Raw genomic sequence first — 55,729 nt, 5'->3', positions numbered from 1 at the left:
GACCTTCTCTATCGCTGGACGGCCGGTGAGCTGGAGTGCGATATCGTCGGCGTAATCTCCAATCACGAAGAGATGAGGTCGCTGGTCGAGTGGCATGGCCTCGATTGGCACCATGTGCCGGTTGGCGGCGAAAACCGCGACGAGGCGTTTGCTGCGATCGAGCGACTGGTGGAGGAGAGCGGGGCGGATACGCTGGTACTGGCGCGCTATATGCAGATCATTCCTCCCGCGCTGTGCCGTCGCTACAGCGGGCGTATCATCAATATCCACCACAGCTTTCTGCCGTCCTTTGCCGGTGCCAGACCCTATCACCAGGCGCACGAACGTGGCGTCAAGCTGATCGGTGCCACCTGTCACTACGTGACCGAGGATCTTGATGCCGGCCCCATTATCGAGCAGGACATTCAGCGTGTAACGCACTGCCATACGGCCGGCGATCTGGTGCGACTGGGGCGGGATATCGAAAAGGCCGTGCTGGCCCGCGGTGTGCGCTGGCATCTACAGGACCGGGTGTTGATCGACGGCAACCGAACGGTGGTCTTCGCCTGAATCTGCCCCGGGTCAGTTGTCGTCGGGGTTGGCAGGCTCGAAAAGTCCCAGCTGGCGGCGCGCATCCTCGGAAACCAGTCGCACGCCCACGCCCAGCAGGCGCACCGGACGCGCGGCGCGCTGCCATGCTTCATCGAAAAGCGGCAGGAACTGGTCCAGTGCCGGCGTTTGCCCCGCCGTTTCAAGAGTCGTAATGGAGAAGTCGTCAAAGCGTACCTTGACGAACAGTTTGTTGAGTGCCGGGTGCTGATAGCGTGCGATGCGATCTTCCAGCCGCTCGACCAGCGCCACGATATGCTCGCGGCACTCGGCCATATCCGGCAGATCATGATCGAAGGTATTTTCAACGCTGATGGATTTACGCTCACGCTCGATTTTTACCGGCCGTTCGTCGATACCGCGTGCCAGTTCATGCAGGCGCACGCCGAATTTGCCGAAGTCATCCATCAGGGCAGACAGACTGAGCGTCGCGAGATCGCGGCAGGTCTCGATGCCACGCGCCTTCAGCTTGCCTGCAGTCGCCGGGCCGACGCCGTGCAGTCGGTCGACGGGTAGCGTTTCGATAAAGCTATCGACCTGATTCGGGGTGATAACGCAAAGACCGTCCGGCTTGTTCCAGTCGCTGGCGATCTTGGCAAGGAACTTGTTGGGCGCCACCCCTACCGATAGTGTGATACCTACCTGGCGGCGTACCTCGTCTTTCAGCCACCTGGCCATCCAGGTGGCGCTGCCTCTGAAATGGTTGACGTCGGTGACATCCAGAAAGGCCTCGTCCAGCGACAGAGGCTCGATAATCGGTGTAAGAACGCGAAAGATCGACTGGATGTCAGCGGAAACCCGGCGGTACTTGTCGAAGTCGGGGCTGATGCGGTGCAGGTGAGGGCACAGGCGCATGGCTCGGGCCATGGGCATGGCCGAGCGGATGCCGAAAGCGCGTGCCGGATAGTTGCAGGTGGCGACCACGCCCCGCTTGTCAACGCTTGCGCCAACCGCCAGCGGTATGTCGGCAAGCTTCGGGTCGTCGCGCATTTCGACAGCGGCATAGAAGCAGTCACAGTCGGCGTGAAGGATCTTGCGCATAGCGTTGCGGTCGGCCAAAGGCTGTATAAATGTCCATGATCTCATGGTATCCGCCCCGGCAGCGCTTCGCTATAGCAATAGCGACACGGGGCGGCATTTTTCAAAATATTGAAATCAGCATTGCGAGCATGGGATCTGCAATAACCAATATAGGAGAAGTGCTATAGCCTCAGTCTATAATTTTATCGATTTCGGGTCACCACGCTGCGCCAGCGCCGGGTGTACAATCTACGTTATTTCTTCTGGCCCGCATCAACAGAGTGGCCTGCCACGAGCCACGCGGTACTTTGCTTTAATGCTGAAGGTTTCTGCTTTAAAAAAAACGGGTCTTGTCATATAATCTTGATCGGTGTCTCAACAGACTTCGAAAAACGTGTGATTCGAGCCGTTTTTGAAACGTCATCCAGAGTTCTACGGAAGAGGTAGTCGGAATGTCCCTGCTGAACGAATACATGAAAAAAGAGCAGCTGCTCAAGCAACTTCGGGATGAGTTGCAGCAGCTGGAACAGGATCAACGCCTGCAGGGGGAGCTGGAGTTCAAGCAGAAGCTTGAAAACCTGATGCAGGAGCACAACAAGTCTTCTGCTGAAGTTATCTCCATCCTCGATCCCGGCGCCGAGCAGACCGGTAGCCGCGGTGGAACATCGGCTTCGGCTCAGTCCGGTGGTCGGCGCAAGCGCAAGCTCAAGATCTATCGCAATCCTCACAACGGTGAGGTTGTAGAAACCCGCGGCGGCAATCAGAAAACGCTCAAGGCGTGGAAAGAGCAGTACGGTAACGATACGGTCGAACAGTGGCTTGAGCGAACCGAATAATCGCTGTTTGTGCCTGATACAGGCCGAATGAGAGTTTGCTCGTGCTGCGCTGCCAAAAAATAATTGGTTTTCCACGGCCTTTGGCAGCAGTTGAGCCATCCTGTACACCCCGGACACTTTCGAAGTGTTCGGGGTTTTTGTTGACAGATACCGAGAAATATAATGTAACCAGCGGTGGTGCCGAACAGCGAGCTTCAAGCGCTCCCGGGATGTCAATGCAGAGCTTGTAAAACTTTCAGATGTCGTCATGGAGGTTTATCGCAGCGAGCGCGGTTGCCCAACTCACTCTGCCCCTATGGCATAGCGAGCAACTCGTTCGCGTTTGTTGGCGACCGTTCACATCGCGTCCGTATTACCGACGGAGGCTGTTGCCCTGGCAGTGGCAGGGTCTGGGCAGCTTGCTTGAATTCTGTCGTATTGCCTAAGGTAATGCTGACGGCTATCCGCGCTTTGGTCCTACCTGCGAGCGGGACACTGCTGCGGGGCAGATCATCGTTGAGAGGGCGGGCGGTATGCTGTGTCGGCTGGACGTGGAAAGCGCTACACCCGGCCCGGCGATCGATTACAACCGCCGCGATACGCTGATTAACCCCGCCCTCGTGGCGCTGGGCAGCGAAGCGTTATACGCTCGGCTGGTCGAGTCGACGCCGGTGCGCAGAAGAGGGACGAAGCGTGAAAAAAATCGCGCTGGCTGTAAACCTTCGCCGCCTTCTGCCGATAGGGTAGGCAACAGATGGTTCATTGACGCCACTTTCACGTTTAGTGCCGCTTTGGGAGGATTTTAAAATGTCGGGTATTCCAACGCTGGGTATCGGTGCCGGTCTTAACCTGGAGTCACTTCTGGATTCGCTGAAAAGCTCAGAACAGAAGCGCCTGCTGCCAATTGCAGAGCAGATCAATACCAATAAAACCCAGATTTCAGCTTTCGGTCAGATTACCTCGGCGCTGGAGAAATTTCAGGGCGCCGCTCAGAAGCTGAGTAACGGTGATGACGGGGTCTTCAATACCTTCAACGCCAAGGTGACCGGGTCAGCGGTGACCGCCGAAACGACTGAAACGGCCTCTGCCGGTCGCTTCGACGTCACGGTGAGCCAGTTGGCAAGGGCGCAGTCGCAGGTCACCAATAATGGCTACGCCAGGGATGCGACCTTTTCGGGCGGAACCCTGACGTTCTCCGGCGGTAGTGAAGTGACCATTGAAGAGGGGAGTTCCCTGTCGAAAGTGCGCGATGCGATCAACGCCTCCGGTGCCGGGGTGACGGCCTCACTCGTCAACGATGGCGGTGCCGCTTCGGGTGATACCGCCACCCCCTGGCGGCTGGTGTTGACCTCCAACGAGACGGGCACGCAGGCCGCATCGACGCTTTCTGCCGCCAGTGGTGGCATGGCAGACCTGTTCGGCGCCAATGGCGGCAATCTGGACACTTCTGTTCAGGCTCAGAATGCCCAACTGAACGTCAACGGTATCGCAATTACCAGCCAGTCCAATACCGTGGAAAATGCCATCCAGGGCGTCACGCTCACCCTGAACGAAACGACGCAGGCCGACTCTCCCAACCGGGTCGAAGTGGGCCGTGATGACGAGAGTCTGAAGACCGCTATCAAGGATTTCGTCACAGCCTGGAACGCGATGGACAAGAGCATCGACAAGACCACCAAAAGTACCGGTGAGGGTGAGGATTTCAAGGGGGGAGTGCTGACCGGTAACAGCACCGTGCGCAATCTGCAGTCCAGTCTTCGTGACGAGCTGAATAGCCGGATAGGCGGGGAGGGCATGAACTACCTGTTCGAGGCCGGCATCAGCTTCTCTTCCAGCTTTAGTGCCGACAAGCGCGGTCAGCTCGAAATCGACGAGGATAAGCTCGACGAGGCGATCGCCAACGATCCCGATGGGCTGCGGGCACTTTTTTCCGGTACCGAAGAGGCACCGGGTATCGCCACGCAACTGGATAGCCGTATCGAGCAGATGCTCTCCGATGATGGTGCCATTAGCAGAGCCACTTCCGGACTGGAGAGCGCTCAGGATCGGCTTGAGGCGCGCGGTCAGCGTATGAAGGAATCAATCGAGGCGACTATCGAGCGCTATCGTACCCAGTTTCAGCAGCTCGACAGCATCATGTCGCGCATGAACAGCACTCAGTCCTATCTGACGCAGCAGCTGGGCATGCTCAACAATCCGTCTTCAGGCAATAGTTAATCACCGGAGGTACTCGCCATGTATTCACCCAAGGGAGCCAGCACCTATGCGTCGGTCGGCGTTGAAACCGGTGTCATGAGTGCTTCGCCCCACCAGTTGATCGTCATGCTGTTCGACGGTGCGCTGGCGGCCATCAAGAAGGCGCGCTGGGCGCTGGATAATGGTGACATTGCGACTCGTGGCAACGCTCTCTCCAAGGCCATCAATATCGTCGACAACGGTCTCAAGAACGCTCTTGATCTTGAAAAGGGCGGTGAGATCGCCGAGAACCTCTATTCGCTCTACGACTTCGTCAGCCGCTCGCTGGTGAAGGTCAATCGTACCAGGGATGTCGAACTGCTTGACCGGATAGAGCACATCATGGCCGATATCGCCGGTGCCTGGAAGGAGATCGGCCCGCAGGCAGCGGCGCAGCAGTCTCCCTTTTCGGCAGCGCAGGCCTGATATGGAAGAGACGCACAGCGGCATCATCCAGCGGTACGAACGTACCCTGGCGCTCAGCGAGCAGATGCTCGAGCAGGCGGCTGCCCAGCAGTGGGAGACGCTGATCGCTCACGAAAATCGATACCTTCGCGAGATTGAAAACCTGCGTACGCTCGACAGCCGGGCGGCGCTCGACAGTGATCGTCAGGATTACAAAAAGGAGCTGCTCGAGAAGCTCGTGGACAACGACAGGCGACTTGGTGAGCTGCTACAGGGGCGTCTTGGTGAGCTCAGTGAACTGATCGAAGAGGGGCGCAACCGTCAGCGCATTGTTGGCGCTTACGGTGTTGGCTCAGAGTCGCCGGGGAATCGGCAGTCTTGAGTATTATCACGCCGCTTGTCGATACCCTGATAAGCAATGTGCTGGGGCGCCGGGGTGACGTCGAGCGCGTTGCCGCCAGGCAGGCCGAACAGCCGCTTGGCGGCGTTTCGCGTATTACCTCTCTGCGCGATCCGACCTCGGATACGCCGGATGATCGTATTGATCAGCGTGCCGGCATCTCCAGCAACAGCCCTCGTACCAACCAGGGAGAGGTGGCGCGCAACCCACAGCTGCGCGGTACCCAGGGGCACGTATCGAGCGGCGCTGCGGAAAACGCCGGACAGACGCAGAACAGCTCATCCAGAACCCACCTTAGCGCCGAGGCGCGCACCATTGCCCGTATCCTGGAAAAATTCCCCGTCGACACCCAGGCGGTCAAGTCCAGCCAGGCGCTAACGCGTTCCGAGCCTACGGCCTCGCGACTCTCCACGGCGCTTTCCGGACAGGTGCGCCACAGCGGTCTTTTCTATGAGTCTCACCTCTCCCAGTGGCTCAAGGGCAATTACGATGTCGGAGAGCTGCTGCGCGAACCCCAGGGCAAGCTGGCGCGGCTGGTCGCCATGCCGGCGTCAGGCCAGTCGACAGCAGGTCAGTCCGGGGCAGCTCAGTCGGCGGCAGGTCAGTCCGGGACAGCTCAGTCGGCGGCAGGTCGGCCGGCGGCAACCGCTGCGCTGCCCGCGACGGGGTTTGCATCACCCCTGCCATCGGCTGCCACCGCTTTCGGCCAGATGGCGCAGCCCGGTATTCCGATGTCCTCATCTCATCTTCTTATGGGGCAGATGGCACAATCGGGCACTGTTCTGCCATCGACGCAGCTTCCCGGCGGCCAAACGGCAGCTATTCCTCAGTCGCCGGTGACGGCGCAGCTTTCGCCGCTTATCGCCAACCATGGTTCAACTGCCGAGCGTGCCGCTCAACTGGCACAGGTTGCTGCTCGCGGCGAGGCTCTGATGCAGTTACGCGAGAGCGCCGATACCCATAACGCTGCCACACAGCAGCGTAGCGCTGCCGAACCAGTGCACGACTCCCTGCAGGGACTGTTGCGCCATCAGCTGGAGATGCTGACGCAGCCGCTTTTTCGCTGGGAGGGCTTTTTCATGCCTGATATGCCCATGCGCTGGGAGCTGGAGGAGGAGAGTGCCGGCGGTGAGGTCGATGATGACGCTCTGCGCATCTGGCGTTCTCGTCTACATCTCGATATGCCGCAATTGGGTGCCATGGATATCGAGATCAGCCTGCAGGGCGGGACACTTCACGTCAGCGGCGAGGTCGATGAGTCGTCGCTGGCGCTGGTCAGGCGTCAGGGCGGCGGTCTGGCGACACGTCTGGAAGCTGCCGGCCTGCCCATAGCCTCGATGAACTTCTCGCCACGCTCCGGCAGTGAGACGTCAGATGCCTGATACGCCTGCCGACAGAAAGCCCCGCCAGCGCGCCGTTGCGCTTTCCTACGATGAAACCCGTGCGCCCACGGTCGTCGCCAAGGGTTACGGCAATATCGCCGATGCCATCATCGAGCGGGCCAACAGCAGTGGCGTTTATGTCCATCAGTCCGCCGAGCTGGTCAATCTGCTGATGAATGTCAACCTCGACGACTGTATCCCCGAAGAGCTCTACGTGGCCATCGCCGAGCTTCTCTGCTGGGTCTACGAGCTGGAACGTCAACCGCAGAGCTGAGCCTCCTTCCTGTCCTTGACTTTCTGATGCCTTTTGCAAGCCAGCATCCAGAAATCCGCGGGCATCCTGTAAAATTCATACTTTTTTCATACTTTTTTATTAGCCTTCTGTATCAATGGGTTAAGCGACTAGTGCGCTATAAACAATGAGTATGGGGTTTCTGATGCTGAATGGATGGTTGTATTGGTAAAAGAGGGTGTGCCAGGATTGCAAAAAGTAACGTCAGGTTACATAAGATTCAAAAAAGGCCGTCAGGCGGCAGAAGGTGTCATCAGCCGTCCAGGGCCATTAAAAACGCAGGAAAAAGGCACCAACAACGCAGTTGCTGGCTCCGGGCGAATTTTTTTCGAAGACGAGGGTATCGGGTCATATGAGCACAACAAGTCATCTTCTGGACGATATACGTAACGTCAATCTTTCCTATCTGTTGCTGGTGCAGCGGCTCCTCAACGAGGATCGTACTTCCGCCATGTTCAGGCTCAAGATCAGCGAGCAGATGGCCGATACGCTGGTATCGCTACCGATCTCACAGCTGGCCAAACTCGCCAACTCCAATCAGCTGCTGTGTCATTTTTCGTTGACAGACGCTACCCAGCTTGCCTCGCTGACCAGCGATCAGCGCGAGGATGACCTCAAGCGTACCCATGCCGCCATTCTACTGGCAGGTGGCAGTTTTGAGCACGAAGAAGAGACGGTAGGCGGGGAGCAGCAGTATGGCCGATAAGAGCGTCATCAACGAAGTGCGTGACATTCAACTGGCCATCGAGCTGATTGAGCTGGGTGCGCGGCTTCAGGTGCTGGAAACTGAAACCGATCTGTCTCGCGGACGTCTGATCCGTCTCTACAAGGAAGTGCGTGGCGTTTCGCCCCCGAAGGGCATGCTGCCTTTCTCGACCGACTGGTTTATTACCTGGTTGCCCAACATACACTCATCACTTTTTTATAATGTTTATCTCTCCTTGCGCCAGCGCGAAAAGTGTGACCGCATGGAGGCGATCATCAAGGCGTACCGCCTCTACTTCGAGCAGATCTCGATGCTGGAAGATGGCGAGGCGGTGCTCGGCCTGACGCGGGCCTGGACGCTGGTGCGCTTTTTCGAAAGCGACATGATGCAGCTTTCGACCTGCAACAGCTGCAGCGGTCGTTTTGTCAACCATGCGCAAAGTCTCGATCACGACTTTGTCTGCGGTATCTGCCAACCTCCCTCGCGAGCCGGCAAAACAAGACGCGCAGCCGAGCGGGCGCGCCTTAAAAGCGAGCGCGAACAGGTCACCGGCTGAGCTATCACTCCCGCTTCTAATGCGGTGACACGAATCGTAACTTTTTCAAGCCCCTGGCACTCAGTGTCAAGGGGCTTTCTATCTCCTCCCCCAAAGGCCGCCGGTGCGCTTGCTTTCAGAATATTAAAAGCGTGAATTGAGAGCTTTTTTGCCGGTACGTCCAGCGCTGAAGCGCTCCTGTCCTGTTCCATAATCGTTACCGATCCGCTTGGTTGGCAGGTATTTCGCGCTGCCATATGAAATCGCCATGTGAAACAGGCTTCATACTCAAGTCCAGGCGTTTTCTGCCGATGTTACAGGCAGGTCACGAACGCCGAGGAAATGCAGTGCTTATATTTTTTGGTTTCATCGCCGTAATTGCTTCTGTGCTGGGCGGCTTTATGTTGGCTGGTGGCAGTCTGGGCGTGCTGATGCAGCCGGCCGAGGTGATCATCATCTGCGGTGCGGCGGCCGGTGCCTTTCTGGCCAGCAACAACGGCAAGGCGGTCAAGGCAACCCTCAAGGCGCTGCCCAGACTGAGAAAGAGCGGTAAATACAACAAGGAGCTCTTCATGGAGTTGATGGGGCTTCTTTATCTGTTGCTCTCCAAGGGGCGTCAGGAGGGCATGATGTCGCTTGAAAAGGATGTCGAGGACCCGCAACAGAGTGCGCTCTTCGCACGCTATCCGAAGCTTTTGGCGGACCCGGTGCTGATGGAATTCCTGACCGACTATCTGCGCCTGATGATCAGCGGCAACATGGATGCCTTCGAGGTCGAGTCGCTGATGGACCACGAAATCGAGACCTTTCAGCATGAAGCCGATATACCCGCTCATGCATTGAGTAACGTCGCCGATGGCCTTCCGGCTTTCGGTATCGTGGCAGCCGTCATGGGCGTCATTAACGCACTGGGTGCACCTGGGCTGGAGGCCTCCCTGCTTGGCCCCTTGATCGCTCACGCGCTGGTGGGCACCTTTCTGGGTATCCTGTTGGCCTACGGCTTCGTTTCTCCACTGGCGACTTTCATGCGCCACCAGATCAGCGAAACCGACAAGATGCTGCAGTGCATCAAGGTCACACTGCTTGCCAATCTTAATGGTTATGCGCCACCGATCGCGGTCGAATTCGGCCGCAAGACACTCTATTCCACCGAGCGTCCCACTTTCAGCGAGCTGGAAGAGCACATGCGTAGCGTGCGCTCCCAGCCCGCCAGCGGAGGCTGAAAATGAGTCAGAATCGTCGCCCTGTCGTCGTCCGCCGTAAAAAGGTTGTGGGTCATACGGGATCCCATGGCACCTGGAAGATTGCCTACGCTGATTTCATGACCGCCATGATGGCCTTTTTTCTGGTGATGTGGCTGATCTCCAGCGCTTCCGAGGATGAGCTCAAGACCGTCAGCGAATACTTCAACATGCCTTTGAGCGCTGCCTTCAGTAGCGGTGAAAAGGTGGCCAACAGCCCGAACGTGATTCCCGGGGGCGGTGATGATCCCATGCAGAGCGACGGCTCACTGCGGCGCACCGATCTGAACCCCGCTCGCGTGATGCCAGCCAATGGCGAAGCGCTGAGTCGACTCAAGCAGCGTCTTGAAGTACTGATTCAGGAAGACCCGGCACTGCGGGTATTGCGTTCGCAGATTCGGCTGGAACTGACGCCGGAGGGGCTACGCATTCAGCTGGTGGACAGTCAGCGTCGGCCGATGTTCGAACTGGGTAGTGCCCGGCTGGAGCCGCATATGCATCGCATACTGACTGCTTTCGCACCGCTGCTCAACGAATTGCCCAACGGCATCACGCTATCCGGTCATACCGACGATCTGCAGTATGCCACCGGAGCTTCGAATTACAGCAACTGGGAGCTGTCGACCGACCGTGCCAACGCCGCTCGACGTGATCTGGTACGTGGTGGGCTCGATCCGTCCAGATTGATGCGGGTCATCGGTATGGCGGATGCCATGCCACTGGCCGATGAGCCCGGCTCGCCGTTGAATCGTCGCATCAGCATCCTGGTCCTCAATCAGCAGGCTCAACAGAGGCTTGAAGAGGAAAACAGTCGTTCGGGCGAGCCAATCTTTATCGACAGTCAGCAGCCGAGTCAGCCTCTCGAAACCATGATCAGAGGCACCAATACGGCTCAGTCAAGCGGTGAAGAAGGTAGCACGCAATCTTGAGGCAAGCTTGAAGAAAAGTGCCCTTGAACGCCGACCGGTTGCCCGGTGACATCGTGATGGGCAAAACATTATCTTCATCAGGGTAGGGGAAAAGGCGTGAGTATCAATCTGGATGAATTTTATCAAACCTTTTTTGACGAGGCGGATGAACTGCTCAACGACATGGAGCAGCATCTACTGCAGATCGATCCCGATCATCCCGATGAAGAGCAGCTTCACGCCATTTTCCGTGCGGCACACTCCATCAAGGGCGGCGCTGGCACTTTTGGTCTGACCATACTGCAGGAGACCACCCACCTGTTCGAAAACCTCCTCGATCAGGCGCGCCACCACGAGCGTAACCTCGATGCCGCGACCATCGATATCTTTTTGGAAACCAAGGATATGCTCAGCGATCAGCTCAACGCCTACCGACAGAAAACGGAGCCCGACCAACAGGCTTACGAGCGTATCTGTGCCGTTTTGCGAGCACTTGCCGAAGAGCACTCCGGCGAGGCTGCTCGTGCGACAGCCGAGGGACAGGTGCCCGGCAGCCAGGATAACGCCGGCAGCGCCGGGGCAGCCGCTGGAAGCGCACCGGAGGGGTTGGCGATCACGGTGACCGGTGTCGACAGTGACACTGCAGCCAGTCTGCTCGAAGAGCTGTCCCTGTTCGGGACCCTTTCCGATCAGCAGCATGAAGATAGCACGCTGAGTGTTCATCTGGTCACGGAAACCGGTGAAGAAGACATTCATGCGGTGCTCTGTTTCGTGGTCGACAGCGACCAGATCCACTTCGGCAGCGCAAACAGGGAGGCGGTAGGTTCGGTACCGCGTACTATTGTCGTTTCCGGAGTGGATGCCGATACTGCTGCAAAACTGGGCGAAGAGCTGGCTCTGTTCGGATCTCTGAGTCATCAGCAGCACGCCAAAGACGAGCTTCAAGTCAGTATTGAAACCGAAACCGGCGATGATGATCTGCGTGCGGTGCTCTGTTTTATTGTGGATGACGACCAGATTCGCATCGAGCACGGCGTATCTCCTCCCGTAACGCCGTCGACTGCGCCGGAACCTGTGGCTGAAGGAAGCGAAACTTCGGCTGTTGACGGGCAAACAGCGCAAAAGCACGACGCCAACAGTACCTTGGCTTCAAACAGAGATGCGGCTCAGGGGGCCGCGACGCCTGCCGAGCATTCCAGCGCCACACGAACGACCGGCGACGCCTCGGCGTCCAGAGCGGACAAGTCGAATGCCTCTGGTGAAGCGGCCTCGCTACGCGTTTCGATCGAAAAGATCGACCAGATCATCAATCTCGTTGGTGAGCTGGTCATTACTCAGTCGATGCTGGAGCAAAGCAGTGCCGAATTCGACCCCGTGACGCATGGCAGCCTGCTCAGTGGCATGGCGCAATTGCAGCGCAATGCCCGTGATCTGCAGGAATCCGTCATGTCGATTCGCATGGTGCCGATGGATGTGGTGTTCAACCGCTTCCCGCGGCTTGTGCGTGACCTTGCCGGTAAATTGGGTAAAAAAGTCGAGCTGGTGACCGAGGGCAAGGCGACCGAGCTTGACAAGGGGCTGATCGAGCGCATCGTCGACCCCATGACCCATCTGGTGCGCAACAGCCTCGATCACGGTATTGAAACACCCGAAAAAAGACGTGCCGCGGGAAAGTCCGAAACCGGCACGCTCAAGCTTTCTGCAAGTCACCAGGGTGGCAATATTCTGATCGAGATAAGCGACGACGGGGGCGGCCTGAGTCGCGACAGGATTCTCAAGAAGGCCTATTCCAGCGGGCTGGCGGTATCGGATGCAATGAGCGACGATGAAGTCTGGCAGCTGATCTTTGCGCCGGGCTTTTCGACCTCCGAGGAGGTGACCGATCTTTCCGGTCGCGGTGTCGGTATGGACGTAGTCAAGCGCAACATTTCCCAGATGGGTGGGCATGTCGATATCCAGTCTGCGCAGGGGCAGGGGACGACCATACGCATTGTTTTACCACTGACGCTGGCGATTCTCGACGGCATGTCGGTGCGCGTTGGTGAAGAAGTCTACATTCTGCCGCTGGGCGCTATTCAGGAGTCGATGCAGGTTACCGACGATAACCTCAGCTCGGTTACCGGTAGCGAGCGGGTACTCTATTTCCGCGGCGACTATCTTCCGCTGGTTGAGCTCTGGAGAGTATTCGACATTCCGAATGCCAAGCAGGAGGTTAAACAGGGCATCGTCATGGTGGTGCAGAGCGAGGGACGCCAGTTTGCGCTACTGGTCGATCAGCTTATCGGCCAGCATCAGGTGGTGGTCAAGAGCCTCGAGACCAACTATAAGCGTGTCCCCGGTATCTCGGCGGCGACCATTATGGGCGACGGGAGCGTGGCGCTGATTCTGGATGTGCCGGCACTTTCGCGTGCCACTGTCAAGCGCGAAGCCCCACAGGACAGCCGGCGTCATGAGGCGGCCGGCCTGCATTGATGGCTTGCAGCCTTCAAAAAATGCATAGACGTTAACTTCAGTATCAAGGGCCAATCAGGAGAGAACAATGGAAGCAGCCGCTGCGGATCATCACAAGATCGAAGGAGAAGGGCACGAATTTCTGGTATTCCGTCTCGGCGAGGAGGAGTACGGCATCGATATTCTGAGTGTTCAGGAAATTCGCGGCTATGAGGGCGTAACGCGCATTGCCAATGCGCCCTCTTTTATAAAGGGAGTCACCAATCTGCGTGGCGTCATCGTGCCGATTGTCGACCTTCGCCTCAAGTTCAACATCGGTAACGCCGACTTTACGGCACAAACTGTCGTGATCGTACTCAATATTGGCAAGCGCGTAGTCGGGGTCGTGGTCGATGGCGTATCGGATGTCCTCTCACTGACGACCGATCAGATCAAGCCGGCACCCGAATTTGGCGCGACACTTTCAACGCAGTATCTTCGTGGTCTGGGCAGCCTTGAGGACAGGATGCTGATTCTGGTCGACATTGAGGGGCTTATGACCAGCGAAGAGATGGCCCTTATCGACGAAGCGACATGACGAATCGACCGGCATGCTAAAGAAAATAGCCGGCAATGAAAGGCTCGCAGCCAAGAGATTGCCATAGCATTTATTGTCGGTTTATCAGGTTAAAGTAAACTATCGGGATGCCGATAATATCCCTGAAACAATGTAATGTCGTTGAATCCTGGAACAGGAGTTCCTGTTAGCCGCTTACCCCAGTGCGGGGCGAAGTCACTGACGATCCATCGGTCGTGGCAACTTTGTAGTGGTTCAGGTCGCCGGTATTCGTCAGCAGGCCGGATGGAGTAGTCAAAATGGAAGAAGTGGCGGAAAGTCGCGATCTGAGGCTGACAGATGAAGATTTCGAGCGTGTTCGGCGTCTGATACACGAACGTGCCGGCATTGCACTTGCCATGCATAAAAAGGAGATGGTGTATAGCCGTTTGGCAAGAAGGGTGCGGACGCTGGGCATGATGCAGTTCAAGAAGTATCTGGACATGCTGGATGGTCATGCCGAGGCGAAAGAGTGGGAGCATTTTGTCAACGCATTGACCACCAATCTGACTTCATTTTTTCGCGAGGCCCATCACTTTCCTATTCTTGCCGATCACATCAGAGACAGAAAAGAGCCGGTAAAAATATGGTGTTGCGCCGCTTCGACCGGTGAAGAGCCCTGGTCGCTGGCCATGACGGTGTCGGATGCGCTCGGCAGTGCAGCGCAGAATGCCATTATTACGGCCACCGATATTGATACCCGAGCACTTGCCGTTGCCAGTGAAGGTATTTATCCGCTCAATCAGGTCGAAAAGCTGCCCTCTGAAACGCTGAAAAAGTTTTTCATGCGTGGTACCGGCGCGCGAACCGGTGTAGCACGCGTCAATCCGAAAATTTTCCCGATGGTGCGCTTCAAGTCGTTGAACCTTCTGGGACCAAGGTGGGATCTGGAGGGGCCCTTCGATGCCATATTCTGCCGTAATGTCATGATCTATTTCGAGAAGGAAACACAGAAAAAAATTCTTGAAAGGTTTGCGCCTCTGCTCAAATCGGATGGTCTGCTTTTCGCGGGCCACTCCGAAAACTTTACCTATCTGACCGATGCTTTCAAATTGCGCGGTCATACGGTCTACGGGCTAGGGAAGACGGGGCGATAAAATTGATCAGCGACGAAATTGGCCATGGATTGGCAAGCCACTTTTATTTTGACCGCGATGACAACCTTGAGGCGATCAAGGTGCTGCCCGGCGAATATTTCGTCACTCACAAGCCGATGGTGCTTGCTACCGTACTGGGTTCCTGTGTGTCGGCCTGTATTCGCGATCCACGTGCGGGGATCGGTGGTATGAATCACTTCATGCTGCCCGGCGATGGCAGCCGCGATCATAGCGGTTCGCGGCTGCGCTACGGCGAGGCGGCCATGACCACTCTGGTTGAAGAGATCTGCCGGCGGGGCGGTAAACGGCAGCACCTGGAGGCCAAACTGTTTGGCGGTGGGATGGTGATATCCGGCATGGCGTCTCGAGTGGGGCAGGCCAACAGCGAATTTGCCGTTGACTGGCTCGAGCGGGCCGGTATCCCACTGCTGGCACAGGATTTAAACAATAGCTATGCCCGCCGAGTGCATTACCTGCCTGCTACCGGGCAGGCGCGACTGAAACGCCTTCAGGGTAGCGACAATTTACAGCAACGCGAGAAGAAGCTGCTGGCATCACTGCTTGATGAGGCACCGCCGCCGGCTCTGGCGGCAGATATCAAGGGAGCACTGAGGTGAATAGAATCAAGGTGTTATGTGTTGATGATTCGGCGCTGATTCGCAGCCTGATCAGCGAAATCATCAACCAGGAGTCCGACATGGAAGTGGTCGCCACCGCGCCTGATCCGCTGGTCGCGCGTGAGCTGATCAAACAGCATAACCCGGACGTTTTGACGCTGGATGTCGAGATGCCGCGCATGGATGGCCTTGATTTCCTTGAACGTCTGATGCGTCTTCGCCCCATGCCGGTGGTCATGGTCTCTTCACTGACCGCACGAGGCTCCGAAGTGACCATGCGAGCACTGGAGCTTGGCGCAGTCGACTTCGTTACCAAACCGCAGCTGGGCATCCGCGATGGCATGGTGGAGTACGCCCGCGAAATTACCGACAAGATTCGCGTGGCGTCGCGGGCAAGGCTTAAAAAACCCGCTTCACCGTCGCAGCCGGCGCCGCCGACCAAAACGCTCAGGGCACCGCTCTACTCCAGTGAGAAGCTGCTGATCGTGGGCGCTTCCACCGGTGGTACCGAAGCGATTCGCGAGTTTCTGATGCCGCTGCCGCCGGACAGCCCGGCGGTGCTGATCACCCAGCATATGCCGGCCGGCTTTACCCGCTCTTTTGCCGCGCGACTGGACAGTCTGTGTCGCATCAGCGTCAAGGAGGCGGTCGACGGTGAAAGGGTGCTGCCCGGACACGCCTATCTGGCACCGGGGGGCACGTCACATCTACGATTGGCACGCAGCGGCGCCAACTATGTGGTGTCCCTGGGTGAAGACCCGCCCATCAACCGCCATCGCCCTTCGGTCGATGCGCTGTTTGAATCCGCTGCTGCTGGTGCAGGCAAGAATGCCATCGGTATTCTGCTCACCGGTATGGGCAAGGATGGTGCTCAGGGGCTTTTGAAGATGCGTCAGGCGGGCGCCTGGACGCTGGCGCAGGACGAAGCCAGCTGCGTCGTATTCGGCATGCCACGCGAGGCGATCGCGCTGGATGCCGCATGCGAGGTGGTTTCCATTTCCAGTATGTGCGAGCGTGCTCTGGCTCATCTGGGCGGGGACAACCGGCAGTCGATGCGGGTATGAGCAGATTTTCAACAGGCCTTCAGGGCATCAAGGGGGAGGAATAGCAGCAATGGTCGACAAGAATATGCATATGTTGGTGGTGGACGACTTTCCCACCATGCGACGTATCGTGCGTAACCTGCTCAAGGAGCTGGGGTTCACCAACGTCGAAGAGGCCGAGGACGGCGCCGAGGCGCTGTCGAGGCTGCGCGCCGATAGCTTCGAGTTTGTGGTGACCGACTGGAACATGCCCAATCTGGACGGTCTGGAGATGCTCAAGCAGATTCGTGCCGATGACAGCCTCAAGCATCTGCCGGTGCTGATGGTAACCGCCGAGGCCAAGAAGGAGAACATCATTGCCGCGGCCCAGGCCGGCGCCAATGGCTATGTGGTCAAGCCCTTCACTGCCGCAACGCTTGAAGAGAAGCTCAACAAGATTTTTGAAAAGCTCGACAAGTGAAGGCCTCCAGCAGCTATCGGGAGATAACGACATGACATCCGATTCTCGTTCAGAGAGCGACGAAACGCTCAACACCGACCTGATTGCTCGCATCGGTCAGCTGACACGTTCTCTGCGTGACAATATGCGCGAACTCGGTCTCGACAAGGAAGTCGAAAAAGCCGCCCAGGCGATTCCCGACTCCCGTGACCGACTGGGTTATATCGCCAGCATGACCGAACAGGCGGCAGAGCGTTCGCTTAACGCCAGTGAAGCCGCCCAGCCGATTCAGGAAAACATCGAAAAGCAGGCTGGCGAACTGGCCGGGCGCTGGGATCAGTGGTTCGATCAGCCGCTCGAGGATCAGCAGGCCCGCGACCTGGTGGCGGATACACGCGCCTATCTCGAGTGGATACCGGAGCAGACTCGGGCTACCCAGAGTCAGCTGATGGAAGTCATGATGGCGCAGGACTTCCAGGACCTCACCGGTCAGGTCATCAAGAAGATGATGGACATGATCCACGAGATCGAAAGTGAATTGATACAGGTGCTGATCGAGAGCACTCCGACCGAGAACATGCGCGAGCGAGTCAGAGTGAAAAACAAATCGGATGAGCTGCTCAACGGGCCCCAGGTCAAAAAGGATGCGCCCGATGTGGTGACCGACCAGGGGCAGGTCGACGATCTGCTCGACAGCCTCGGTTTCTGAGTCCCGGCCGCAGCCGATTCCTCCCATTGCTCGAATAGCTCCGCTGCGACGGGGCTATTCGGGCAATACCCCGTCGACCACCCCGCACAAAATGTCGCCTGAGTAGACCGAACCCGATAGACGGGCAGGATATGGCAGACGACAGTGATGAAGAGAAAACCGAAGAGCCCACAGCACGACGCCTTGAAAAGGCGCGTGAGGAGGGCCAGATTGCGCGTTCGCGAGAGCTGACCACCTTCATGATGCTGATGGTCGGCATCGGCGGCCTTTGGCTGACCATGAGCTGGATGGGCGATCATCTGGGTCGCATCATGAGTTCTTCGATGTCGTTTGAAACGGCGGTAGCTCGCGACCCGCAGGTAATGATGATCCATGTGTTCGAGGTGGCACGCCAGGCGCTGCTGGCGATCGCCCCCATACTGGGCATCATGACACTGATCGCGCTGTTCGCGCCGATGGCGCTGGGCGGCTGGCTGTTCTCCACCAAGTCACTCAAGTTCGATGCCAAACGCCTGAACCCGCTCTCCGGATTCAAGCGCCTGTTCTCCAGCCAGATTCTTGCCGAACTTGCCAAGACGATTGCCAAGTCGATTTTGATCGGGTTGATCGCTGCCATCTATCTCTACTATCAGCAGGGAGCATTGCTGGGACTGGCCAACGAAAATATTCAGACCGCGATCCAACATGCTCTGATGATGGTGCTGACCTGCTGTGCACTGATCATGCTCTCTTTTATCGTGGTGATTCTGATCGACGTGCCCTACCAGCTCTGGAGTCATACCAAGAAGCTGCGCATGAGTCGCCACGATATCAAGCAGGAGCACAAGGAGTCGGAGGGCGACCCCCAGGTCAAGGGGCGTATTCGCCAGCAGCAGCAGGCCGCTGCCCGACAACGCATGATGAGTCAGGTGCCCGATGCCGATGTGATCATTACCAACCCGACCCATTTCGCCGTGGCGCTGGTCTACAGGGAGGATCAGATGGGGGCTCCCCGGGTTGTCGCCAAGGGCGCCGACAAGGTGGCCGGACGCATTCGCGAGCTGGGTCGCGAGCATCGCGTGCCTTTTCTGGAAGCGCCGGCGCTGGCACGCTCGCTCTATCGCTTCGGCGATCTGGACCAGGAGATTCCGGCGCAACTCTATACCGCCGTGGCGGAAGTGCTTGCCTGGGTATTTCAGCTCAAGCGCTTTCGCAGCGAAGGCGGGTGGGTACCCACTGCGCCGAGCGATATCGAGGTGCCGCCGGAGATGGCCTATGCACCGCAGCAGACGGCTTCACGGGATGGCCCGCCGCCGTGACCACAGCGCACTGCAGGTTTTTCATGACGTTTCTACATCGCTGCCACCTGGCAGTGCTGTGTACTTTCGGATACTGATATGAACGCACTGAACGGGCTTTTCCGCGGCAGCGGACTGAATCAGCCGAGTCAGCTCAAATACCTGGCAGGGCCGATACTGATTCTGATGATCCTGTCGATGATGGTGCTGCCGCTGCCGCCATTTCTGCTCGATCTGCTGTTCACCTTCAATATTGCGCTGTCGATCATGGTGCTGCTGGTGAGCATGTTTACCAGCAAACCGCTGGATTTTGCCGCCTTTCCGGCGGTGCTCTTGTTCTCGACGCTGCTGCGGCTGTCGCTCAACATCGCCTCGACGCGCGTCATCCTGCTGCAGGGCCATACCGGCGATGGCGCCGCGGGTAACGTGATCGAGGCCTTCTCGGCCTTTCTGGTTGGTGGCAATTTCGCCGTCGGCCTGGTGATCTTCATCATTCTGGTGGTGATCAACTTCATGGTCATCACCAAGGGCGCCGGCCGTATCGCCGAAGTGGGCGCGCGCTTTATCCTGGATGCCATGCCCGGCAAGCAGATGGCGATCGACGCCGACCTCAATGCCGGTCTGATCGACGAAAACCAGGCGCGCGAGCGGCGCGAGGTGATCTCTCAGGAGGCGGACTTCTTCGGCTCCATGGACGGCGCCAGCAAGTTCGTGCGCGGCGATGCCATCGCCGGCATTTTGATTATGATCATCAACATTATCGGCGGTCTGATCATCGGCATGGCGCAGCACGATCTTTCCGCCGGCGAGGCGGCGCGCTCCTACACGCTGTTGACCATCGGTGACGGCCTCGTCAGCCAGATCCCGGCGCTGATCATCTCGACTGCCGCCGGCGTGACGGTCTCCCGCGTCAATACCGATCAGGACGTCGGCCATCAGCTACTGGGACAGCTTTTCAACAATCCGCGGGTGCTGATCCTGGCTGCCGGTGTTGTCGGGCTGCTGGGGCTGGTGCCCGGCATGCCCAACTTCGTCTTCCTGCTGTTTACCTTTCTGCTGGGCGCGCTGGCCTGGTATGTCATGCGTCAGGGGCGACAGCAGCGCGTTCAGGAAGAGAGCCGGCAACAGCAACAGGCCGCTGCGCCCGCCCCTGAAAACCGTGAGGCGAGCTGGGAAGACGTTCAACTGGTCGATCCACTGGGGCTCGAGGTCGGGCATCGGCTGATTCCGTTGGTCGACCAGAACCAGGACGGCGAGCTTCTCAAGCGCATCAAGAGTCTGCGCAAGAAGTTCGCTCAGGAAGTGGGCTTTCTGCCGCCGGTGGTGCACATTCGCGACAATCTTTCCTTCCAGCCGCAGCAGTATCACATCGCGCTCAACGGCGTCACGATCGGTCAGGGCGAGGCCTGGCCGGGTCAGTATCTGGCCATCGACCCGGGGCAGGCGGCGGGTAAACTGGAAGGGCGTGCTACCACCGACCCGGCCTTCGGCCTGCCGGCCACCTGGATTGATGCCGGACAGCGCGATCAGGCACAGATCCAGGGTTTCACGGTCGTCGATGCCAGTACCGTGGTGGCCACCCATCTCAATCATCTGCTGCACAAGCACGCCCACGAAATGCTGGGCCGTGGCGAGGCGCAGAAACTGCTGGATCGGCTATCGGCCGAGTCGCCCTCGCTGGTCGAGGAGGTGATTCCCAAGCAGGTTCCGCTGACGACCCTGACGCGCATTTTGCAGAATCTGCTGGAGGAGGATGTCTCGATCCGCGATATGCGCACCATCCTCGATACGCTGGCCGACCACGCCAACCATACCACCGACCCCATGGAGTTGACGGCGGCGGTGCGCGTGGCGCTGGGGCGCTCCATTACCCAGCACTATTTCCCCGGCAGCGAACCCGCCGAGGTGATCGGGCTGGATGGCAACCTCGAACAGATGTTGCACCAGGCGCTCAACAGCGGTGGCGGTCTCGAGCCCGGGCTGGCGGATACGCTATTGCAGCAGGCCGAACAGGCCGTTCAGCGTCAGGAGAGCCGTGGCGTCACGCCGGTACTGGTGGTTCAGCACTCGCTGCGAGCGCTGCTGGCGCACTTCCTGCACCGGCGTCTGCCCAGCCTTGTGGTGCTCTCCCAGGCCGAGCTGCCCGAAGATCGCCAGATTCGCGTAGCGCAGATGATCGGAGGCCAGCAGTGAGGCGTCGAGCGGGCGTCGATTTCCCGTTATGGATTGCTGTCGGTCTGATAGCGCTGGCGGCTGGCGCCCCGGCTCAGGGCGCCGGTGGTGGCGCCGTGGTTATTGACGACAGCACGCCCGATCTCGCTCAGCGCGAGCGTGTCTATCAGGTCAGACTGCAACACCCTACGCTTGAGCAGCTCGACGGTGAGATCACGACGCTTTACTGGCGCATCGAACTGGCCCCGTCCCGTGAGCTGCCCATTATCGAGCTCTGCGTGGCCGGTTATTGCGATCAACTCGAAATGCGGCGTGGTGCCAGCAATGAATTCGAAGGCCTGCCGGCCGACAGTAATATCGAATTTCGTTTCATGGTGCCCGGCCGCGGCATGCTGCAAAGGCCGATTCGCGGCGGCAGTCTGCAGCTGATCGTTAACTATCGGCAGCAAACAGCGGGGCAGTAGGCAAGGGTAGTAAAGAAGGGCGAGCCGCCGTTGCAAAAAGCAGCGGCCGGGGGAGAGCCCGGCCGCAGAGCGTCTCAGCCGCAGAGATAGGTACTGCTGCCTCGCAGGTTGCGCTGGCGGCCGTTGGGACCATACATGGTCATGCCGGCAGCGTTTTGCAGGAACTCGAGCGCGCGGTTATGAAAATCGAGGCGACGCTCGATGGTAAAGCCGTTGAGGCGGTTGCGCTGCGAAGCCGTTTCGGTAAGTTCGATCAGGCGCTGCCATGAGTCGTCAAGATCGTGCTCTCTGGCGTAAAGATCGCTGCCGGTGCGGTCGGGGGTAAAGCCCTGCTGCTCCAGCACAGCGCGGCGTGCGCGATCAAGCTGATCGAGGCGCATCGTTGCAGTGCCCTTTCGCTCGCAGACATTCAAAAGCGTCTCGATATCGACCGGGTGGTCGTCAAGCAGCTCTGATTCGCGGCCAAGCAGTGCAACAAAGCTTTCCAGCGCTTCGTTGATCTGAGCCAGTATGTCAGCGTAGTCACTCATGGCAGGCACTCTCCTGGTCACAAAAGCCGCTTATCGGCCATCGGCAAGCAGCTCTCGCGCGCTTTCGATCAGGCCATCGGCAATCTTGTCGGTACGAATTTCAAACTGTCCGTCACGAATCGCCTCACGCAGCTCGTCAACCCGGGCGGTATCGATATCACCGTCCGTGTTGTGCGCACTGGAGGGCATCCAGCGGGAGGATACGTCCCCTCCGCTCTGCGCACCGGCAGCAGCGTCGTTTTTGGCAACACTACCGGGACGTGTTCCCTGCTGACCCAGCAGCTGGCTCAGCGACGTATTCGAATCGATCTTCATGGCTGTAATCTCCGCAACGCTCTCCCGAAACAGGTAGGCAGTCTGTGACGCTTGCTGCCTGTGTGCACTCTTTATCGACAGATAGAGCGCACTCTTTAGTCCCGATCATAACAGAGTGCTACGATTTTTTATGCCCGCCATCCATGGCGTGCACCCTCCGGGCCGCCTTCGGCGTTAAAAATCGTTCCCGACGATTTTTTATGCCCGCCAGCCCGCCATCCATGGCGTGCACCCTCCGGGCCGCCTTCGGCGTTAAAAATCGTTCCCGACGATTTTTTATGCCCGCCAGCCCGCTATCCATGCCGTGCACCCTCCGGGCCGCCTTCGGCGTTAAAAATCGTTCCCGACAATTTTTTATGCCCGCCAGCCCGTTATCCATGGCGGGCCACGCATCGCGTGTCGGCAATCTTTTCAGCGCACTTCGACGACGCCGCTGTCGATGGCCGTACCGTTGACGATCCGGCCCGAGGGCGTCCTGACCCTGACATTCTCGCCACGCGCGGCGCTGTTGAGCGCCCGGCCGCTGCTGCGTACCTGAAAGCCCTGGCCGGTTACGCGAAGCGCTACCTCCTGCCCACCGTCGACCAGCCGTGGCGATTTGACCATGCCCTGCTGAAGGGGTTGGCCGGTGCCGATACGACGCTGGCTCACCTGGCCCACCAGAAGCTCAGGGTCGGTGATCAGGCGACCATTGAAGCGCGAGAAGTCGCCTTCCTGCCAGCGCAGGTCGGAGGCCTGAATGGTTTCGCCGGGGGCGATATCGCGTACAGGAACCGGATATTCCCCATAGAGGTGGACATTGGCCTGAAAATAGCGCGTTTCCGGCGCATCACCCGGACAGCGAATGCCGACCGTCGTGCGGCCACTGATTGAGCCGCCGCTGCCCGGCAGAAAAGCCTGCGGGCTTTGGCAGGGGCGCTGAGCCGCACTGGTCAAGGTCACTTCGATTTCGACTCTGGCATCGCTGCTGGCGGTCTGTTCGAGCAGAAAACCCTCGATAGTAGTGCGGATTGCCTCTTCGTCGGCTGCCGCCGCGGTGGGCAACAGCGCGGCCGACAGCAGCACAACGAATGCGGCGCCACGGCATCGGTCGTGGTAACGAGAGCCCGAGAGCTTTTGGAGTAGTGATGCCGCCATGACGCAACAGCTCCGCCTGAGGGTAATGCGATAAAGCGCATTCTAGGCCAGGGCGGCAAGGATCAGGCGGTGAAATGGGCGCGCAAAAATGGCCTTTTCTTTCGATGGCAATGCGTGGCTGCTCCTTATTCTGTGCTCAACCTGCCAAATGCCATGACAGGCGTTTGGCACCCGAGTGTTATGTCAGGGACAGGGGACAAGGAGCGCAGTGCGTTGGCGGCCAGACGGGCCCGGCCTTGTCCTCTCCAATCGGAGCAGTCTCATGATCGACAGGCTCAGCGCCTCGCTGGATTACTTTCAGAACACCCTGAGCCTGCGTGCCAGGCGCCAGGAGATGTTGTCATCCAACATCGCCAACGCCGATACGCCGGGCTACAAGGCAAGGGATATCGACTTTCGCCAGGAGCTCGAGCGTATGACCGAGCAGGGCGGTCAACAGGGTCCGCTCAACCTGAGCACGACGTCCAGCCGTCACATTCACGGCCAGGCGCCGGCGTCGGCAGCCGGTGGTGTCGATATGCTCTATCGCATTCCCTCCCAGCCGAGCCTCGATGGCAATACCGTTGACATGGATATGGAGCGGGTCAATTTCGCTGATAACGCCATGCGCTATCAGGCCGACCTGCAGTTCATGACCAGCCGTATTCAGGGTCTGCGCAGTGCCATGCAATCCGGCAACTGATGATCGCCATCAGGGAGAGTAGTCAATGAGTCTTTTCAGTGTATTTGAAATTTCCGGTTCGGCGCTGACCGCTCAGTCACAGCGCATGAACGTGACGGCCAGTAACCTGGCCAACGCCGACAGCGTGGCGGGCCCTGACGGCGAGCCCTATCGCGCACGGCAGGTGCGCTTCGAGCTGGCGTCCAATCCCGGCGAGTCGATCGGTGGCGTAAGGGTCAGTGAGGTGCTCGAGGATCAGAGCGCACCGCGCCGCGTTTACGATCCGCAGAATCCGGCGGCGGACGATCAGGGCTATGTCAGCATGCCCAACGTCGACCCCACCGAAGAGATGGTCAACATGATCTCGGCGGCGCGCTCCTATGAGGCCAACGTCGAGGTGCTCAATACCAACAAGTCACTGATGATGAGAACGCTGTCGCTCGGTCAGGGCGGCCAGTAAGGAGGCATTATGGCTTTTGACAGTTCCATGCTTGCTGCAGTGAACGGTTCGCGAACCACCAATCCCATGGCCGCAGGCACAAAGATGGGAGTGGAGAGCGCGGGTGAGCTCAACGATCGCTTTATGCGGCTGCTGGTCACGCAGCTGCAGAATCAGGATCCGCTCAACCCGATGGAGAATTCCGAGTTCACCTCGCAGCTGGCGCAGATCAACACCGTCAGCGGCATCAACTCGCTCAACCAGACGCTCTCCAGCATCACCGAGCAGATGAACGCTTCGCAGAAGCTGCAGGCGGGCGCCATGGTGGGTCGTGGCGTGCTGGTCGAGGGTAATGAGGTGTGGGTCAACAACCGAGCCGAGGGTGAAGAGGGCGGCAATGACAGCAATACCGTGCTGCCGTTTGGCGTCGAGCTGGGCGGTGCCGCGGCCAGCGCCCGGGCCGTCATCAAGGATCCCGCGACCGGCGAGATCGTCAACGAATATGATCTGACCAAAAACGGTCCGCTCAAGAGCGGAGTGCAGTACTTTACCTGGGATGGCACCAACGCCTCCGGGGAAAAGGTGGCGAACGGCAAATATCAGGTGTCCATTTCCGCGACCGATAGCGCTGGCAATGCGGTGAAGAGCAGTACGCTGCAGTACGGCTATGTCAGCGGTGTGATGACCAGTGGCGAAGAACCAATGCTGGATCTGGGGCCCAACATCGATAGCGTTGCGCTCAATCAGGTGAAGCAAATTCTCTAATTCGAGCCTTGCGGCGGGCTTTTGGAAGTGCGCCGAGGCAGATGGCACTTGCATGACCGGCAGCGCCGGCGACAAATTCATGCCTCTTACAGGATGACAACATGGCTTTCACGCAGGGTATCAGCGGCCTTAACGCCGCTTCACGTCAGCTCGACACTATCGGCAACAACATCGCCAACTCGCAAACGGTCGGTTTCAAGTCAGCACGTACCGAGTTCGCCGATATCTATGCCGGCTCCAAGGGGCTGGGTGTGCAGGTTTCCGGTATCACCCAGGGTTTCAGCACCGGCGCGCTGGAAAATACCGGCCGCGACCTTGATCTGGCCATCGACGGCGGTGGTTTCTTCCGTCTCAACGACGGGCAGCAGATTACCTACTCGCGTAACGGCCAGTTCCAGGTAGACGAACAGGGCTTTATGGTCAACGGCAACGGAGCGCGCCTGACGGGCTATCCGGTCAATGATCCCAACGGCGCCAACCCGCAGGTACTGGACGGTGCTGATCCGGTAGCGCTGCAAATTCCGCAGGCTGATCTGCAGGCCAACGCTACCAGCCAGGCGTCCATGGAGCTCAACCTCAACTCTTCGGCTGAAACTCTGGGTGCGGGTGACATCGATCCCGCGGATTCAGAGAGCTACAACTTCACCCGGCCAATCACAACCTATGACTCCCTGGGTAATCCACAGCAGGTCAATCTCTATTTCAGAAAAGTCAGTTCTGTTGAAGATGGTCCGAGTAACTGGAGTTTTGCGGCCTTTAGTAACGGTAATCAGGTAGGTGAGTCAAATCTTGTGTTTGACTCCAATGGCCAGCTTACCGATGGTGGGGAGCAGGCTATATCGATTGGACTGAATAACGGTGCCGAGTCGCCGCTTAACTTTAATCTGGACCTGGCGGCCACTCAGTTCAGCGGAGAGTCTGCTGTTCGTAGTGCCTCTCAGGACGGTTATCAGGCTGGTAGTTTCACCAGTCTTTCTATCGCCGAGAACGGCAACCTGATTGGTAATTACTCCAATGAGCAGAGTCGTGTGCTGGGTCGTGTGGCATTGGCAGAATTCGCCAATGAGCAGGGCCTGCAGCCGATGGGTAACAATGCCTGGACGGCGACTCAGTCTTCCGGTCAGGAGCTTTTGGGGACTGCGGGTAGCGGTCAGCTGGGGTCGCTACGCTCGGGTACGGTCGAGGCATCCAACGTCGATCTGGCCGGCGAGCTGGTCAGCATGATCGTGGCCCAGCGTAACTACCAGGCCAACGCCCAGACCATCAAGACTCAGGACCAGATCCTGCAGACCGTGGTTACCCTGCGTTAAGCGGCACTATCTCGACTCACAAGTCGTCTGCCCGCAAAAAGACCGGCCCGTTGGGCCGGTCTTTTCCTTTATGTATCAGCGGCTTGTTGCCGCGTCCTGAAATACGCCCTCTGAAGGGCCTTTCTTGTCCCTTTGCCGAAGGCTTCGAGCGTGTTTACTGGGCGCAATTCAGGAAATTGCCTTTCCGGTTCTCTACACCACCTCGGAGCCGTCGATGGATAGAATGATCTACACCGCCCTGTCGGGTGCCAAACAAAGCATGCAGCAGCAGTCGGTAGTGTCGAACAACATCGCCAATGTCTCGACTACCGGTTTTCGCGCTCAGCTGCATGCCACCCGTACGGCTCCCATGGAGGGGCCCGGCCATTTGACACGCGCCTTCAGTGTCGAGACAACGCCGGGATCCGATTTCTCCTCCGGGCCGTTGCAGAGCACCGGTCGGGCGCTGGACGTCGCCATCGAAGGGCGTGGCTGGCTGGCGGTGGAGACCGAAAACGGCGATACCGCCTTTACCCGCAACGGTAACCTTCAGGTCGACGCGACCGGCATGCTGCGCTCCGAGGGGCGTCCGGTGTTGGGCGACGGCGGCCCTGTCGTTGTGCCCCTCAATGCCGAGGTGGCCATCGCCCCCGACGGCACCGTGTCAGCCCGTGAGCCGGGCACCCAGGTGCAGGCCGAGGTGGGGCAGCTAATGCTGACCGACTATCCCGCCGGCAACATGCAGCGCCGTGAAGATGGTTTGTTCAACGCCCTTGATGAAGAGGGTGAGCCGGTTGAGGTCGTATTGCGAAATGAAAACGTGCGAGTCGCCAGCGGTGCGCTGGAAGGCAGCAACGTCAGCGCTACCGAGGCGATGGTGGCGATGATTGATGTTGCGCGCAGCTATGAGATGAACATGAAGGTGCTCAGCAGCGCCGACCAGACCGCCCAGCGGGCCAATTCGATTCTGTCTACCAGCTAATCACTCGGAAAAGAGTCTCCTCTTCCGGCAAGCGATATGATCCGGGCAGACGCCCGACAACGGAGTCTTAGTCAATGATCAGTGCACTCTGGACGGCCAAGACCGGCCTTGAGGGTCAGCAGACCCAAATGGACGTGATCTCCAATAACCTGGCCAACGTCTCGACCAACGGTTTCAAGCGCTCGCGCGCGGTCTTTCAGGATCTGGTCTATCAGAACCTGCGCCAGCCCGGCTCGATGTCGTCGGCGCAGACCAATCTGCCCACCGGGCTGCAGATCGGTACCGGCGTGCGGCCGGCGGCCACCGAACGGCTGCACACTCAGGGCAACCTCGAGCAGACCGGCAACAGCAAGGATGTGGCGATTCAGGGCGATGGTTTCTTCGCCGTACAGATGCCTGACGGTACCAGCAGCTTTACTCGCGACGGCTCCTTTCAGGTGGATCAGAACGGTCAGTTGGTCAACACCAACGGCTATCCGATCCAGCCTGCCATCGTGGTGCCGCAGAATGCGCTCTCCATGAGCATCGCCCAGGACGGCACCGTCTCCGTGCAAACGCCCGGTAACCCCAACAGCCAGCAGATCGGCCAGCTGCAGCTGACCCAGTTCATCAATCCGGCCGGTCTGGAAAGCATTGGCGACAATCTCTATCGCGAAACCGATGCTTCCGGCCCGCGCAACGATACGGTGCCCGGCCTCAACGGCGCCGGCACGTTGCGCCAGAATTTCGTCGAGACCTCCAATGTCAACGTGGTGGAGGAGATGGTCAGCATGATCGAGACCCAGCGCTCCTACGAAATCAACTCCAAGGCGGTCTCCACCGTGGATCAGATGCTTGGCCGGCTGACCCAGATATAAAGGAGGGCATCATGTCGCTTGTATTGCCTGATCACCATGGCATTCCCGGCACACGAAGCCGTGGCAGCGTGAAGGGACACCTGCGGCTGATGCTGGTGGCGATACTGGCTTTGGTGCTGACGGCCTGTGCCCAGGTGCCGCGCCAGAACGTAGTGCAGGGGCCGACGACAGCCCCCCCGCAGCCACCGCCGCAGCCTATCGCCAATGGCTCGATCTATCAGAGCAATTACACCAAGCCGCTGTTCGAGGATCGCAGGCCGCGCAGCGTGGGCGACATTCTGACCATCGTCATCAACGAGGATGTCAGCGCCACCAAGACCTCGGCGGCCAATGCCAGCCGTAATGGCTCGACGGGCCTGAATGTGGAAGGTACGCCGGATGCACTGAGTAGCCTACTGGAAGGGCAGGGCATTGACCTGTCGGGGTCGTCCGACTTTCAGGGGCAGGGCGGCGCCAACGCCTCCAATACCTTTACCGGCACCATTACCACCACCGTGATGGATGTGCTGCCGAACGGCAATCTGCAGGTGGCCGGCGAGAAGCGTATCGGTATCAACCAGGGGACCGAATACATCCGCTTTTCGGGTACGGTCAATCCGCGCACCATCACCGCGGCCAGCTCGGTACCCTCGACCCAGGTCGCCAACGCTCGCCTTGAGTATTACGGCGACGGCTACATCAACGAAGCGCAGACCATGGGCTGGCTGCAGCGCTTTTTCCTCAACGTTTCGCCCTTCTAGGCGCAGGATTACCTCATGATGGTCATGCTGACACTGCTGCGACGTCGTTTTTCCATTCAAGCGTTGCTGGCTGGCCTGGCGCTGCTGCTGGCTGCTCAGGTGCAGGCGCAGCGTCTGGGCGATATCGCCACTATCGAAGGGGTGCGCTCCAACCCGCTGATCGGCTATGGCCTGGTGGTGGGTCTCGACGGTAGCGGCGACCAGACCATGCAGACCCCCTTCACCGGACAGTCGATTACCAACATGCTCTCCGAGCTGGGTGTGGCCGTCGATGGCGGCAATACCATGATGCTCGACAATGTGGCGGCAGTGATGGTGACCGCCGACCTGCCTCCCTTTGCCGGTCAGGGACAGCGCCTGGACGTCACAGTATCGTCGATCGGTAATGCCGACAGTCTGCGTGGCGGTACGCTGTTGATGACGCCACTCAAGGGCGCGGATGGTCAGGTTTATGCGGTGGCACAGGGCAACATGCTGGTGCCCGGCGTCAGCGCTCAGGCGGGAGGCAACGCCATCCAGGTCAACCAGACAGCAGCAGGGCGCATTCCGGATGGCGCCATCATTGAGCGCAGCGTGCCCACCCGGCTGACCGAGCAGGGGCGTATCAGCCTCGAACTCAAGGATGCCGACTACAACACCGCGCTGCGTGCCATGAACGCCATCAACAGTGCGCTGGGCGAGGGCACCGCGGTGGCGCGTAATTCGCGGGTGATCTCGCTGGCGGCGCCGACCGGCGAGGCATCGCAGGTAGCTTTTCTTGCCCAGGTGCAGAATATCCAGGTGCAGCCGGGTATGGTGTCGCCGAAGGTGATCATCAACTCGCGCACCGGGTCGGTGGCGATGAATACCACCGTCACCCTGGATCGCGCCGCTATCGCTCACGGCAATCTGACGGTGAATATCGAGACCAACCCCATCATCAGTCAGCCCAACCCGCTGGCGGGTGGCGATACCGTAGTGGCCGGTGACACCAATATCGGCATCCAGGAGGAGTCCGGTGCGCTCAATATCGTCAGCGGCCCGGCGGATCTTGCCCAGGTGGTGGATGCTCTCAACCGTCTCGGTGCCACGCCCACTGATCTGATGGCGATTCTGCAGGCGCTCAAGCGCGCCGGCTCGCTCAATGCCGACCTGGAGATCATCTGATGTCGATCGACAATGCTCGCGGTCAGTTCGCGCTTGATGTTCGGGGCATGACGAAGCTGCGCCACAGTGCCGGCCGCGACCCTCAGGGCAATCTCAAGGAGACGGCCCAGCAGTTCGAGTCGCTGTTTTTGCAAAAAATGCTCAAGAGCATGCGCGACGCCATTCCCAAAAGCGATCTGCTCGAAAGCGACAGCCTCGATCAGTATACCGATATGATGGATCGCCAGTGGGCACAGCATCTTTCGGGCCAGGGGTTCGGACTTTCGAAAATGCTGGTGCAGCAGCTGTCAAAGGGGGAAGGGTCGGGCGAGCAGAGTGATCCCCTGCAACAGCTTCGCGCCGAGTCGCGTCCTCTCGACGCTACCAGTGCAGTGCCGCTGAGCGAACAGCACCAGGCGTACAATCGCGAGCTACAGCGCGCTGCGCAGCGGCCGTCGGCAGGCGGAGCGCTGATCGAAGGCTACCGTCCACTGGACAGCGATTCGCAAGCCGATGAAAGTGGCTCGGGCAGTCTCCTGCCAGGGCATCAGCGGCTGATAGCCGATGTAGCGCCGCACGTGGCCAACTTTGTGTCCCACATGGGCGATGCGGCGCGCGCCGTCAGCGAACGCACCGGCATCTCCGACCGGCTGATTCTGGCCCAGGCGGCACTGGAAAGTGGCTGGGGCGGCAGCGAGATTCGCAACGAAAACGGTAGCTCGAGCCACAACCTGTTCGGTATCAAGGCGACCGGCGGCTGGCAGGGCGAACGTAGTCACATTACTACCACCGAGTATGAAAACGGTCGGGCGATGAAAGTTCGCGACGATTTCCGCGCCTACGACTCCTACGAAGCGGCGTTTTCCGACTACGCACGTCTTTTGACCGATAACCCGCGCTATCGCCAGGTACTGGAAGCCGAAACGCCGGAAGCGGCGGCGCATGCCCTGCAGAATGCCGGCTACGCCACCGATCCCCGCTATGCCGACAAGCTGGTGGCGATCATGACGCAGCTACCTGATATGCGCTCGCCCATGGGCGAGTCGTTGTTTACCGGCAGCGACAGCAACGGTCGTCAGCAGGCCGCTGCCCGTGCCTACGCTCAGCAGAACGAAGCCATGGCGAGCGAAGCGAGCCGAATTTTCTGATTTTTTACCCACCGATGCCTTAAAAATCCTTCCGACCTGCCGATATAAGGGTCAGATCCTCATTAACTGCCCTGAAGTGTGGGAGAAAAGATATGTCGTTGATGAATACTGCGCTGAGTGGTTTGCGGGCCGCCCAGATCGGCCTTAACACCACCAGCAACAATATCGCCAACGTCAATACCGAAGGCTATAACCGTCAGTTGGTCAATCTTTCGGAAGGTCGGGGAAGCTACGCTGGCGGCCTGTTTTCCGGCAGCGGTGTCAATGTCGACGGTGTTCAGCGCCAGTATCAGCAGTACCTCTCTACCCAGCTCAATCAGGCACAAAGTGATCAGAGTGCCAGTAGATCGCATCTCGACCAGCTCCAGCAGGTCAATAACCTGCTGGCGGACGACGAAGGTGGGCTCAATACCCAGATACAGTCGTTTTTTGCCGGTATGCAGACGCTGGCCGACAATCCGGGCGATATTTCCGCGCGTCAGGCCATGCTGGGCAACGCCGAGAGCATGACCTCGCAGTTTCGCGCCACGGACAACTATCTGAAAAACATGGACAGCAACACCACGGCGCAGATGGGGGGCACACTCGACGAAATCAACAGCCTTGCTGGCCGGATCGCCGAACTCAACGGTCAGATCAACAGTACCCGTGCCAAGACCGGTACGGAGCCCAACGATATGCTGGATCAGCGTGATCTTGCGGTCTCGAAGCTCAGCCAGCTGACCGGCATTTCGGTCTACAGTCAGGACGGCAAGTACAATGTCTCCATGTCGAGCGGCGAAACCCTGGTGGCCGGCAATCGTGCACAGTCACTTGAAATGACCGCGTCACAGGCCGATCCCACTCGGCAGGTCGTCGCTTTTCGTAACGCCGATGGCAATCTTTCCGAGGTCAGCGAGAAGAAACTGAGTGGTGGTGAGCTGGGCGGCCTGATGGCGTTTCGCAACAAGACCCTGCCGGATGCCCAGCATCGCCTCGATCAGCTGGCCCATGCGCTGGGGTCACGTATCAACGAACTCCAGACCGGTGGTGTGGACCTCAATGGCAATGCCGGTAACGCGCTCTTTACCACCAGCGAGCCGGCGGTGACCGCCGATAGTCGCAATCAGGGGGAGGGCCAACCCGCTGTCTCCTTTAGTGGTGATATCGAAAACGTCGGCACCAGCAATTATCGCCTGACCGTCGACAACAGCGTTGATGCAGGGTATCGCCTGGAGCGCCTCAGCGACGGTCAGAGCGTCAGCGCTGAAGAGGCCGGGCTGGAGATCGATGTTGAAGGCCTGAATGACGGTGATCGTTTCAATATCAAGCCGCTGGAAGGTGCCGCCGCCGATCTAGGCGTTAGTGAAAGCATGACACCCGAAGGTGTAGCAGCCCGCAGCAATGAGCGGGATGCCGATGGCAATCTGGTGGAAGGCCGTACCGGCAACAGCAACGCACGCGCAATGGCCGACGTGCAGAGCGAGACGCTGATCGGTGGCAGCGCCAGCCTTAATACCGCCTATGCCTCGCTGGTAGGCGAAGTGGGTAATCGTACCGCAACGCTTGAAAGCAGCAACGAAACGCAGTCGGCGATCAGCCAGGAGATCAAGTCGGCGCAGCAGTCGGTGTCCGGCGTCAATCTCGACGAAGAAGCCGCCAATATGATGCGTTATCAGCAGTTTTACAGTGCCAATGCACAGATGATTCGCGCCTCTTCGGAGACATTCAACACGCTTCTGGGCATCATGCGATAAGCAGGGGAGTAACAGATCATGAGTATGCGTATCAGTACTTCCATGATGTTCGAACGTAGCCTGAATTCGATGCAGAGCCGTCAGGGTGACCTTGCACGCACCGGCGAGCAGATCGCTTCCGGCAACCGTATTGTCTCGCCTTCCGACGATCCGCGCGCGGCTTCTCAGGCGCTGATCGTCAAGCAGGATCAGGCGATCCAGTCGCAGTTCGAAAGCAGCCGCACCAGTGCCACTTCGGCGCTGCAGGCCCAGGAAAACGCCCTGCAGGGAGTCACCGATCTCCTCAACCAGGCCAAGGGCAAGATCGTGCAGGCCAGTAACGGTACCTTGAGTGACAACGACCGTATGTCGGTGGCTTCCGACCTGGAGGGTATCTATAACGGCATTCTGGGGCTCGCCAATGGTACCGACAGCAACGGTAACTACATCTTCTCCGGCTCGCAGGGCGACACTCAGCCCTTTGTGGAGACCGATTCGGAGGGGACGCCGGGCGTTGGCAATTATCAGGGCGATAACAGGGCGCTCAACATGCAGGTAGACGCCTCGCGCAGCATGAACGTCAACTCGAGCGGTGCGCAGGTGTTTGGCGAAGGCGACAGCAGCATTCTCAATAATCTGGCCAACGCCATCGAAACGCTTCGTACACCGAGCGATCAGATCACCAGTGAGGAGCGTCAGCAGGCGCTGGGCGCCGCCAACAGTCAGATTGATAGCGGTAGTGAGCGCGTATTGAATGCGCGCACCGACCTTGGCACCAAACTCAATGAGCTGGATGTGTTGGGGGGGCTGGGTACGACACGCACGATCAATAACTCCGAGCGTATCTCCGATCTGGAAGATCTGGATTACGCCGAGGCGATCTCGCGCTACACGCTCAACCAGATCGGCCTGGAAGCGTCGCAGAAGGTCTTTACCCGCACACAGCAGAACTCTCTGTTCGACCTGCTGTAACGTGCCGAAGGCTGTATCCGGATCGCAAGCGCCGCCTCATCATGGGGCGGCGCTTGCGTTTCCGGGCTTTTCACAACCGACATTGTTATGCCAACGAAGGGTGCTCGTTCAAAAGCCGTCCTTCATGGCGGTGGTGCCAGCAGCTCGGTCACGCTGACCATCTGCTCGAAGGTCATCTCGAACAGGCGTCGGAAGATATTCCCCAGCTCCGGTGTCATGAAGGTGATCAGGGTGACGCCGGTCAGCAGGGTAATGGGAAAGCCCACCGAGAAGATGGAGAACTGCGGCGAGGCGCGGTTAAGAATGCCCATCGACAGATTGATGATCAAAAGCGAGGTGATGACCGGCATACCGAGCAAAAAGCCGGCGGAGAAGATAATGCTGCCCCAGCGGGCGATGGCCATGAAGCCTTCCGCTTCCAGCCCTTCCAGACCGACCGGCAAGCGAATAAAGGTCTCGGCCAGCAGCCTGATCATCACCAGATGACCGTCGAGCGCCAGAAAGAGCAGCATCGAGAAAGTGTAGAGAATCCTTGACAGCACGGTTGTGGAGCCGCCCGCCGAGGAAGAGAAGAAGGTGGCAAAGGCAAGGCCCATCTGCAGACCGATAAACTCGCCCGAGGCGCGAATGGCGGCAAACACTACGCTCATCACCACTCCCAGCGCCGCGCCGATGATGAACTGCTGTACCACGATCATCAGCCCCGCCCAGGAGGTGGGCGGCACATCGGGCATGGGCGGAATGATGGGCGCGATAACCACCGTCAACACCATCGCAAGACCGATCTTGGCGGGGCGTGAAAAGGCGTTGTCGCTGAAGACGGGAGCCACGCCGATAAACGCCAGTATTCTGACGAAGGGCCAGAAAAAGGCGGTCAGCCAGTCATTGAGCTGTGCGTAGGTGATCTCCAGCACGTCAGGGCCATCAACCGAACAGCATGCCGGGAATGCTCTGGTACAGGTCGCGGGTGAAGTCCACCAGCGTACCCAGCATCCAGGAGCCCAGCAGAATCAGCGAGGCGAACACTGCCAGAATCTTGGGAATGAAGGAGAGCGTCATCTCGTTGATCTGCGTCGCGGCCTGAAACAGGCTCACCAGCAGGCCGACGCCCAGTGCCACCATCAGCAGCGGCGAAGCGATCATCAGGATCAGCAGCATGGCGCGGTAGGCGATACTCATGACCATTTCCGGGGACATCGGCACTCTCCTCGTTGATGTCTGATACGACGTATAAAGCCGGCTACTACACGTAAAAACTCTGCGCCAGCGATCCCATCAACAGCCCCCAGCCGTCGACCAGCACGAACAGCATCAGCTTGAAGGGCAGGGATACGATCGCCGGTGGCACCATCATCATACCCAGCGACATCAGCACACTGGCTACCACCAGGTCGATGATCAGAAAGGGAATGAAGATGGTAAAGCCGATCTGAAAGGCCGTTTTCAATTCGCTGGTCACGAAGGAGGGCAGCAGCAGGCGCATGGGTACGTCCTCCGGCCCGGCCATCTCGGGGTAGTCGATGATATCGGCGAACATGGCGATATCGCTTTCACGGGTGTGGTGCAGCATGAACTCCCGCAGTGGCTGACTGCCCACCTGAACCGCTTGCTGCATGCTCATGGTGCCCTCTGAAAGCGGCTGCCAGGCCTCTTCGTAGATCTGGCTGAACACCGGCGACATGACGAAAAAGGTCAGAAACAGCGCCAGCCCCAGCAGTACCTGGTTGGGCGGCGACGACTGCGTACCCAGCGCATTGCGCAACAGCGACAGCACGATGATGATGCGGGTAAAGCCGGTCATCATCAAAAGCGCGGCCGGTAGAAAGGTCAGCGACGTGAGCAGCACCAGGGTTTCGAGCGACAGGCTCCACGACTGGCCACCGCCCTCCAGCGGCTGACTGGTCAGTGCCGGCAGCTGGGCCTGCTGTGAGGCCTCCACCGGTAGCGGCAGCAGCGCAACCGCCAGCAGGACCAGCAGGCTTGAACCGAATAACAGGCGGGCTGGAAGCAGGACAGGTTGTTTCATGATCGTCGCGAAAAGCGCTGTGACAGGGCATGTTTGAAACTGTCGGAGAACGACGGCGGTCGGGATGATGTGCCGGTTTCCTCGCGGCTCGGCGCAACACCGTCCTGCTTCGCAGGCATCTCATGCAAACGACTGATACCGCCGGGCGACACGCCCAGCACCAGCCAGGTCTCCTCGACCTCGACGACCACCACTTTTTCACGCGTCCCCAGACTCTGGCTGGCGACGATGTTCAGTGCGCTGCCGCGCAGGCGTCGTCCCGGGCCGAGACGTTTGAGCAGTACCGCCATACCCCAGATCAGCAGTAGAATGAACGCCAGTGCCAGTGCCGTCTTGCCCAGGCTGGCCACGCTCAGTATGGAAGAGGCGCTGTCGGCATGCGGTGAGGAGGCATCGATCGTCTGATGGGCGTTACCAATGCGCTCGGCGCTCTCCAGCGCCCTTCCACCCAGAGCGCTCGAAGGAAGCTCGAGGCCTGCCTCCGAGTCGTTCACGGCATTACTCATATCCTTCTCCGACAGGCGAGGCGGACAGCGCCCATGATACTCAACGGCCGAGCCGGTGGATGCGCTCGGTGGGGGTGATGATGTCGGTAACGCGGATGCCGTACTTGTCATCCACCACCACGACCTCGCCCTGAGCGATCAGATAGCCGTTTATCAGAATGTTCATGGGCTCACCGGCCAGCCCGTCGAGTTCGACCACCGAGCCGCGGGCCAGATCAAGCAGTTCCCGGATGGTGACGCGCGTGCGGCCCAGTTCAACCGAGAGCGTGACCGGAATCTCCATGATCATATCGAGATCCCGCGAGGTACCCGCCTTGCTGTCGCTGCCGGTCAGAGGCTGAAAGAGCCTGTCGCCGGCCGGCTCGGCGCCACTGCTGCTGGTCGCTGCACCACCTTGCACATCAGAATTTTCCGCCGCGTCGCTTTCAGCGTCGGGGGTCTCGCCGGACTCGGCAAAGGCGGCATCCCAGTCGATGTCGTCCTCGTCGCCGGCACCCTGTTCCTGCATGGCATCGGCCCACTCGTCGGCCAGCTCGTCGTTCTTTTTGCCGTCGTTATTCGGATTCTGGGGATCAGTCATCTTTGCTGTCCTTGTAGGCGTCGATAACACCGTGGTCGATCAGCCGCTTGACGCGCAGCCCCTTGTGGCCGTTGATACTGCCGTAGTCGCAGGCCATCACCGGAACATCGTCAACGCTCACACTGATTTCCTTGGGTAGTTCGATGGGCAGTACGTCGCCTTTTTGGAGGTTGGCGATGGTGCCCATCGTGGTCTCGATGGTGGCGAAATCGGCGGTCAATTGAACGCTGGAATCCTTGACCTCGCCGGCCAGCTGGCGCATACGCTGCTGATCCTCTTCCGGGTCATTGCGCTGCATGGGGCCGGCCAGGGTTTCGCGAATCGGCTCGATCATGGCGTAGGGCATGCAGATGTGGAAATCGCTGCCAAAGGCACCTACCTCAACGTGGAAGGTCGTATTGACCACCAGTTCGTTGGCGGTATTGGTGATATTGGTGAACTTGACCTGCATTTCCGAGCGCTGATATTCCACCTCGACCGGATAGATGGTCTGCCAGCCTTCCTGATAGCTTTCCAGCGCCAGGTTGAGCAGGCGCTGAATAATGCGCTGCTCGGTATGGGTAAATTCGCGCCCCTCGGATTTGGTCAGGAAGCGGCCGTCGCCTCCGAAAAGACTATCCACCACCAGAAACACCAGGTTGGGCGGAAAAACGATCAGCGCATTACCCTTGAGTGGCCTGATACCCACCATGTTGATATTGGCCGGCACCGGCAGGTTGCGGGTGAAGTCAGTGTATTTCTGGACTTTGACCGGTCCGACGGTAATGTCCGCCGAGCGCCTGATCAGGTTGAACAGCGACATCCGGAAGCGCCGCGCGAAACGCTCGTGGATAATATCCAGCGCCGGTAACCGCCCGCGCACCACCCGCTGCTGATTGGCCGGATCGAAGGGGCGAATGCGTTTTTCGCCGCTGTTGTCCGCAGAACGAGCTTCTTCCTCATCGCCGCTGACCCCTTTCAGGAGAGCGTCGATCTCGTCCTGTGAAAGCATATCGTCGGACATATCGACCTACTGCACGATAAAGTCGGTGAAAAGGGCATTGTTGATCACGGGGGCACGGTCATCGCCACCGAGAGGGCTATCGAAGGCGTTGACCAGCTCCTGCGCCAGCGCTTCCTTGCCCTGCTGAGTGGTCAGCGCCTCCGCGCTCTGACCGGTCAATACCATCAGGATGCGGTTGCGTACCTCGGGCGTCTGCTCGCGCAGTATGGCGGCGTCCTCTTCGCTGGCGGCGGTGAGCGTGATACCGATGTACAGGATCCGATCGCTCGCGCCGGCAAGATTGATCGTGAAGGGCTGCAGTTCGACAAATACCGGCGTTGCCGGGGCCGCATCCTGCGTCGCTGCGGTACCGGCTTCGTCATGCGCTGCGTTGCCGCCATGGAAAAAAAACCAGCCAGCGACACCTGCCGCCGCCAGTAGCAGCACCAGCAGTGCAATGATGATCCAGAGCAGCTTCTTGTTGCCGCTTTTGGCCTCGACGGCCGCTTGTGAAGTCATTGTATTCCGTCAATCCATGCCATTGTTGACGATTCGGCGCGATTCGGCGCCGTGCCTTAGGGGCATTGTAAATTCAGCGCCCGACGATAATGGTTCAAATAGCGCCCTCGGGGGCGGGTATCTCGATCTTTTGACGTCATTGCCACAGCGCATAAAGAAGAAGCCGTCCGAAAGGGTTCGGACGGCCTCCGCTGGTGAGGGTGTGGCAGGCGTCTCAGGCAAACAGGTCGATACCGCCGCTCAGGGTGCGGCCGGCGGGAATTTCGAGTGTCTGAATATCATCGTTGCCACCGGCGACGACAGAGCCAGACATACCGGCGGCGGCTGATCCGGAACGGCCGCTACCGCTACCTTCTCCCTGCTGCTGGAAGTTCTGCTGCGCAAAGGCACCCTGATCGCTGACCGAGGTTTCTCCCAGCTGAATGCCGCTGGCGCTGAAGGCATCACGCAACTGGGGCAGGGCGGCTTCAATGGCGGCGCGCACCTGGGCGCTATGTGAACCGATATGCAGCTGCGCGCCCTGCTCACCCATCTTCAGCGAGATTGACAGCGGCCCCAGCTCGGCGGGGCTCATGGAAAGCTTCGCCTCTCCACCGCCGCGCAGGCCCAGATTGATGGTCTGGCGCTCCAGCGCGCTGCTCCACTGGTTGCTGTCCATCGACGGCAAAGTGGCGGTGGTCACCGCCTGCCCCTGAGTGGCCATCATGCCACTACCGGCCTGGCCGCTCTGCGCCGTCAGGGCGCTCAGCGCGGCATCCGGTGTGGTCGCGGCGCTGCGTGTACCGCTCTGCTGTAGATCGAGTGCCGCCTGGCGCGAGCTGGTGGTGCGCTCCATCATGGCTGCTACCATTTGGCTGTCGCGATCGCTGCCGCTGCGTTCGGTGTTGCCGCTTGAACGTGAGAACTGCGTCTCGTCGCCGCTACTCTCGCCCTTGAGCGCGGCCAGCAGGGCTTCGCGTCCGGGGAGCTGGCTGTTCGAACGGCTGCCATCGGTGGCGCTGATCGAGCGGCTGCCATCGGTGGCGCTGATCGAGCGGCTGCTGCGATCGCTCGTCGAAAGACCTTCAGAGCCCTGACGCAGCAGCATCGGCGCTGCCATCAGGCCGGCCTCGGCCTGTTGAACTTCGGGGCTATCGCCGTCCGCATTGTCGGACTGGCGTGATAGTCGTTCGCCGGTCTCGACAGTAGAGCGAATACCGTCCAGGGAGAGAAGTGAGGCGGTTTTGGGCGAGTCTGAATCGCGTTGCTGATGACGTTCGTCAAGGCGCGTCATGACGTCGCTATCCTCACCTCTGCGCGCTGTATGCTGCTCGCCGAAGCGGCCCCTCGCCAGCGCTTCGAGACTTCCCGAGTCGCCGTTGGAACCCTTGCCTGGCCGTGCAAGGGCGTTAACCAGCGCCTCGATATCCTGTTCAACAGTGCTCGCGTCCTTGCCCTTTTGGTCGACTTTCCTGAGCAACGCCTCGATATCCTGTTCAACGCTGTTCGCGCCTTTACCCTTTGGGTCAGCTGCCCCGAGAAGCGCCTCGATATCCTGCTCAACACTGCTCGCGCCTTCACCCTTTTGGCCGATTGCCCGGGCCAGCATCAACAGCTGTTCGTGAATCGTACCGGTATCACCACCACCGGTATTGCCACCGAGGGCAAGACGGTTCAGCAGGTTGCCTTCCTTGTTGCCAGCGTCTTTGGTGGCTTCTCCGGCTGCTTCTTTCAGATTATCAGCGGTATTGGCAAGCGCACTGGCGGACTTGATGCCGCGAAAGAGGGCGCCGAAGCCAGCATCACTCTTGTCACTGCCGGAGCTCTTGCCGGCTTCGATGCCGCCGGGGGCAGGCGTCATAATATTGAGCGGTGTCAGCATGATATTTTTCCTGCCTCGCGAACCCTTTTATAAACCGTCGAGTGCCGAGCTGGCACGGCTGGCAAATTCGTCGTTCTGCTGCTGTTCGAGACGTCGCGCGCGTTTGTTGGCTTCCTGATGGCGGCGGCTGCGCAGCGCATCATAGGAGTTGACCTTTTTCTGCTGCTGGCGCCAGTTGTCCTCACCGCGCTGCACTCGACCGTCGCTGTGGTTGAGCTGGTTGCGCTGATGCTTGATGGCGTTATCCAGCGAGGCCAGAAAGCGCTGATAGTTCTGCATCGCGGCGATGGTAATGCCGCGCTGCATGGCCGCCTCGAAGCGGCTGCGATAGTCTTCGCGATACTGCAGCAAAAGCTCCAGCTGCGAGTTTTCCTTTTGCCGTGCGCTGCGCAGTTCACCCAGCAGCTTTGCGGCGCTGTCGCGATCACCCTCGGCCAGTTCGATCAGGGTTTCAAGCGATGATGTGTCGGACATGAAAGGCTCACCGGCTCCTGTGGAATTTCGGCGACGTCACGACCTCAGTACCCTGCCCATCTGATCGACCGAATGTTCGACGTCGGCGCGCTCGTCCATGCCCTGCTGCAAAAACCGCTCCAGCGTCGGATAGAGGCGGATCGCTTCATCCAGCACCGGGTCGCTGCCGGCGGCATAGGCGCCAACGCTGATCAGGTCGCGATTGCGCTGATAGCGTGACAACATCTGCTTAAAGTACTTGATGTTGTCGAACTGGCTTTCGTCAATAAGCGACGTCATGGCACGGCTAATCGAGGCTTCGATGTCGATAGCGGGGTAGTGCCCCGCCTCGGCAAGCTGGCGCGACAGCACGATATGGCCGTCCAGAATGGCGCGCGCGGCGTCGGCGATGGGATCCTGCTGATCGTCGCCCTCGGTCAGCACGGTGTAGAAGGCGGTGATCGATCCCTTGCCGGGGGCGTCGTTGCCGGCACGCTCGACCAGCGCCGGCAGCTTGGCGAATACCGAGGGCGGATAGCCCTTGGTGGCCGGCGGCTCGCCGATGGCAAGGGCGATTTCGCGCTGCGCCATGGCATAGCGGGTCAGCGAATCCATGATCAACAATACGCTCTTGCCCTTGTCGCGGAAGTCCTCCGCCAGCCGGGTGGCGTAGGCGGCCCCCTGCATACGCAACAGCGGCGAGATATCGGCGGGAGCGGCCACCACCACGGCGCGGCGCTTGCCTTCCTCGCCGAGGATGTTTTCGATGAAGTCCTTGACCTCGCGGCCGCGCTCGCCGATCAGCCCCACCACGATCACATCCGCCTGCGTAAAGCGCGCCATCATGCCCAGCAGTACGCTCTTGCCCACCCCTGAACCGGCGAACAGACCCAGCCGCTGGCCGCGACCCACGGTCAGCAGAGAGTTGATAGCGCGTACGCCGACATCCAGGATCTCCTCGATGGGCGCGCGCTGCAGTGGATTGAGCGAGGGGGCGGTGAGCGAAACGTTGTCGGGATCTTCCAGCGGACCGCGGCCGTCCAGCGGATGGCCGCGGGAGTCCACCACCCGGCCCAGCAGGGCATCGCCCACCGGCAGCCGTTTGCTCTGCGACAGTACCGCTCCGGGGCGCGGATTGGCCGGCCAGACTCGCGCTCCCGGCACCAGTCCGGCGGTTTCCACCAGCGGCATAAGAAACAGATTGTCGCCGTTGAAGCCCACTACCTCGGCCTCGGTCTCGCCCTGACCGTCGGCCAGCTCCACCATGCAGCTACAGCCCAGTGGCAGGCGCAGCCCCACCGCCTCCAGCACCAGCCCGGTGGCGCGCGTCAGGCGGCCGCGTTCACGGTTGGGCGGTAGATGTTCGACGCGCCGCCTGGCGGTTTCCAGCGTGCGCTGCCAGTGGCTCAGCATGGCATCGGTGGTCAGTGGCATGGCGGGCTCCTCAGTGCTTGCCGTGACCGACAGCGTGCCGCAGCCGCTCCCAGCGGTCCTCGCGGGTAGCGTCGATCTCGCGCTGGTCGGTCTCCAGCCGGCAGTCGCCGCGCGCCATATTGCTGTCGCTGGAGAGTCGCCAGCCCATGTCGCCCAGCAGATCGCCCAGCTGCTCCTGCACCATCACCAGATCGTCCGGATGAATGCAGATCCGTGGTGAACCGTTGAGGGTAGGGTGCTCGTTCATGAGCTTTTCGATGTCATCGAGAATATGCTCCGGGGCCAGCTCCAGCGCACGACCGGCCAGCTGACGGCCGGTCTCCAGCGCCAATTCGACCAGTGAATAGGCGATATCCTCGCTGAGCCGGTCGGCGGCGCTGTCAAATGATTGTACCAGCCGCGTCATCGGCTCGAGTTCCTGCTCGAGGCGCTGGCTGAGCTGGTGTTGATACTCCTCGTGGGCCTGAGCGCGCCCCTGTTCGAGGCCGGCGGCGTAGCCCGCCTCATGACCTTCCTGCTGTCCTTTCTCGTAGCCTTCGCGGCGTGCCTTCTCGAAAGCGTCGCGGCGCTGCTTGTCTTCCCGGCGGCGCTGCGGTCCTGTCGGCTGCCCCGCCCCCGTGGAAGACGTGTCGTCATGCGCCGCAGAGGCTTCCTTGCTGTGCTGTGCGGAGGTACGGGCGGTGCGGCGCTCGAGATTGTTCATCTCCCAGCGCTGCCACTGGCCCGTGCCCTTGTCCCGCTCAGACATAGGTATCGTCGCCTCCGCTGATGGTGATCTCGCCGGAGTCGGCAAGACGTCTTACCAGCTGCAGAATGTTTTTCTGCTCGGTTTCGACCTGCGACAGTCGGATCGGGCCGCGCATCTGCATGTCTTCGCGCAGCAGATCGGCGGCGCGGTTGGACATATTGGCGAGAATGCGATCGCGCACCTCCTCGGGAGCGCCCTTGAGCGCGATGACCAGCGAGTTGCTGTCGATATCCTGCAGGATGCGCTGAATGCCGCGGTTGTCCAGGTCGGCAAGGTTTTCGAACACGAACATCTCGTCGATGATCTGCTGGGCCAGGTTGCCGTCGTGGTGGCGTACGCTTTCGATAACGCCTTCTTCCTGAGTGGAGTTCATCAGGTTGAGAATCTCGGCGGCGGTTCTGGCCCCACCCATCTTGCTGCGTTTGAGGTTCTGGCCTTCCAGCAGTCCGCCCAGCACCTCGGTCAGCTCCTGCAGTGCGGCCGGCTGCACGCCGCTGAAGGTGGCAATACGCAACACCACGTCGTTGCGCAGAGAGTCGTCGAACTGTGCCAGTACATCGGCGGCCTGATGGCGCTCCAGATGCACCATGATGGTGGCGATGATCTGCGGGTGCTCGTCGCGGATCATCTCCGCCACCATGGTGGGTTCGATCAGGTTCAGCGCGTCGATACCCGAGTCGTTGTTGGATTCGAAGATATCTTCCAGCAGGCTGGAGGCACGCTCCTCGCCCAGCGCCTTGGTCAGCAGCGAACGAATGTGATCGCCTGAATGCAGGTTGACCACGCCCATCTCTTCCAGCTGGCCGCTGAACTCCTGCAGCACCTCCGTCAGCCGCTGCGTGGTGAGCTGCGTCATATTGGCCATGAAATGGCCGATCTGCTGCACCTCGCGCTGCGACATGTGCTTGAACACTTCGGCGGCGGTGTCATCGTCGAGCGACATCAGCAGAATGGCGCTCTTTTCGATGCCCTCTTCGTCCACTTTATTTGTGTCAGTCCTTGCCATTGATCCAGCCTCTGAGAATCAGGGCCACCATACGGGGGTCCTTCTGTGCCTGGTCGCGAATCGACTTCAGCATTGTCTCCTGCTGATGACGCTGATGCTGTTTCTGCTTCTTGCGGACTTCGTGAGCGATATCATCTTCGTCCTCTTCACCGTCATCATCATCGTCGTCACCGACGCTCGCCATCAGCGAGCCCTGAGTACGGGCGGCCTGCTGGGGGGCCGGCTGCTGGCGCTCGATCAGCGGTTTGACCACCTTGCGCCACAGGAAGAGGGCGATGAGTGCGATCAGCAGATACTGCGCCAGGGTAGTGGCCAGTGCGATCAGATCGCGGTCGCGATACCAGGCGATCTCCGGCGCTGCTTCGCCGACGGTTTGATTGAAGGCGGCATTGACGACTTCCAGCGAATCGCCGCGGGCATCGGAGAGCCCCACGCTTTCGCGAATCAGACTGCGGAGCTGGGCCATCTGCTCGTCGGAGAGCGGCACCTGCTCGATATTGCCCTCGGCGTCGGTGTTCTGTGCGTAGTCGACCACCACCGCCACCGACAGACGCTGCAGCACGCCGCTCTCCTCCTGAGTGTGGCGAATGACGCGGTTGACCTCGTAGTTGGTCGTACTGCTGCTGTTGGAGGAGCGCGGCACCACCATCTGATTGGCGGTGGCCACCTGTTCCGCCGCATCGACGGCCTCTTCGTCGACCGGGCCCTCTTCACCGTCTACCTCGGCCTGCTGAGGGTTATCGATCGGCGCCACAGCGTCGCCCGGCGGCTGATTGCTCAGGGCGCCGGGGACGCCGCCGATACCGCTGGCGCCAACCTGCTCGCTGTCGCTTTGCTGGACGCTGCGGATCGCCGCCGGGTTATCGCCGCTGTTGGGTTCATACATCTCGCGGGTGACTTCACTGACCGAGAAGTCCAGTTGCGCATTGACCTGAGCGCGCACGTTATCGGCACCCACGATAGTGCCCAGAAGCTGCTCGATACGGCGACTGTAGGCTTCCTCGATCTGGTGAGTGTATTCAAGCTGCGAGCTGCTGAGCTGTCCGGGGCCGTTATCTTCATTGTTGGTCAACAGATCGCCGTTCTGATCCACCACCGTGACGCCGTCGACCGGCATGTTGGTCACGCTGGCGGCGACCAGGTGGGTAATCGCGCTCACCTGGCCATCGCTGACCGAGCGGTTGCGGTAAAGGTTGAGCACCACTGAAGCCGAGGGCTCGCGGCGCTCGCGCACAAAGACCGAGTCCTCGGGTAGTGCCAGGTGTACCCGGGCGCTGCGCACCGCCTCGAGCGATTCGATCGAGCGCACCAGCTCGCCCTCCAGTGCGCGCTGATAGTTGATCTGCTCGGCAAACTGACTGATACCGAAGGACTGACTGTCCATCAGCTCGAAGCCTACCCCGCCCGAGTCGGGCAGCCCCTGCTGGGCCAGCTGCATGCGGGTCTGCTCGACCCGATCGGCGGGCACCATGATAGCGCCGCCGCCCTCCGAAAGCCGGTAGGGCACCTGCATCTGATCCAGCTGCGCAATGATGGTGCCGCCGTCGCTGTCGCTGAGATTGGAGAACAGCACGCGGTAGTCGGGAGAGCGTGCCCACAGCAGCAGCGCCACCACAATCGCGATCGCGGCGGAGGCGCCAATAATCAGCGGGACGCGGGGATTTGACCTGATGCGTTGCATCACGCCCGAAAGCTTCTGATTGTTGTTCGATCTCGCAGATGTATCCGAACTCATCGACCGGCCTCTGAAACCTGAGGACTACGCGGAGCCAGCCTGAACGCTGTTCCTTTAGCTGTGTACAGCCTGAACACCGGGTAATCGTGAAGGCGCCATTATTGATGCTATGGGCAGGATCGAAGGGACGAATAGCCGGTGTTTTTTTCACCATTTAGCCCGATCAGGCTCGCGCCGCGGGCTTTAGGCTGCATGCATTCTGTAACGGGTTTCCATTATCGGGAGGCACCCCAATGGCAATTGAATCGGTGGGTCAGCAGTTTCTGCTGGAACAGATGGAGGGCATGGCGCGCCAGGCGGCGGCGGGCGGTCAGGCCGCTGCGTCGCGCGAAGAGGGCGGCGTGAGTTTTGCCGGTGAACTCAAGGGCGCGCTGGACAACATCAACGCGCTGAAGATGGACGCCGCCGACAAGACCGAAGCGTTCGCCCGCGGTGACAGCGGCGTGGCGCTCAACGACGTCATGGTCAGCATGCAGAAATCCAGCGTGGCGACCGAAATGGGTGTGCAGGTTCGCAACCGCGTACTCAGCGCCTATCGTGAAATCATGAGCATGCAGGTATAGCAGGCATAAAACCGCCGGCAACGATGGTCGACATCGTGCGGCGGTTTATCGTTCAGGCCTGAATTTCCAGCAGCCCCTGGTCATCGTCAAGGCGTCGAGCGACTTCGAGCATCTCCTCGGCGGGAATCTGACGAATCAGTTCACCGCTGTCGCGATCGACCACCCGCGTCACGATGCGGCCGCTGTCATCATGAATATCGAACTCGATGCCGCGGCGAATCATCTCCTGATTGAGTCGCTCGACGGTGTCACGGATGGCATCGGGAGACATGGTGCCCGGCGACTCTGACGCCCTGGCAGGCAGCGTCGATTCGCCGGGAGGCAACGTCAGCAGCGGCGTCTGCGCCCGGGTGGTGGTGTCCTGCTTCGGCCACAGCGCGGAGATGGGCGCAAGCTCGACATTGTTTTCGACATTCATGGTGGTATTCCCCGGAGCGTTGTTAAAAATAATTCTTCTGTAGACGCCTATCGGCCGTTTCGTCGCTTTGTTTAGCCTTCCCTTCAAAATTTTCGCTTGCTGCAGAGCGTAAAAGCACTTATGCAAAGCACTTATGAAAAACAATTATGAAACAGTTGTTTAGGCGCCTTCGGAGTTCGGAGTGCTATGCTGGCCCGGTTCGTAGTGCTGATGGCATACCCGATTGCGCCCCCCGTTCTTGGCCCGATAGAGCGCTGTATCGGCGCGCTGAATGGCGGTCTCCAGGCTCTGATCGTGAGGATGACTTTCAGCCACGCCGAGACTGATGGTGACCTCCAGACGGTGTCTGCCAATCATGAAGGGCGTCTCGGCTACGCTGTGGCGCAGCCGCTCGGCAAACTGCCCGGCTTCATTGATGCCGGTGTCGGGCAGTAGTATCAAAAACTCTTCGCCGCCCCAGCGCACGGCGATATCCTCGCTACGAAGCATACCCGACAGACGCTGAGCAAAACAGCGCAATACCGCATCACCCGCCTCATGTCCGAGACTGTCGTTGATCGGTTTGAAGCGGTCCAGGTCGCCAATAACCACACCCGCGACGCCACTGTGAAAAGCCTGCCGCTTTTGCAGCGCCCGCTGCACGCCGCGACGGTTAGTGAGACCCGTAAGCGGGTCGGTTTCGGCCAACTGCCTGAGCTTGAGATTGGTATTTTCGCCACTCATGGCGATGTAGCCGAAATAGATCATTACGCAGCCCACCTGGTCGAGCAGCATGGTGAAGCTACCGCCGGTCAGGATATCGCCGGAAATGATGCCCAGCGGCAGCAGCATCACCGGAGGAAAAAGGCCTGCGAAATAGAGCAGGAAGGCCAGAGCGATCACGTACTGTACGATAAGGCGTTTTTCGGGGGAGGCGATAACCTCGCGAATAGCCAGTACACAGATCCATGAGGCGGCCAGAAACAGGGTAGGCAGCGCGAATCGATCCGGCACGCCAAGGAAGATCAGCAGCGAATACAGCACCGTTGGCAGTAGCGTCAGCATCCCCATGTCGCCATAGCGTACCGGCCGCCGATAAAAAAGACGCAGGCCGCTCCAGGAAAAGGCAAGGCTTGCCAGTATCAGCAGCTGTCGTAGCGCCCCGAAAAAGGTCGACAGTGGTCCTGTCACCGGCTCGAGAAAGAAGAGCAGCCCCAGGCCCGAGCATACCAGTGCCACCATCCAGTGGCGCAGATAGCACTCGCGGGGCTGACTCATCACGGTGAGCGTAAATACGGTCAGAAAAGCGCCGCGACTGATGATGCTGGTAAGAAAAAGCGTGTGTAGATCGATCATCAGTGCTGCTGCCCTTGATTATGCTGCCGTAAAAGAATGTCGGCCCTGATACGCTCCGGGGCTACAAGCAGGGCGCCAGCAGCTTACATGATTGTAAGATGGTTCGGTTCCTGAAATTTCAAATCGGGGGCTCGATAGACGCCATTACGTATGGATATCGTCAGAAGCGAATGAAAATGTAGCCTGCATCGCAAGGGGCTGCAGAGAAACGGCGACAGCGCTGTAGCGCCCCGGATCCGATCAGGCCATTGGCAGGGCCATCAGGATGGCTGGCAGCAAACCCGGTTGCGCCCTTCGCTCTTGCTGCGATACAGCGCCCTGTCGGCGCGCTGTATCGTCGCCTCGAAGCTGGTATCGCGGCAATGGCTCTGTGCCACGCCAATGCTCAGGGTGATATCAAGACGCTGCTCGCCGATGATAAAAGGGTAATCGGCAATCAGCCTGCGCAGGCGCTGCGCTATTTGCTCCGCTTCGGCAAGGTCGGTATCCGGCAGCAGGATCAGGAGCTCTTCGCCGCCCCAGCGCACGGCAATGTCCCCGCGACGTATAAAGTGGCTGAGCCGCTTGCTGAAAAGGCGCAATATCGCATCGCCCGCTTCGTGGCCGTACCGATCGTTGATCGCTTTGAAGTGATCGATATCGCCGAGCAGCACGCAGGACAGGTTGCCGGCCAGACACTCCCGGTGTAGCCGAGTGAAGGCGTGATCGGCGCTGCGGCGATTGCCCAATCCCGTCAGCGGGTCGGTCTCTGACAGGACCTTCAATTGTAGATTGGCGCGCTCGCCGGTCAGGGCGGTGTAGGCGAAATAGACCATAACGCCGCCGATCTGATCGAAAACAACCGTAAACTGACTGCCAAAGAGGTCTCGGGCGGAGAGTATCCCCGTGGGTAGCAGCACCGCGGGCAATAAAAACGATAAGCAGTAGCCGAGGTAGGCCAGCGCGATAACGTACTGGGTCACGTAGCGCGGCTCCGGCGTGTTCAAAACCTCGGCGACAATAATCGCACAGACGACAGTAGCCGCCACAAAGAGTATCGGCAGTGCAAATCTTTCGGCAACACCTGATGTGGTTAGCGCGATATATAGAAATGTCAGGAAAACGGGCACGCCGATGATAGTGGGCAGATGAACCCTGCGGCCATAGAAAAGACGCAGCCCGCTCCATGAGAAAACGATGCTGAGCAGCACCAGACCGTGTCCGATGCTGCTGCGTAGAAGCTCCAGAAAATTACCCGGACTCCACAAAAGCGTCAGGCCAGAAGTGATAGAGACCAGCGCCACCAGCCAGTGCCAGAGGTGTCGCTCATTGGGCTGACTCGCGACGATGGTGGCGAAAACAGTCAGAAACGAGAGACGGCTGATAATACTGATGAAAAAAAGTGTATGAATATCCAGTGTCAAGTGATTTCACATCCTTGGCGTCGGTCACCAGCGAAGGCGGCATACACAGGTTATATCGGCAAAAGATGATGTCCGCTTGAACTCAGGCGGCGGGAAAAGGCAGGGACATCCCGGCGTTATATTCGCATACCCGATTACGCCCCTCGCTTTTGGCACTGTACAGTGCCCTGTCGGCGCGCTTGATAGCCGCTTCGTTATCAGAGTCATCCGGCCTGCTTTCGGCAACGCCGATACTGACCGTTACCTCAAAAACCATACCGGGTGTTTTGCACGGGGTGGCCGCCACCTCATGGCGTAGACGCTCGGCCACCTTTCCTGCTTCGGTCGCGGCGGTGCCGGGCAGCAGTATCAGAAACTCCTCGCCGCCCCAGCGGGCCGCAATACCATTTTTGCCGATGGCATGGCGCATGCGTTCGACAAAAACAGTCAGCACGCGGTCACCGGCCTTGTGGCCACCCCTGTCATTGATCGACTTGAAATGGTCGATATCGGCAATCAGCACGCTGTAGGGCTGTTGTGCTGCCGAGCGCCCTAAAGACTTCATCGCCTGCCAGATACCGCGACGATTCAAAAGCCCTGTCAGGGCATCGGTTTCGGCCAGCTGCTTCAACTGCTGGCTGGTGTATTCGCTATTGGCCGTAATGTAGCTGAAATAGACGATGATGCAGCCGACCTGGTCAAGCAGCATTGACGTATGGCTGACAGAGAGTATATCGGATGAAATCAGCCCGAACGGCAACAGCACGGCAGGCGCCACAAAGCCCATCAGATAGAGCGCAAAGGCGACGCCCATGACGTACTGGGTAAGCAGCCGTTTATCCGGCGCGGTGAGGATTTCGCGAATACACAGCAGGCAGAATATTGCGGCGCCCAGCAGTGGAGGCACCAGCGCGAAGCGTTCGGGCACCTGCAGCGCTACCAGCAGAGCGTAGAGCATCGGGGGTGCTGTCGTCAGCAACAGCATACGGCGGCGATGCAGCGGGCGATGATAAAAAAGCCGCAGGCCGCCCCATGAGAAGACCATGCTGGACATGATCGTCATCAGGGAAGCGAAACGGTAAAAAAACACGGCCGTGTTTTCACTGGCGACAAGCAGCAGTGTCAGCCCCAGGATCGAAAAGAGCAGCGCAGCGATCCAGTGCCACATGTGGCGCAAATGCGGCTGGCTTATCACGGCGGCGAGCAGCACCACCAGAATCGCACCGCGACTGACAAGGCTGCTGACAAAAAGTGTCTGGCTTTCGAACATATGAGCCCCGGCCTCCCGGTCGGTGAGGGCTATTGCGGCGTCTTTTCCTCTTCGGCAGGCCATTCGTCGGCATCATACCAACAGACCCGGTTACGCCCCTCGTGTTTGGCGCGATAGAGCGCTCTATCGGCGCGCAGAATGGCCGCCTCGAAGTCCCTGTCACCTGGAACACACTGTGCGACGCCCAGGCTGACGGTGATATCGATGCGCTGCCCATCGCACATAAAAGATGTGTCGTCGATATGACGTCGCAGCCTTTCCGCCAGCTGCAGAGCCGCTTCAATGTCGGTAGCGGGCAGCACTATCAGAAACTCTTCACCGCCCCAGCGCGCGGCGATATCGGTGTCGCGCACCAGGCTTGTGAGCCGCTTTGCAAAGACCTTCAGTACGCTGTCGCCGGTGGCATGGCCAAAGCCGTCATTGATCTGTTTGAAATGGTCCAGGTCGGCCATGACAACGCTTGCGCCGGCCGCTTGTTTACGCTTGTCCAGCAGTCGTTGAAGTGCCGGCTGGGCACCACGCCGGTTCGCCAGATCGGTCAGGGTATCGGTTTCCGAAAGGTGGCGCAGTTCAAAACTGGCACGCTCGCCGGTAAGGGCCACATAACCGAAATAGAGCATGATGCAGGCCGCCAGGTCAGCAAGCAGCGGCAGACGACTGATGGCCGGGATATCCGTGGATATGATCCCGGCAGGAATCAGTATGGCGGGTATCGAAAAAGCAACGGCATAGATCACATAGGCCAGGCCAATGACGTACTGAGCCCGCAGCCGGCGCCAGGGGGTGGTCGCCACTTCGACAAGGTTCAACAGGCTGAACAGCGTGCCGGCGGCAAAAACGACCGGCAGCGCGTAACGCGGCGCCATGCCTGCAAGTATCAGCACGGCATAGGTCATGGGGGGCAATATGGTCAGCAGTGCCATCGGCCAAACTTTTATGGCACGGCCGTAGAAAATCCGCAGCCCGCTCCAGGTAAAGGCAAAACAGAGCAGTATCAGCGCATAATCGAGGGTATCGTAAAGCCCGTTATAGGGGCCGGAGTCCCGCTGTACGATCAGCCAGAGCCCCAGCGTCGAGGTGAGCAGCGCGCCCATCCAGTGCCACAGATAGTGCGCCCCGGGGCGTGTCAGGGCAGTGGCCAGCAGCACCGCCATAAAGGCGGTGCGGGTCACAATGCCGGTAATGAAAAGCGTTGTGGTGTCGAGCATGGCAGCGGAGAACTCCCGGCCAGGTGGCTTGCATGGGTGCGCCTCAGCTCATTGCAAGGCGTTCTCACCGAATTCAGACACCATCAGTGACACCTGATACAGCAGTGCCGCTCAGAATCGATAGCCTATCCCGGCGCCAACGCTCAGCAGGTTCATATCGACCTTGGTGCTGAACCCCTGGCTTTCAAAGTTGTAGGTGGGCAGCAGGAAATACTGCATCGACGCGCTGGCGAACCAGTTGCCGGCAAGATGATAGTCGAAACCTGCATCCAGCACCGCGCCGGTGATGGAATCGACCTTGAAATCGGGAATACCATCGGCCGGATCGATTTTATCGGCCCAGATGTGTACCGCCCCCACCCCCACGTAGGGGTTGAAACGCGCGCGCGGGGTGAAATGGTACTGACCGATCAGCATGGCGGCACCGGTATCGATCTCGGCGGCATCGAAATCGGGGCTGCCGGGCACGCTGGAGTTCTCGATGCGATAGTCAACCGGCGTAACGCCGCTGCTCAGCTCGAACGACCAGCGGTCGGTCAGAAAGTAGCGGATATCCAGCGCCGGCAGCACCGACGTTGAAATATCGACATCTCCCCCCGGCGGCAGAGGCTGAATCTCCACGCTCGACTCGACATTGACCGGGAAGGCGCCCTTTACCATGCCGCGCACGACCAGGTCGCCCTGGCCCAGCCCCTCGGCATTGGCGGCGAAGGCCGCAACGGGTAGCAGACCGGCTGCCGCCAGAAGGGCAGTCATGCCGAGACTTCTCAATGCTGTGTGTCCTGCCATGCCGATCCTCTCCGGTCACGGGCGCATCCATTGGTAATGCGCCTATTGTTTATAATCAAGGTTAATATCGGCGCAGGTTAGCAAAGGCTTTAGAAAGCAGCTTTTTGTTCACGCCACCACTTCAGATTGACCTCAATCGATGCCAGCTGCTGATGTGCCCGGCAGTACGCTGGCCGCAGCCAGCAGAGCAGTAACGCAGAGGCTTTTCAAGATTTTGTTCTCTATCAGGCGGGTTTCTTGCTGGTATTCAGGGGGGGAGGGGCGCAGCTGACCGGCCATCGACAGACCAGCCGATCCGGCCTATGGTAGCTACAGGTATTACCTTTGACTACGGAGGCCATCATGGCAACGCCAACATCCATCAAGCTCGATGACGATCTGAAAGGGCGGGTCCAGCATCTGGCCGATACTCGCAGGCGCTCGGCGCACTGGCTCATGCGTGAAGCAATCGAACAGTACGTGGAGCGCGAGGAAAGGCGGGAGAGCTTCAGAAGGGACACACTCAAGGCCTGGGAGGACTACCAGACTACCGGCTTGCACGCGACCGCTGACGAAGTGGAGAAGTGGCTGGCCAGTTGGGGAACGGATAACGAGGTGCCGACCCCGACATGTCACAAGTGATCTTCGCCCCGGCAGCGATCCGGGAGCTGGAGCGGCTGCGCGAGTTTCTGCGGCCCGGGAACCCCGCAGCGGCTGAGCGGGCCGCTCAAGCCATCATCCAGGGCGTTCAGGCGCTCGGAGAACTGCCACGCATTGGCCGCCCCGTTGAGGATATGCTCGAAGAGTTCCGGGACTGGTTGATAGACTTTGGTGATCGCGGGTATGTCGCACGATACCGCATTGATGGTGACACCGCTGTGGTGTTGGCCATCCGTCACCAGAAAGAAGCCGGCTTCTAATTTTTCGTGCGCACCAAAAAAACGCCCCACCTGATTCAACCAGTCTCACGCCTTCAACGGGGGCTTCGTCGCGAGGTGTGGAATTCGGCCCCTGAGTGAGGTCTGCGGAACGCTGCCTTTTTCAGTCCGGACTGTGCCACTCGCGGTAGCCGTCCACGATGAAAAGCCCCTGTTGGCACAGCCGCACGGCGTCATGGTCGGCGGGCAGCGGCTGTACCAGCCGTTGCAGTTCGCGCCACCACTTCAGATTGGCCTCAATCAACTGCTTCTCCAGCTCGGCGGCGACCTGGCCTGCAACCAGCTCGGTGTGCGCCATGCCGGTGTGGTAGGCAAGCCACACCAGGGTGCGCCGCAGTGCCTGCGGCTTATGCTCAACCCATCGTTCGATGGTTCATTATTTGGTGAGTCCGGTGTGTTTTGTAATCTGCCTCCTTGGATCTTCCGCCGCTAAAATTGTCAGGACCCAGAGTTAAATAGAGTTTACTTTCAGCGTCAATCTGCCGGGGTCTTTGGGGAGTAATGCAATGCGCCCTCCATAAGTATTACGCATAATCTGACTTCGTTCGGTCTGAGGATTTCCAGTACACATTTCTTCTATTTCTCTAAGGTATTGACGCAGTCTTGGCCAGTGACGATTAGCACCTACATTCGGGCGTCGGGTCCCTCTATCTTCAAAAGCCTCGTCGAGGACCTCCCTTAAAAAATGTCGAAGTTCTATCTTTTCCATCCCACTGCACTCCAGATCATCCATTTTTTCAAGCATTATGCCCAGCAACAGGTTAGGGCTCAGGTCGTCAATGTCAGGTGCTAGCCTTAATTCTTTATCGAGAATTTCTGGATCGCCGGGGTCCGTTATGTTCGTATATGTTTTAAACTTATTTTCATTATATGGATTTTTTCTCAACTTTTCGCTGACAGTCTCGATAGCCTGTTCGTAACATCTTTTGGCCGTGGCCTGCTTTTCAAAACCAATGTCTTCGTCGAATACCTCCAGCCACATTTCTTTCAGCTTTCCCAGCGCATTCCAGTACGCTTGAGAGGCCTTTTTTCCACCATCGTCGGTAAACATTATAGTGCCCCTCGATTAGTAAAAATTGAAATTTTGTGATTTAAAGAGTAAAAGCGCATCTTGCACTTGCTTTGATTGGCTGCTTTCAGCGCTGCTCAACCCGGCAGCGATAGTACGGCCTGATTGGCTCGGGCCAGTATCGATGTGACGGCCGTTGCCACCGAAAGCCTTATTTCCTATAACGGCGGCGGTTAATGATTCTTTATGTTGTGAGGCGACTTTTTGGAGATGTTTTCAGCTGATTTCAGGGAGGCGCCTTTATCAGCCGTTCGGTAAACGTAAAAAGGCCGGCTTGCGCCGGCCTTATGGTGAACTACTGTGATGTTTAGCCCAGCAGCGAGAGGACGCTCTGGCTGGTCTGGTTGGCCTGGGCCAGAACCGAGGTGCCGGCCTGCTGCAGAATCTGCGCCTTGGAGAGATCCGACACGGCGGTGGCGTAGTCGGTGTCCTCGATGCGCGAGCGGGCAGCGCTCAGGTTGGTCGAAGTCGAGTTGATGTTGCTGATCGCCGACTCGAAGCGGTTCTGGGAGGCACCCAGGTCGGAGCGGAAGTTGTCGATTCTGGCGATGGCCGCATCCAGCGTGGCCAGCGGGTTGGCTGTTGCGGTCTGGCGAGCCTCGTTATCTGCGCCAATGAAAGCCGGGCTGCTACTGGAGGACTCGCTGGCATCGACGTACACAGCCTGGTCACTGCCATCAATATTTGCTGTAACATCGCCGCTACCGGTCGCCACAGTGTAAGCGGTGCCGGCGGTACCAACGGTTACGGTGCTGTCGCTACCGGCAGCATTCAGCGCCTCAGCCATGGCGGCATCGTTGGCAATGGCTTGGTCTGCGGTTCCATTTGTCCAGCTGCCGTCGGCCTGGCGCGAGTAGGCATT

63 protein-coding genes and 1 pseudogene (1 of these 64 cut by a window edge) are annotated in these 55,729 nt (G+C 59.3%); 37 read left to right on the top strand and 27 right to left on the bottom strand.

Annotated elements, in window-relative coordinates:
* Positions 1–549 carry the 3' portion of a formyltetrahydrofolate deformylase gene (gene purU, locus H146_RS0112435; protein WP_019952206.1) on the top strand. Its footprint begins 306 nt before the window's first position, so 549 of the gene's 855 nt are visible here — the last part of the coding sequence; the start codon falls outside the window, past its left edge; its stop codon occupies positions 547–549.
* A gap of 12 nt (positions 550–561) precedes the next feature.
* Here the strand turns inward: purU and dinB are convergent, their stop codons facing one another.
* Positions 562–1,629 (bottom strand): DNA polymerase IV, encoded by a 1,068-nt coding sequence (gene dinB / locus H146_RS0112430; protein ID WP_033195707.1) that lies wholly within the window; start codon positions 1,627–1,629, stop codon positions 562–564.
* A gap of 431 nt (positions 1,630–2,060) precedes the next feature.
* On the opposite strand from dinB, the gene H146_RS0112425 reads away from it, so the two are divergent.
* The 21 genes and pseudogenes from H146_RS0112425 to H146_RS0112330 all read left to right on the top strand — a co-directional run bounded on the left by H146_RS0112425 (position 2,061) and on the right by H146_RS0112330 (position 21,391).
* Positions 2,061–2,444 (top strand): histone-like nucleoid-structuring protein, MvaT/MvaU family, encoded by a 384-nt coding sequence (locus H146_RS0112425; protein WP_019952204.1) that lies wholly within the window; start codon positions 2,061–2,063, stop codon positions 2,442–2,444.
* A 437-nt stretch (positions 2,445–2,881) separates the two neighbouring features.
* Positions 2,882–3,229: pseudogene (locus H146_RS22370) on the top strand (hypothetical protein); the annotation flags it as partial.
* 1 nt (position 3,230) lies between these two features.
* Entirely contained in the window at positions 3,231–4,640 is a 1,410-nt protein-coding gene (gene fliD, locus H146_RS0112420) for a flagellar filament capping protein FliD (RefSeq protein ID WP_019952203.1), read from the top strand.
* 18 nt (positions 4,641–4,658) lie between these two features.
* The gene (fliS, locus tag H146_RS0112415; protein ID WP_019952202.1) at positions 4,659–5,084 is read left to right on the top strand and encodes a flagellar export chaperone FliS; all 426 of its coding nucleotides are present in this window, start codon (positions 4,659–4,661) and stop codon (positions 5,082–5,084) included.
* Between the two features lies 1 nt (position 5,085).
* Positions 5,086–5,445 carry a flagellar protein FliT gene (gene fliT / locus H146_RS0112410; RefSeq protein WP_019952201.1) on the top strand — a complete coding sequence of 120 codons (360 nt, stop codon included), beginning with the start codon at positions 5,086–5,088 and terminating at the stop codon, positions 5,443–5,445.
* Complete coding sequence (fliK, locus tag H146_RS0112405) at positions 5,442–6,845, top strand: flagellar hook-length control protein FliK (protein ID WP_019952200.1); 1,404 nt, start codon at positions 5,442–5,444, stop codon at positions 6,843–6,845. Before fliT ends, fliK begins: the two co-directional genes overlap by 4 nt.
* Positions 6,838–7,119 carry an EscU/YscU/HrcU family type III secretion system export apparatus switch protein gene (locus H146_RS0112400; RefSeq protein ID WP_019952199.1) on the top strand — a complete coding sequence of 94 codons (282 nt, stop codon included), beginning with the start codon at positions 6,838–6,840 and terminating at the stop codon, positions 7,117–7,119. Before fliK ends, H146_RS0112400 begins: the two co-directional genes overlap by 8 nt.
* 370 nt (positions 7,120–7,489) lie before the next feature.
* Complete coding sequence (gene flhD, locus H146_RS0112395; RefSeq protein ID WP_051091015.1) at positions 7,490–7,843, top strand: flagellar transcriptional regulator FlhD; 354 nt, start codon at positions 7,490–7,492, stop codon at positions 7,841–7,843.
* The gene (flhC, locus tag H146_RS0112390; protein WP_019952197.1) at positions 7,833–8,399 is read left to right on the top strand and encodes a flagellar transcriptional regulator FlhC; all 567 of its coding nucleotides are present in this window, start codon (positions 7,833–7,835) and stop codon (positions 8,397–8,399) included. The genes flhD and flhC overlap by 11 nt, the downstream gene beginning before the upstream one ends.
* Before the next feature lie 326 nt (positions 8,400–8,725).
* Positions 8,726–9,601, top strand: coding sequence for a flagellar motor stator protein MotA (motA, locus tag H146_RS0112385; RefSeq protein ID WP_019952196.1), 876 nt, complete (start codon positions 8,726–8,728; stop codon positions 9,599–9,601).
* Between the two features lie 2 nt (positions 9,602–9,603).
* Positions 9,604–10,548: a flagellar motor protein MotB gene (gene motB / locus H146_RS19325; RefSeq protein ID WP_083920867.1), complete on the top strand. Its 945-nt coding sequence runs from the start codon at positions 9,604–9,606 to the stop codon at positions 10,546–10,548.
* A 96-nt stretch (positions 10,549–10,644) separates the two neighbouring features.
* Positions 10,645–12,999 (top strand): chemotaxis protein CheW, encoded by a 2,355-nt coding sequence (locus tag H146_RS0112375; RefSeq protein ID WP_019952194.1) that lies wholly within the window; start codon positions 10,645–10,647, stop codon positions 12,997–12,999.
* Positions 13,000–13,066: 67 nt separating this feature from the next.
* Positions 13,067–13,555, top strand: a complete 489-nt coding sequence (gene cheW, locus H146_RS0112370) for a chemotaxis protein CheW (protein ID WP_019952193.1) — start codon at positions 13,067–13,069, stop codon at positions 13,553–13,555.
* A gap of 278 nt (positions 13,556–13,833) precedes the next feature.
* Entirely contained in the window at positions 13,834–14,670 is an 837-nt protein-coding gene (locus H146_RS0112365) for a CheR family methyltransferase (RefSeq protein ID WP_019952192.1), read from the top strand.
* Positions 14,671–14,672: 2 nt separating this feature from the next.
* Positions 14,673–15,287 (top strand): hypothetical protein, encoded by a 615-nt coding sequence (locus tag H146_RS0112360; RefSeq protein ID WP_019952191.1) that lies wholly within the window; start codon positions 14,673–14,675, stop codon positions 15,285–15,287.
* Positions 15,284–16,351 (top strand): protein-glutamate methylesterase/protein-glutamine glutaminase, encoded by a 1,068-nt coding sequence (locus H146_RS0112355; RefSeq protein ID WP_019952190.1) that lies wholly within the window; start codon positions 15,284–15,286, stop codon positions 16,349–16,351. The genes H146_RS0112360 and H146_RS0112355 overlap by 4 nt, the downstream gene beginning before the upstream one ends.
* 49 nt (positions 16,352–16,400) lie before the next feature.
* Positions 16,401–16,790 (top strand): chemotaxis response regulator CheY, encoded by a 390-nt coding sequence (gene cheY / locus H146_RS0112350; protein WP_019952189.1) that lies wholly within the window; start codon positions 16,401–16,403, stop codon positions 16,788–16,790.
* A 31-nt stretch (positions 16,791–16,821) separates the two neighbouring features.
* Complete coding sequence (gene cheZ / locus H146_RS0112345; RefSeq protein ID WP_019952188.1) at positions 16,822–17,478, top strand: protein phosphatase CheZ; 657 nt, start codon at positions 16,822–16,824, stop codon at positions 17,476–17,478.
* A 131-nt stretch (positions 17,479–17,609) separates the two neighbouring features.
* Positions 17,610–18,776, top strand: coding sequence for a flagellar biosynthesis protein FlhB (gene flhB, locus H146_RS0112340; RefSeq protein ID WP_019952187.1), 1,167 nt, complete (start codon positions 17,610–17,612; stop codon positions 18,774–18,776).
* Positions 18,777–18,854: 78 nt separating this feature from the next.
* Positions 18,855–20,948 carry a flagellar biosynthesis protein FlhA gene (gene flhA, locus H146_RS0112335; protein ID WP_019952186.1) on the top strand — a complete coding sequence of 698 codons (2,094 nt, stop codon included), beginning with the start codon at positions 18,855–18,857 and terminating at the stop codon, positions 20,946–20,948.
* Positions 20,945–21,391, top strand: a complete 447-nt coding sequence (locus tag H146_RS0112330; RefSeq protein ID WP_019952185.1) for a flagellar protein FlhE — start codon at positions 20,945–20,947, stop codon at positions 21,389–21,391. Before flhA ends, H146_RS0112330 begins: the two co-directional genes overlap by 4 nt.
* A 74-nt stretch (positions 21,392–21,465) precedes the next feature.
* Here H146_RS0112330 and H146_RS0112325 read toward each other — a convergent pair whose 3' ends face one another.
* The 4 genes from H146_RS0112325 to flgA all read right to left on the bottom strand — a co-directional run bounded on the left by H146_RS0112325 (position 21,466) and on the right by flgA (position 23,373).
* Positions 21,466–21,921, bottom strand: coding sequence for a flagella synthesis protein FlgN (locus H146_RS0112325; protein WP_019952184.1), 456 nt, complete (start codon positions 21,919–21,921; stop codon positions 21,466–21,468).
* A gap of 30 nt (positions 21,922–21,951) precedes the next feature.
* Positions 21,952–22,236 (bottom strand): flagellar biosynthesis anti-sigma factor FlgM, encoded by a 285-nt coding sequence (flgM, locus tag H146_RS0112320; RefSeq protein WP_019952183.1) that lies wholly within the window; start codon positions 22,234–22,236, stop codon positions 21,952–21,954.
* A gap of 118 nt (positions 22,237–22,354) precedes the next feature.
* Complete coding sequence (locus H146_RS21415) at positions 22,355–22,615, bottom strand: hypothetical protein (protein WP_211213330.1); 261 nt, start codon at positions 22,613–22,615, stop codon at positions 22,355–22,357.
* Between the two features lie 32 nt (positions 22,616–22,647).
* The gene (gene flgA / locus H146_RS19320) at positions 22,648–23,373 is read right to left on the bottom strand and encodes a flagellar basal body P-ring formation chaperone FlgA (RefSeq protein ID WP_083920866.1); all 726 of its coding nucleotides are present in this window, start codon (positions 23,371–23,373) and stop codon (positions 22,648–22,650) included.
* 262 nt (positions 23,374–23,635) lie between these two features.
* Between flgA and flgB the strand changes: the two genes are divergently transcribed.
* From flgB to flgL, 11 genes are all read left to right on the top strand, one after another.
* Positions 23,636–24,055 (top strand): flagellar basal body rod protein FlgB, encoded by a 420-nt coding sequence (gene flgB / locus H146_RS0112310; RefSeq protein WP_019952181.1) that lies wholly within the window; start codon positions 23,636–23,638, stop codon positions 24,053–24,055.
* A gap of 25 nt (positions 24,056–24,080) precedes the next feature.
* Positions 24,081–24,494, top strand: a complete 414-nt coding sequence (flgC, locus tag H146_RS0112305) for a flagellar basal body rod protein FlgC (RefSeq protein ID WP_019952180.1) — start codon at positions 24,081–24,083, stop codon at positions 24,492–24,494.
* A gap of 9 nt (positions 24,495–24,503) precedes the next feature.
* Positions 24,504–25,238, top strand: coding sequence for a flagellar hook assembly protein FlgD (locus H146_RS0112300; protein ID WP_019952179.1), 735 nt, complete (start codon positions 24,504–24,506; stop codon positions 25,236–25,238).
* Between the two features lie 101 nt (positions 25,239–25,339).
* A complete protein-coding gene (gene flgE / locus H146_RS0112295; protein WP_019952178.1) occupies positions 25,340–26,548 on the top strand; it encodes a flagellar hook protein FlgE in 1,209 nt (402 codons plus the stop codon).
* Between the two features lie 214 nt (positions 26,549–26,762).
* Positions 26,763–27,509, top strand: a complete 747-nt coding sequence (gene flgF, locus H146_RS0112290) for a flagellar basal-body rod protein FlgF (protein ID WP_026351955.1) — start codon at positions 26,763–26,765, stop codon at positions 27,507–27,509.
* 74 nt (positions 27,510–27,583) lie between these two features.
* The gene (gene flgG / locus H146_RS0112285) at positions 27,584–28,366 is read left to right on the top strand and encodes a flagellar basal-body rod protein FlgG (protein ID WP_019952176.1); all 783 of its coding nucleotides are present in this window, start codon (positions 27,584–27,586) and stop codon (positions 28,364–28,366) included.
* Between the two features lie 11 nt (positions 28,367–28,377).
* Positions 28,378–29,106: a flagellar basal body L-ring protein FlgH gene (locus H146_RS0112280; RefSeq protein ID WP_019952175.1), complete on the top strand. Its 729-nt coding sequence runs from the start codon at positions 28,378–28,380 to the stop codon at positions 29,104–29,106.
* A 15-nt stretch (positions 29,107–29,121) separates the two neighbouring features.
* Complete coding sequence (locus H146_RS0112275; RefSeq protein WP_019952174.1) at positions 29,122–30,252, top strand: flagellar basal body P-ring protein FlgI; 1,131 nt, start codon at positions 29,122–29,124, stop codon at positions 30,250–30,252.
* Positions 30,252–31,379 carry a flagellar assembly peptidoglycan hydrolase FlgJ gene (gene flgJ, locus H146_RS19315; RefSeq protein WP_019952173.1) on the top strand — a complete coding sequence of 376 codons (1,128 nt, stop codon included), beginning with the start codon at positions 30,252–30,254 and terminating at the stop codon, positions 31,377–31,379. The genes H146_RS0112275 and flgJ overlap by 1 nt, the downstream gene beginning before the upstream one ends.
* Before the next feature lie 92 nt (positions 31,380–31,471).
* The gene (gene flgK, locus H146_RS0112265; protein WP_026351952.1) at positions 31,472–33,115 is read left to right on the top strand and encodes a flagellar hook-associated protein FlgK; all 1,644 of its coding nucleotides are present in this window, start codon (positions 31,472–31,474) and stop codon (positions 33,113–33,115) included.
* A gap of 18 nt (positions 33,116–33,133) precedes the next feature.
* Positions 33,134–34,066 (top strand): flagellar hook-associated protein FlgL, encoded by a 933-nt coding sequence (gene flgL, locus H146_RS0112260; RefSeq protein ID WP_019952171.1) that lies wholly within the window; start codon positions 33,134–33,136, stop codon positions 34,064–34,066.
* A gap of 122 nt (positions 34,067–34,188) precedes the next feature.
* Here the strand turns inward: flgL and fliR are convergent, their stop codons facing one another.
* The 8 genes from fliR to H146_RS21740 form a co-directional block, all read right to left on the bottom strand.
* Entirely contained in the window at positions 34,189–34,980 is a 792-nt protein-coding gene (gene fliR, locus H146_RS0112255) for a flagellar biosynthetic protein FliR (protein WP_019952170.1), read from the bottom strand.
* A 10-nt stretch (positions 34,981–34,990) separates the two neighbouring features.
* Complete coding sequence (gene fliQ / locus H146_RS0112250) at positions 34,991–35,263, bottom strand: flagellar biosynthesis protein FliQ (RefSeq protein WP_019952169.1); 273 nt, start codon at positions 35,261–35,263, stop codon at positions 34,991–34,993.
* Positions 35,264–35,309: 46 nt separating this feature from the next.
* The gene (gene fliP, locus H146_RS0112245) at positions 35,310–36,092 is read right to left on the bottom strand and encodes a flagellar type III secretion system pore protein FliP (RefSeq protein WP_019952168.1); all 783 of its coding nucleotides are present in this window, start codon (positions 36,090–36,092) and stop codon (positions 35,310–35,312) included.
* On the bottom strand, positions 36,089–36,598 hold the full coding sequence (gene fliO / locus H146_RS20300; RefSeq protein WP_019952167.1) for a flagellar biosynthetic protein FliO: 510 nt from the start codon (positions 36,596–36,598) through the stop codon (positions 36,089–36,091). The genes fliP and fliO overlap by 4 nt, the downstream gene beginning before the upstream one ends.
* Positions 36,599–36,638: 40 nt before the next feature.
* Positions 36,639–37,178 carry a flagellar motor switch protein FliN gene (gene fliN / locus H146_RS0112235; protein ID WP_019952166.1) on the bottom strand — a complete coding sequence of 180 codons (540 nt, stop codon included), beginning with the start codon at positions 37,176–37,178 and terminating at the stop codon, positions 36,639–36,641.
* Positions 37,171–38,181, bottom strand: a complete 1,011-nt coding sequence (gene fliM, locus H146_RS0112230; RefSeq protein WP_019952165.1) for a flagellar motor switch protein FliM — start codon at positions 38,179–38,181, stop codon at positions 37,171–37,173. Before fliM ends, fliN begins: the two co-directional genes overlap by 8 nt.
* 6 nt (positions 38,182–38,187) lie before the next feature.
* Positions 38,188–38,679, bottom strand: a complete 492-nt coding sequence (gene fliL, locus H146_RS0112225; RefSeq protein WP_019952164.1) for a flagellar basal body-associated protein FliL — start codon at positions 38,677–38,679, stop codon at positions 38,188–38,190.
* Positions 38,680–38,893: 214 nt separating this feature from the next.
* Positions 38,894–39,952, bottom strand: coding sequence for a flagellar hook-length control protein FliK (locus tag H146_RS21740; RefSeq protein ID WP_169433484.1), 1,059 nt, complete (start codon positions 39,950–39,952; stop codon positions 38,894–38,896).
* 30 nt (positions 39,953–39,982) lie between these two features.
* Between H146_RS21740 and H146_RS21735 the strand changes: the two genes are divergently transcribed.
* On the top strand, positions 39,983–40,573 hold the full coding sequence (locus H146_RS21735; protein ID WP_169433483.1) for a hypothetical protein: 591 nt from the start codon (positions 39,983–39,985) through the stop codon (positions 40,571–40,573).
* On the opposite strand, the gene fliJ is transcribed toward H146_RS21735, so the two are convergent.
* Genes fliJ through fliF form a run of 5 tightly spaced genes read right to left on the bottom strand, consistent with a single transcriptional unit; the run spans position 40,568 to position 45,916 of the window.
* Positions 40,568–41,014, bottom strand: a complete 447-nt coding sequence (gene fliJ / locus H146_RS0112215) for a flagellar export protein FliJ (RefSeq protein ID WP_019952162.1) — start codon at positions 41,012–41,014, stop codon at positions 40,568–40,570. The genes H146_RS21735 and fliJ overlap by 6 nt on opposite strands.
* Before the next feature lie 36 nt (positions 41,015–41,050).
* Positions 41,051–42,427, bottom strand: coding sequence for a flagellar protein export ATPase FliI (fliI, locus tag H146_RS0112210; RefSeq protein WP_019952161.1), 1,377 nt, complete (start codon positions 42,425–42,427; stop codon positions 41,051–41,053).
* A 10-nt stretch (positions 42,428–42,437) separates the two neighbouring features.
* Positions 42,438–43,175 carry a flagellar assembly protein FliH gene (locus H146_RS19300; protein WP_019952160.1) on the bottom strand — a complete coding sequence of 246 codons (738 nt, stop codon included), beginning with the start codon at positions 43,173–43,175 and terminating at the stop codon, positions 42,438–42,440.
* A complete protein-coding gene (gene fliG / locus H146_RS0112200) occupies positions 43,168–44,181 on the bottom strand; it encodes a flagellar motor switch protein FliG (RefSeq protein WP_051091013.1) in 1,014 nt (337 codons plus the stop codon). Before fliG ends, H146_RS19300 begins: the two co-directional genes overlap by 8 nt.
* Positions 44,168–45,916, bottom strand: a complete 1,749-nt coding sequence (fliF, locus tag H146_RS0112195) for a flagellar basal-body MS-ring/collar protein FliF (RefSeq protein ID WP_026351947.1) — start codon at positions 45,914–45,916, stop codon at positions 44,168–44,170. Before fliF ends, fliG begins: the two co-directional genes overlap by 14 nt.
* Positions 45,917–46,149: 233 nt before the next feature.
* On the opposite strand from fliF, the gene fliE reads away from it, so the two are divergent.
* The gene (gene fliE, locus H146_RS0112190) at positions 46,150–46,479 is read left to right on the top strand and encodes a flagellar hook-basal body complex protein FliE (protein WP_019952157.1); all 330 of its coding nucleotides are present in this window, start codon (positions 46,150–46,152) and stop codon (positions 46,477–46,479) included.
* 52 nt (positions 46,480–46,531) lie between these two features.
* On the opposite strand, the gene H146_RS20290 is transcribed toward fliE, so the two are convergent.
* From H146_RS20290 to H146_RS0112160, 6 genes are all read right to left on the bottom strand, one after another.
* On the bottom strand, positions 46,532–46,897 hold the full coding sequence (locus tag H146_RS20290) for a flagellar protein FlaG (protein WP_019952156.1): 366 nt from the start codon (positions 46,895–46,897) through the stop codon (positions 46,532–46,534).
* Positions 46,898–47,056: 159 nt separating this feature from the next.
* Positions 47,057–48,232: a GGDEF domain-containing protein gene (locus H146_RS20285; protein WP_019952155.1), complete on the bottom strand. Its 1,176-nt coding sequence runs from the start codon at positions 48,230–48,232 to the stop codon at positions 47,057–47,059.
* Between the two features lie 260 nt (positions 48,233–48,492).
* A complete protein-coding gene (locus H146_RS20280; RefSeq protein WP_019952154.1) occupies positions 48,493–49,635 on the bottom strand; it encodes a GGDEF domain-containing protein in 1,143 nt (380 codons plus the stop codon).
* A gap of 82 nt (positions 49,636–49,717) precedes the next feature.
* On the bottom strand, positions 49,718–50,884 hold the full coding sequence (locus tag H146_RS19280) for a GGDEF domain-containing protein (protein WP_019952153.1): 1,167 nt from the start codon (positions 50,882–50,884) through the stop codon (positions 49,718–49,720).
* Positions 50,885–50,913: 29 nt separating this feature from the next.
* Entirely contained in the window at positions 50,914–52,092 is a 1,179-nt protein-coding gene (locus tag H146_RS20275; RefSeq protein WP_019952152.1) for a GGDEF domain-containing protein, read from the bottom strand.
* 111 nt (positions 52,093–52,203) lie between these two features.
* Positions 52,204–52,881, bottom strand: a complete 678-nt coding sequence (locus H146_RS0112160; protein WP_083920863.1) for an OmpW/AlkL family protein — start codon at positions 52,879–52,881, stop codon at positions 52,204–52,206.
* A gap of 342 nt (positions 52,882–53,223) precedes the next feature.
* Between H146_RS0112160 and H146_RS0112155 the strand changes: the two genes are divergently transcribed.
* Positions 53,224–53,502: a CopG family ribbon-helix-helix protein gene (locus tag H146_RS0112155; protein ID WP_019952150.1), complete on the top strand. Its 279-nt coding sequence runs from the start codon at positions 53,224–53,226 to the stop codon at positions 53,500–53,502.
* Entirely contained in the window at positions 53,490–53,780 is a 291-nt protein-coding gene (locus H146_RS0112150; protein ID WP_019952149.1) for a type II toxin-antitoxin system RelE/ParE family toxin, read from the top strand. Before H146_RS0112155 ends, H146_RS0112150 begins: the two co-directional genes overlap by 13 nt.
* Positions 53,781–53,901: 121 nt before the next feature.
* Here H146_RS0112150 and H146_RS0112145 read toward each other — a convergent pair whose 3' ends face one another.
* The 3 genes from H146_RS0112145 to H146_RS0112135 form a co-directional block, all read right to left on the bottom strand.
* Positions 53,902–54,120, bottom strand: a complete 219-nt coding sequence (locus H146_RS0112145; protein WP_019952148.1) for a hypothetical protein — start codon at positions 54,118–54,120, stop codon at positions 53,902–53,904.
* A 129-nt stretch (positions 54,121–54,249) separates the two neighbouring features.
* Positions 54,250–54,849, bottom strand: coding sequence for a hypothetical protein (locus H146_RS0112140; RefSeq protein WP_019952147.1), 600 nt, complete (start codon positions 54,847–54,849; stop codon positions 54,250–54,252).
* 325 nt (positions 54,850–55,174) lie between these two features.
* The coding region (locus H146_RS0112135; RefSeq protein WP_019952146.1) for a flagellin at positions 55,175–55,729 on the bottom strand (555 nt) is incomplete at its 5' end.

The sequence above is a fragment of the Kushneria aurantia DSM 21353 genome (genome assembly GCF_000382245.1).
Classification (GTDB): domain Bacteria; phylum Pseudomonadota; class Gammaproteobacteria; order Pseudomonadales; family Halomonadaceae; genus Kushneria; species Kushneria aurantia.
This window is presented reverse-complemented; position numbering and strand designations above follow the sequence as displayed.

Bases quoted from the DNA above. Each gene is read 5' to 3' on its own strand.
- dinB (WP_033195707.1), bottom strand. From the start codon at position 1,629: ATGCGCAAGATCCTTCACGCCGACTGTGACTGCTTCTATGCCGCTGTC.
- H146_RS0112425 (WP_019952204.1), top strand. From the start codon at position 2,061: ATGTCCCTGCTGAACGAATACATGAAAAAAGAGCAGCTGCTCAAGCAA.
- fliD (WP_019952203.1), top strand. From the start codon at position 3,231: ATGTCGGGTATTCCAACGCTGGGTATCGGTGCCGGTCTTAACCTGGAG.
- fliS (WP_019952202.1), top strand. From the start codon at position 4,659: ATGTATTCACCCAAGGGAGCCAGCACCTATGCGTCGGTCGGCGTTGAA.
- fliT (WP_019952201.1), top strand. From the start codon at position 5,086: ATGGAAGAGACGCACAGCGGCATCATCCAGCGGTACGAACGTACCCTG.
- H146_RS0112400 (WP_019952199.1), top strand. From the start codon at position 6,838: ATGCCTGATACGCCTGCCGACAGAAAGCCCCGCCAGCGCGCCGTTGCG.
- flhD (WP_051091015.1), top strand. From the start codon at position 7,490: ATGAGCACAACAAGTCATCTTCTGGACGATATACGTAACGTCAATCTT.
- flhC (WP_019952197.1), top strand. From the start codon at position 7,833: ATGGCCGATAAGAGCGTCATCAACGAAGTGCGTGACATTCAACTGGCC.
- motB (WP_083920867.1), top strand. From the start codon at position 9,604: ATGAGTCAGAATCGTCGCCCTGTCGTCGTCCGCCGTAAAAAGGTTGTG.
- cheW (WP_019952193.1), top strand. From the start codon at position 13,067: ATGGAAGCAGCCGCTGCGGATCATCACAAGATCGAAGGAGAAGGGCAC.
- H146_RS0112365 (WP_019952192.1), top strand. From the start codon at position 13,834: ATGGAAGAAGTGGCGGAAAGTCGCGATCTGAGGCTGACAGATGAAGAT.
- cheY (WP_019952189.1), top strand. From the start codon at position 16,401: ATGGTCGACAAGAATATGCATATGTTGGTGGTGGACGACTTTCCCACC.
- cheZ (WP_019952188.1), top strand. From the start codon at position 16,822: ATGACATCCGATTCTCGTTCAGAGAGCGACGAAACGCTCAACACCGAC.
- flhB (WP_019952187.1), top strand. From the start codon at position 17,610: ATGGCAGACGACAGTGATGAAGAGAAAACCGAAGAGCCCACAGCACGA.
- flhA (WP_019952186.1), top strand. From the start codon at position 18,855: ATGAACGCACTGAACGGGCTTTTCCGCGGCAGCGGACTGAATCAGCCG.
- H146_RS0112325 (WP_019952184.1), bottom strand. From the start codon at position 21,921: ATGAGTGACTACGCTGACATACTGGCTCAGATCAACGAAGCGCTGGAA.
- flgM (WP_019952183.1), bottom strand. From the start codon at position 22,236: ATGAAGATCGATTCGAATACGTCGCTGAGCCAGCTGCTGGGTCAGCAG.
- H146_RS21415 (WP_211213330.1), bottom strand. From the start codon at position 22,615: ATGGATAACGGGCTGGCGGGCATAAAAAATTGTCGGGAACGATTTTTA.
- flgA (WP_083920866.1), bottom strand. From the start codon at position 23,373: ATGGCGGCATCACTACTCCAAAAGCTCTCGGGCTCTCGTTACCACGAC.
- flgB (WP_019952181.1), top strand. From the start codon at position 23,636: ATGATCGACAGGCTCAGCGCCTCGCTGGATTACTTTCAGAACACCCTG.
- flgC (WP_019952180.1), top strand. From the start codon at position 24,081: ATGAGTCTTTTCAGTGTATTTGAAATTTCCGGTTCGGCGCTGACCGCT.
- H146_RS0112300 (WP_019952179.1), top strand. From the start codon at position 24,504: ATGGCTTTTGACAGTTCCATGCTTGCTGCAGTGAACGGTTCGCGAACC.
- flgE (WP_019952178.1), top strand. From the start codon at position 25,340: ATGGCTTTCACGCAGGGTATCAGCGGCCTTAACGCCGCTTCACGTCAG.
- flgF (WP_026351955.1), top strand. From the start codon at position 26,763: ATGGATAGAATGATCTACACCGCCCTGTCGGGTGCCAAACAAAGCATG.
- flgG (WP_019952176.1), top strand. From the start codon at position 27,584: ATGATCAGTGCACTCTGGACGGCCAAGACCGGCCTTGAGGGTCAGCAG.
- H146_RS0112280 (WP_019952175.1), top strand. From the start codon at position 28,378: ATGTCGCTTGTATTGCCTGATCACCATGGCATTCCCGGCACACGAAGC.
- H146_RS0112275 (WP_019952174.1), top strand. From the start codon at position 29,122: ATGATGGTCATGCTGACACTGCTGCGACGTCGTTTTTCCATTCAAGCG.
- flgJ (WP_019952173.1), top strand. From the start codon at position 30,252: ATGTCGATCGACAATGCTCGCGGTCAGTTCGCGCTTGATGTTCGGGGC.
- flgK (WP_026351952.1), top strand. From the start codon at position 31,472: ATGTCGTTGATGAATACTGCGCTGAGTGGTTTGCGGGCCGCCCAGATC.
- flgL (WP_019952171.1), top strand. From the start codon at position 33,134: ATGAGTATGCGTATCAGTACTTCCATGATGTTCGAACGTAGCCTGAAT.
- fliQ (WP_019952169.1), bottom strand. From the start codon at position 35,263: ATGTCCCCGGAAATGGTCATGAGTATCGCCTACCGCGCCATGCTGCTG.
- fliP (WP_019952168.1), bottom strand. From the start codon at position 36,092: ATGAAACAACCTGTCCTGCTTCCAGCCCGCCTGTTATTCGGTTCAAGC.
- fliO (WP_019952167.1), bottom strand. From the start codon at position 36,598: ATGAGTAATGCCGTGAACGACTCGGAGGCAGGCCTCGAGCTTCCTTCG.
- fliN (WP_019952166.1), bottom strand. From the start codon at position 37,178: ATGACTGATCCCCAGAATCCGAATAACGACGGCAAAAAGAACGACGAG.
- fliM (WP_019952165.1), bottom strand. From the start codon at position 38,181: ATGTCCGACGATATGCTTTCACAGGACGAGATCGACGCTCTCCTGAAA.
- fliL (WP_019952164.1), bottom strand. From the start codon at position 38,679: ATGACTTCACAAGCGGCCGTCGAGGCCAAAAGCGGCAACAAGAAGCTG.
- H146_RS21740 (WP_169433484.1), bottom strand. From the start codon at position 39,952: ATGACGCGCCTTGACGAACGTCATCAGCAACGCGATTCAGACTCGCCC.
- H146_RS21735 (WP_169433483.1), top strand. From the start codon at position 39,983: ATGCTGCTCGCCGAAGCGGCCCCTCGCCAGCGCTTCGAGACTTCCCGA.
- fliJ (WP_019952162.1), bottom strand. From the start codon at position 41,014: ATGTCCGACACATCATCGCTTGAAACCCTGATCGAACTGGCCGAGGGT.
- fliI (WP_019952161.1), bottom strand. From the start codon at position 42,427: ATGCCACTGACCACCGATGCCATGCTGAGCCACTGGCAGCGCACGCTG.
- H146_RS19300 (WP_019952160.1), bottom strand. From the start codon at position 43,175: ATGTCTGAGCGGGACAAGGGCACGGGCCAGTGGCAGCGCTGGGAGATG.
- fliG (WP_051091013.1), bottom strand. From the start codon at position 44,181: ATGGCAAGGACTGACACAAATAAAGTGGACGAAGAGGGCATCGAAAAG.
- fliF (WP_026351947.1), bottom strand. From the start codon at position 45,916: ATGAGTTCGGATACATCTGCGAGATCGAACAACAATCAGAAGCTTTCG.
- fliE (WP_019952157.1), top strand. From the start codon at position 46,150: ATGGCAATTGAATCGGTGGGTCAGCAGTTTCTGCTGGAACAGATGGAG.
- H146_RS20290 (WP_019952156.1), bottom strand. From the start codon at position 46,897: ATGAATGTCGAAAACAATGTCGAGCTTGCGCCCATCTCCGCGCTGTGG.
- H146_RS20285 (WP_019952155.1), bottom strand. From the start codon at position 48,232: ATGATCGATCTACACACGCTTTTTCTTACCAGCATCATCAGTCGCGGC.
- H146_RS19280 (WP_019952153.1), bottom strand. From the start codon at position 50,884: ATGTTCGAAAGCCAGACACTTTTTGTCAGCAGCCTTGTCAGTCGCGGT.
- H146_RS20275 (WP_019952152.1), bottom strand. From the start codon at position 52,092: ATGCTCGACACCACAACGCTTTTCATTACCGGCATTGTGACCCGCACC.
- H146_RS0112160 (WP_083920863.1), bottom strand. From the start codon at position 52,881: ATGGCAGGACACACAGCATTGAGAAGTCTCGGCATGACTGCCCTTCTG.
- H146_RS0112155 (WP_019952150.1), top strand. From the start codon at position 53,224: ATGGCAACGCCAACATCCATCAAGCTCGATGACGATCTGAAAGGGCGG.
- H146_RS0112150 (WP_019952149.1), top strand. From the start codon at position 53,490: ATGTCACAAGTGATCTTCGCCCCGGCAGCGATCCGGGAGCTGGAGCGG.
- H146_RS0112140 (WP_019952147.1), bottom strand. From the start codon at position 54,849: ATGTTTACCGACGATGGTGGAAAAAAGGCCTCTCAAGCGTACTGGAAT.